The following is a 57,671-nucleotide window of genomic DNA, read 5'->3' on the forward strand; positions in this document are numbered from 1 at the left end:
TAATCATACATGTGTGATTTGTGATCAAGAGAAGAATAGAGGCATTCATCTTTATAAGAAATTCATATGCTTAGATTGTGAGAGAAAAGTAATTTCTACATCAACTTCTGATCCTGACTATGCGTTTTACGTAAAAAAACTAAAGAGCATTCATACACCGCCATTATATTCATAGACCTGAAAAGGTCTTTTTTTATACTCTTAATAATAAAAAGAAGATGAAACTTGTTTAAGGATTGAACGTAGTAGATAATAATATTAAAACAGAGTATAGACACAGGAGTCGATTATCTCATGCAGAGATTTTTTCACTTTTTGATGTGGAGTTTAACTAGCAGTGCGACTTTTGTTTTCATAGGAATATTGAGCTTTTTCGGTTTAAACCAGTCGCTTTTTTTATCTTTTGTTTATGGGCTTGCTTCTGGAGCAGCCGTATATATAGCTGGCATCTGGAATGCAAGACGGTTATTTCTTAAAAAGCATGAATTGACAGGAAGAGAGTATGCTTACATTAAGAAAAACTTAGAGGAAGCAAGGCAGAAAATGATCCGTCTTAGGAAAGCCTTGTTTCAGGCTAAAAGCATTCAAATGTTTAAGCAAAATGCAGAAATGCTAAGGATTGTGAGAAGGATTTATCTCCTCACCAAAAAAGAGCCAAAGCGGTTTTATCAGGCAGAACGTTTTTTTTATCAAACTCTCGATTCGATTGTTGAATTGACAGAGAAGTATGCTTTTCTATCATCTCACCCAAAAAAAAGCAAAGAACTGTCGATGTCGTTAAGTGAGACACGCATAACTCTTACTGAATTGACCAAGCGTTTAGAGGAAGATTTAACTCAAGTAATGGGTGATGAAATTGACGATTTGCAGTTTGAATTAGATGCAGCAAAACATTCATTAAAGAAATAAGGGAAGAGGGTAAGAGCGATGAACCGAGACCAAAGCGACCTTCATATAGATGAATTATTGGCAGATCCTTTTGGTGGTAACATAGAGATACCAGGTTCGGAGGCTGTAAAAGCAGAGAAAGAGCAAGTACGGCTTGTTGATGTTCTTCCTGAGGAAAACAAGGAAAAAGCAATTCAGCTTGCTGGACAGATTGACCATAAAAATATGCAAAGCATTGTCTTATACGGTTCACAAGCTCAATCTAAACTGCTGAACTTTTCTCATGATATGATTAATCATGTTCAAAAGAAGGATGTCGGGGAGATTGGCGAAATACTTGGAGAGCTGATGAAAAAGCTGGAGCAAGTAAATCCTGATGATCTCCAATCTAAGAAAAAGGGTTTTTTGGCACGCATGTTTGGAAGAGTATCAAGTTCTCTTCAAGAGGTGCTGTCTAAATACCAAAAGACCAGCGTGCAGATAGACAGAATCAGCTTGAAGCTGGAGCACTCTAAAAATGCTTTAATCAGTGACAATAAGCTATTAGAGCAGTTATATGAAAAAAATAAAGAGTATTTCGCAGCGCTGAATGTTTATATTGCTGCAGGAGAACTGAAGCTGGAGGAATTAAAAACAAAAACAATTCCTAAACTGAAGCAACAGGCTGAATCGAGTGATCATAACCAAATGGCCGTTCAAGAAGTAAATGATTTGATTCAATTTGCTGATCGGTTAGATAAAAGGGTGCACGATTTGCTGCTGAGCAGGCAAATTACAATCCAAAGTGCGCCGCAAATCAGGCTGATTCAAAATACAAACCAAGCGTTAGCTGAAAAGATCCAGTCATCCATTGTGACAGCGATTCCGCTATGGAAAAATCAAGTTGCCATTGCACTGACGCTTTTAAGGCAGCGCAATGCAGTGGAAGCACAACAGAAAGTATCTGATACAACCAATGAGCTTTTGCTGAAAAATGCGGAGCTTTTAAAAACCAATACAATTGAAACTGCACGGGCAAATGAAAGAGGTCTTGTTGATATAGATACCCTGAAGAAGGTGCAGGAAAGCTTAATAAGCACGCTTGAAGAAACACTGACTATACAAGAAGAAGGACGAATCAAACGCCGTCAGGCAGAAGAAGAGCTTATGATGATGGAAGGCGACCTGAAACAAAAGCTGCTTACAATAAAGGAAAGATAGTTACCAGTAAGTCTGGCTTTAAGTTCTCTCAGAGGCACGATATAATAAGGTGTAAGAAGACACATTCAAAGGATTGTTTTCATGAACACACCTTTATATAAAGCATTAATTCAACATGCGAGAAGAAATTCTCATTCATTTCATGTTCCGGGACATCACAATGGAGATGTCTTTTTTGATGACGCTAAGTCAATATTCGATCCGCTTCTCACCATTGATGTAACTGAACTGGCAGGACTGGATGATCTCCATCATCCTTCTGGGGTGATTAAGGAAGCTCAGGAGCTTGCCAGTCAATTATATGGATCGGCGGAAAGTTTTTTTCTGGTAAATGGTACGACTGTCGGAAACTTAGCGATGATTTTATCTGTTTGTGAACCTGGTGATACAATTCTGGTTCAAAGAAACTGTCATAAATCTGTATTCCATGCTGTTGATTTGGCCGGTGCTGATCCGGTTTATCTTGCACCTGACGTTGATTCAGCGATGCATGTGCCTACGCATGTTCCGCTTGGAACAATTAAAGAGGCCCTGGCAGCATATCCAGATGCGAAAGGCTTGGTACTGACCAATCCGACATATTACGGACATAGTGCTGATTTGACTGAGATCATTACTGAAGCCCATCATTACGGGATACCTGTTTTGGTCGATGAAGCGCATGGCGCACATTTTATTTTAGGTGAGCCTTTTCCGGTCTCAGCTTTAAAAATGGGGGCAGATATTGTTGTTCAGTCGGCCCACAAAACGTTGCCTGCCATGACGATGGGTTCTTATTTGCATCTCAACAGCAGCTGCAGGATTAACAGGGATCGGGTGGCAGAGTATTTAAACCGATTACAAAGCAGCAGCCCGTCTTATCCGATTATGGCTTCGTTAGATATTGCCCGCGCTTATGTACAGCATATTATAGAAGAACAAAAGCTTTCTGACATTCTGCAGCGGATACAAATACTTAAACAAACGTTTGATTCACTTACAAATGCAGAAGCTGTTAACCCTGCTAATCCACTGATCATCACGGATCCACTAAAGCTCACAATTCGTTCAAAACGCGGGCATTCTGGCTATACGCTGCAAAGCATATTAGAGCGTGCCAACATATTCACTGAGCTTGCTGATGAAAATCAAGTACTGCTCGTTCTCCCATTGGGAGGAAAACGGAGAATAAATGCTGAAACCATTAGAAGCATTGATGAAGAGATTGAGAAAACGCCTCCGGATCAGACGTTTGTTTCTGCAGAATGGGGAGTGCAGCCTGTTACTGTCTTGCCTTATCCAAAAAAGGTCTTACATTCGTTTAAGAAAGAATATGTGGACTTTGAGGAAGCAGCTGGCCGGCTGAATGCAGAAGATATCATCCCTTATCCTCCGGGTATCCCGATGATTATGGCGGGAGAAAGAATAACAAAAGAAAGTGTGCAAAAGCTCAGCCGCTTGATCAGCATGAAAACGCATGTTCAAGGGAATATGAAAATCAAAGAGAAACAACTACTTGTTTATATAGAAGAGGAGAAATCATGAGCGGTTTATTTATTACATTCGAAGGTCCTGAAGGTGCGGGAAAAACGACTGTTCTGCAGGAGATCAAAAACATACTGACAGCAGAAGGCCTTCAGGTTATGGCAACTCGAGAGCCAGGCGGAATAGATATTGCAGAACAAATTCGAGAGGTTATTCTGAATGAGAACAATACATTAATGGACTCAAAAACAGAAGCTCTCTTATATGCGGCTGCAAGACGCCAGCATTTAGTTGAAAAAGTAAAACCTGCTTTAGAACAGGGGTTTATCGTTCTTTGCGACAGATTCATAGACAGTTCTCTTGCTTATCAAGGATATGCAAGAGGACTTGGAATTGATGAGGTTCTGTCCATTAATGAATTTGCCATTGGAGATATGATGCCCCATGTAACGGTTTATTTTTCAATTGATCCGGAAGAAGGACTGAAGCGTATTTACGCAAATGGCTCACGGGAGAAAAACAGGCTCGATTTAGAAAAACTGGACTTTCATACAAAAGTACAAGAAGGTTATCAAGAGCTGATGAAGCGATTTCCGGAAAGATTTCATTCAGTTGATGCCGGGCAATCCAAAGACCTCGTCGTTCAGGATGTTCTAAAGGTGATCGATGAAGCGTTAAAAAAAATTCAATTGTGACCTGTTTCCCAATAGTTGATATAATAATGTAAACGAGATCACGTTGTTTCCAATCTAAAGGAGGCCTTCACAGATGAAATTGATAGTGGCAGTTGTACAAGATCAGGACAGCAACAGACTTTTGAAAACCTTAACGGATCACAACTTCAGAGTCACAAAGCTTGCGACGACAGGAGGATTTCTTAAATCAGGCAATACAACGTTTATGATCGGTGTCGAGGATATACGCGTCAATAAAGCGTTGAGTCTCATTAAAGAAAACGGGCAGAAACGTGATCAAATGATTGCCCCTGTATCTCCAATGGGCGGAAATGCTGATTCTTATGTCCCTTATCCAGTCGAAGTTGAAGTTGGCGGAGCGACAGTATTTGTCCTTCCAGTCGATGAATTTCATCAATTTTAAGGATTTGAAACTGTGAAAATTAATAAAGATATACGTACATTTATAGATAATAAGCAGCTTCCCTCTGTGAAAACATCTGAGATCACAGCATCGTTTAAAACATCAATGGAAAACCAAAGCAGTAAAATGAAGCTAGATCAGCTTACCAGGCTGTTATCTGATATAGAGGCATTCGGAAAAAGGCTAACGAAATCTCGGAATTTTAAAGACTTAGCGAGATTTAAAGGACTTGTGAAACGTTTTGTCAAAGAAGCTGTGGACAGCGGCCTTTCACATGAAACATCGAAAAGCTTTGACCTTTACGGGAACAGCAGAACGCTGGGACTTGTGAAAGAAATAGATGACAAATTGATACAGCTTACGGAAGAGATGATGGATCAGGAAAAACCGGCAATTGATTTGCTGGAGCGTATTGGCGAAATAAAAGGTTTATTAATTAACCTTTACACATAGAGAGTGATACAATGGCAATATCCTGGAAGGAAATGAACGAGCTTCAGCCCAGAGTGATGAAGCTTTTATATAATAGTATTGAGAAGGACAGACTATCACACGCTTATTTGTTTGAGGGGAAAAAAGGAACAGGCAAGCTTGATGCCGCGCTGCTTCTTGCAAAAAGCTTCTTTTGTCTGGAGGATGGCGCGGAGCCTTGTGAGAGCTGCCGAAACTGTAAACGGATAGAGTCAGGGAACCATCCTGATCTCCATCTTGTTCAGCCTGATGGCTTATCAATCAAAAAGGCGCAAATTCAAGCGCTCCAAGAAGAGTTTTCTAAGACAGGACTTGAATCGCATAAAAAGCTGTATATTATTTCGCACGCAGATCAAATGACAGCAAATGCGGCGAACAGCCTGCTGAAATTTTTAGAAGAACCGAACAAAGACACAATGGCCGTCCTCATCACTGAGCAGCCCCAAAGGTTATTGGATACCATCATTTCAAGATGCCAAACCCTTCCTTTTCAGCCTTTGCAGCCGAAAGCAATTGAAGACAGACTGATTGAACAGGACGTCTCGCTTCATATGGCAAGGCTTCTGGCCAACATGACCAATAATGTAGCAGAAGCAGTCGAATTAAGTCGAAATGATGAGTTTGCAGAGTCTAGAGCGAAAGTGATAAAATTGTATGAAGTCCTACACCAGCGGAAAGGACATGCTTTTTTCTTTATTCAAGATCAATGGATGCCCTTTTTCAAAGAAAAAACCCATCAAGAAATGGGTCTTGATATGCTCTTATTGATATATCGTGATGTGTTGTCCATCCAAATAGGAAATGAAGATAAATTGATTTATCAAGACTTATTCCAATCAATAAAACAGCATGCGCTACAATCAACACAACAAAGCGTTACGAATCAGATACTTGCTGTTTTAGAAGCAAAGAAACGGCTTCATTCCAATGTGAATGTACAAGGATTAATGGAGCACTTGGTGTTAATGTTGCAGGAGGGATAAGCTTGTACAATGTAATTGGTGTCCGCTTTAAGAAAGCGGGTAAAATATATTATTTTGATCCGAATGGATTTCATATAGAACATGACAGCTGCGTAATTGTAGAAACTGTCAGAGGCGTTGAGTACGGCCAGGTCGTAATTGCAAATAAACAGGTGGATGAGCATGATGTGGTGCTTCCCCTTCGAAAAGTGATACGTGTGGCTGACGAGCGCGATCTTCTCATTGTAGAAGAAAATAAACAGGAAGCACTATCAGCATTTGATATCTGCCAAAAGAAAGTGATTGAGCATGGCTTGGATATGAAGCTGGTCGATGTTGAATTCACGTTTGATCGCAATAAAGTCATTTTTTACTTCACTGCTGACGGCCGAGTCGACTTCAGAGAGCTTGTAAAGGATTTGGCATCTATCTTTAAGACAAGAATTGAGCTGCGCCAAATAGGAGTAAGGGATGAGGCAAAAATGCTCGGAGGAATCGGTCCTTGCGGAAGAATGCTTTGCTGTTCAACGTTCCTTGGAGATTTTGAACCCGTTTCCATTAAAATGGCCAAGGATCAGAACTTGTCTTTAAATCCTACGAAGATTTCGGGTCTTTGCGGACGATTGATGTGCTGTCTAAAATATGAGAACGATGAGTATGAGACGGCAAAAGAACAGCTTCCGGATATAGGAGAAATGATTACGACAGCAAACGGTCCCGCGAAGGTCGTCGGACTAAATATTCTGGAACGGGTGCTTCAGGTGGAACTGATAAACCGTGAAAAAGTGATAGAATATACTTGGGAAGAGCTCTTGGAAGAGGGCGTCGTATCCGCACAAACCACAGATTAACGAGGTGTGGAACCTTGGATAAAAAAGAGTTATTTGATACAGTCATTAACTTAGAAGAACAAATTGGCTCACTGTACCGGCAGCTGGGGGATTTGAAGCAGCATATCGGTGAGATGATTGAGGAAAATCATCATTTACAGCTTGAAAACAAGCATTTGCGCAAACGGCTGGACGATACGACGCAGCAGATTGAAAAGTTCAAAGCTGATAAAAAAGAATCAAAAACACAGAAGACAGAGCAAACTGATATAGGGGAAGGATATGATAATCTGGCACGTCTGTATCAAGAAGGATTTCATATCTGCAATGTCCACTATGGTAGTGTTCGAAAAGAAGATTGTCTTTTCTGTCTGTCATTCTTAAATAAAAAATAGGGAAAAGGCTTCCGCTTAAGACGGGAGCCTTTTTCAAAGGTACTGAAAGGATAAGAAGATGGTTTCATTACATGATGATGAAAGATTAGATTATTTGCTGGCAGAGGACATGAAAATCATACAAAGCCCAACAGTGTTTGCTTTTTCGTTGGACGCTGTGCTTCTGTCCAAATTTGCGTACGTTCCGATTCAAAAAGGGAAAATTGTTGATTTATGCACCGGCAATGGTATTGTGCCGCTGCTGCTCAGTACAAGATCAAAAGCAGACATTCTGGGAATCGAAATTCAAGAAAGGCTGCATGATATGGCTGTTCGCAGCGTGGAGTATAATAAGTTGGACGATCAGATCCAGATCATACATGATGACCTGAAAAACATGCCGGAGAAACTTGGACATAATCGATATGATGTTGTCACCTGCAATCCGCCTTATTTTAAAACGCCGAAACAAACTGAACAAAACATGAACGAGCATCTCCGAATCGCAAGACATGAAATCCACTGCACACTGGAGGATGTCATTTCAGTCAGCAGCAAGCTGCTCAAGCAAGGGGGAAAAGCAGCTCTTGTTCACCGGCCGGGAAGGCTTCTGGAGATTTTTGAACTGATGAAGGCTTATCAAATCGAGCCGAAACGTGTACAATTTGTCTATCCGAAGCAAGGGAAAGAAGCCAATACCATTTTGGTTGAAGGCATCAAAGGCGGGCGCCCGGATTTGAAAATTCTTCCTCCTTTATTCGTTTATGATGAACAAAATGAATATACAAAAGAAATCAGGACCATTTTATATGGAGACAAATAACCATTTCTTCTACGTCGTGAAATGTAAGGACAATAGCTGGTATGCCGGGTATACCAACGATCTGCATAAACGAGTGAAAACACACAATGATGGAAAGGGCGCAAAGTACACAAAAGTAAGACGTCCGGTTGAATTAATTTTTGCCGAGAGCTTTTCAACAAAGCGAGAAGCTATGCAGGCGGAATATTATTTCAAAAAACTAACTCGGAAGAAAAAAGAGCTTTATATAGAAGAAAAGCGGAACAGCAAGGAGGCTGTATATGTTAAGGCGCCAAATGAGCTTTAATGGAAAGTCGGACATGGGAATTCTTTACTTGGTCCCAACCCCAATCGGAAATCTAGAGGATATGACATTCCGGGCGATTGACACGCTGAAATCAGTGGATGCGATTGCTGCGGAAGATACGAGGCAAACAAAAAAGCTTTGTCATGTTTATGAAATTGAAACACCGCTCGTCAGCTATCACGAACACAATAAAGAAAGCAGCGGGCACAAAATTATTGAATGGCTGAAATCGGGAAAAAACATTGCTCTTGTCAGTGATGCCGGTCTGCCGACGATTTCTGATCCCGGAGCGGAAATTGTAAAGGACTTTACGGATATAGGCGGTTATGTTGTTCCGTTGCCGGGGGCAAATGCTGCATTAACAGCTCTTATTGCTTCAGGTATTGTACCGCAGCCTTTTTTCTTTTACGGTTTTCTCAACAGACAGAAAAAAGAAAAGAAGAAGGAGCTTGAAGCCCTTAAAAAACGGCGCGAAACGATCATTTTTTATGAAGCGCCTCACAGATTGAAGGAAACATTGTCAGCGATGGCAGAGATATTAGGAGATCGGGAAATTGCTGTAACGCGTGAACTCACTAAGAAATATGAAGAGTTTATCCGAGGAACCATATCCGAGGTCATTGGATGGGCAAACGAGGATCAGATACGCGGCGAGTTTTGTCTTGTCGTAGAAGGAAGTAATAATGAAGAGGTAGATGAGGAAGAACAATGGTGGGAAACCCTCACTGCGAAAGAACATGTCGAGCATTACATCTCGAAAGGCGCTACTTCTAAAGAAGCCATTAAAAAAGCAGCAGTCGATCGCAATGTACCAAAGCGTGAAGTGTACGATGCTTACCATATTAAGCAATAAAAAAACGTTCTTGTGTCATAACAAGAACGTTTTTTGTACAAGAAATGATTATTTAAGGTTTTGAAGCTGGTTTTGGATTTCGCTGATGATTTGCTCAGCGCCTTCTTTACTAAGAACCAATTTACCGCCTGCAAGTTTAAGGTTATCATCAGAAACTTCACCAGTTACTTGGCAAGTCATGTTTGGTTTATATTTTTTAAGGATGATTTTTTCATCATCAACATAGATTTCAAGAGCATCTTTTTCTGCGATTCCAAGAGTACGACGCAGTTCGATAGGAATAACTACACGTCCTAATTCATCAACTTTACGTACAATACCAGTAGATTTCATAAACATTCTCCTCCCAAGAGATACTTATTTGTTTAAATTATATTTTTCTTCGTCATTATTCGACAAAATCCTTACCTTCATAGCATAACAAGGTTTCCAATAATCGTCAATCATTTTGTTTACTATTGATTGTAAGAATTAGTTCTTATAGTCAGTAATGTCTTAGAAACTACCGAAATAACAGCATTTTATAAATATTTAATAAAGCTATTATCCTACTAAAAATCCTTTTAAATCAAGACTTTCGAACCAAAGTTTTTTATTTCATTTGATTATATACGACAAAATTCGACACGAACAGACTTTTTTTATTTTCATTAAAGATTTTTAATTTTAATTATTCTTTTTCAGGGTGTATGTATATATTCTTGATCTTAAAGGCTAAGATGGTATCATAGATAAAGGATAAATATAAATAATATTCATATATGATTTGCACTTATCGCCGCTCTCGTCCTTTGGGCGGGAGCTTTTTGACATTCTGATTAGGAGGTTTCAAGATGCCGCAAGAAAACAATACATTTTACATTACAACACCGATTTATTATCCGAGCGGAAAATTACATATCGGCCATGCATATACGACAGTCGCGGGAGATGCAATGGCACGTTACAAAAGATTAAAAGGATTCGATGTTCGCTATTTAACGGGAACGGACGAGCATGGACAAAAGATCCAGCAAAAAGCTGAACAGGAAAACATTACACCTCAGGAGTATGTGGATCGCGCAGCGGCAGATATTCAAAAACTGTGGAAGCAGCTTGAAATCTCAAACGACGACTTTATCCGCACGACAGAAAAACGGCATAAAGTTGTCATTGAAAAGGTGTTTCAAAAGCTTCTTGATAACGGGGACATCTATCTTGATGAGTATGAAGGCTGGTACAGCATCCCTGATGAAACGTTCTACACGGAAACTCAGCTCGTTGATATTGAGCGGAATGAAAAGGGAGAGGTCATCGGCGGAAAAAGCCCTGACAGCGGTCACCCAGTTGAATTGATCAAAGAGGAATCTTATTTCTTCCGCATGGGGAAATACGCGGATCGTCTTCTGAAATACTATGAAGAAAACCCGACATTCATTCAGCCAGAATCACGCAAAAACGAAATGATTAATAACTTTATCAAACCTGGACTTGAGGATTTGGCAGTATCACGCACCACTTTTGATTGGGGCGTGAAGGTGCCGGAAAATCCAAAGCATGTTGTATATGTTTGGATTGACGCACTATTTAACTATTTAACGGCACTCGGTTATGATACAGAAAATGATGAGCTTTATCAAAAATATTGGCCTGCCGATGTTCATTTAGTCGGTAAGGAGATTGTACGGTTCCATACTATTTACTGGCCAATTATGCTGATGGCGCTGGATCTTCCGCTGCCGAAGCAGGTATTCGCGCATGGCTGGCTTTTGATGAAAGACGGAAAAATGTCGAAATCAAAAGGAAATGTTGTAGATCCGGTTACATTAATTGAACGCTATGGTTTAGACGAGCTTCGCTATTACCTGCTTCGCGAAGTGCCGTTCGGATCTGACGGTGTATTTACGCCGGAAGGATTTGTTGAGCGAATCAACTATGATTTAGCGAATGATTTAGGAAATCTATTGAATCGTACTGTTGCGATGATTAATAAGTATTTTGACGGACAAATCGGTTCTTACAAAGGTGCTGTTACGGAATTTGACCAAACGCTTACTTCGGTTGCTGAAGAAACAGTGAAAGCTTATGAGAAAGCAATGGAAAATATGGAGTTCTCGGTAGCACTTTCGACTTTATGGCAGCTCATCAGCCGCACAAACAAATACATTGATGAGACAGCTCCATGGGTGCTTGCGAAAGATCCGGCAAAAGAAGAAGAATTGCGATCAGTTATGTATCATCTCGCTGAATCATTGCGTATTTCAGCGGTACTGCTTCAGCCATTCTTAACAAAAACACCTGAAAAAATGTTCGAGCAGCTGGGCATTACTGATGAATCTTTAAAAGCTTGGGACAGCATTACAACTTTCGGCCAGCTGAAAGATACAAAAGTACAAAAAGGCGAGCCATTGTTCCCTCGTTTAGAGGCAGAAGAAGAAATTGCTTACATCAAAGGGAAAATGCAAGGTTCGGCACCAGCGAAAGAAGAAACAAAAGAAGAAGAGCCGCAAGAGGTCGATAGTTTACCTGAAATTACGATTGATCAATTCATGGATGTAGAGCTTCGCGTAGCTGAGGTCATTGAGGCAGAGCCAGTGAAAAAAGCAGACCGTTTATTGAAGCTGCAGCTTGATCTGGGTTTTGAAAAGCGCCAAGTGGTATCCGGCATTGCGAAGCATTATACGCCTGAAGAGCTTGTTGGAAAAAAACTCGTTTGTGTAACAAATCTAAAACCGGTTAAACTCAGAGGAGAGCTTTCCCAAGGTATGATCCTTGCAGGAGAAGCAGACGGCGTTTTAAAGGTCGTGTCTATCGATCAGTCGTTACCAAAAGGCACAAGAATTAAATAATGATAAAACAAAAGGTGTTTCACGTGTAACAATTCGTCGAACACCTTTTGTGTTTCGACAAGAAAGGAGTTTTTCACTTATGTTGTTTGATACACACGCGCATTTAAATGCAGAACAATATGATACTGATCTTGAAGAGGTTATTGAACGGGCAAAAGCTGAAAAAGTTGAACGAATTGTCGTAGTTGGTTTTGACCGTCCGACGATTACCCGTGCGATGGAAATGATTGAGGAATATGATTTTATTTATGCAGCCATTGGCTGGCACCCTGTTGACGCTATTGACATGACAGAGGAAGACTTAGCGTGGATTAAAGAGCTTTCTGCTCATGAGAAAGTGGTAGCGATAGGGGAAATGGGACTGGATTATTATTGGGATAAATCACCTAAAGATATTCAAAAAGAGGTGTTTAGAAAACAAATCGCCTTAGCGAAAGAGGTCAATTTGCCTATTATCATTCATAACCGTGATGCAACGGAGGATGTCGTGACCATTTTGAAAGAGGAAGGCGCAGAAGCTGTGGGCGGAATCATGCACTGCTTTACAGGAAGTGCGGAAGTGGCAAGAGAATGCATGAAAATGAATTTTTATTTATCATTTGGGGGACCGGTGACATTTAAAAATGCGAAGAAACCGAAGGAAGTAGTGAAGGAAATTCCCAATGACCGGCTGCTGATTGAAACGGACTGCCCGTTTCTCACACCGCACCCTTTCCGCGGGAAAAGAAATGAGCCAAGCTATGTGAAATATGTGGCAGAACAAATCGCCGAATTAAAAGAAATGACCTTTGAAGAGATTGCTTCCATCACGACTGAAAATGCGAAAAGACTTTTCCGTATAAACTGACAAAAAACGCTAGCGGGTTTTGTAAGAGCTTGTCCCTTACAGCGTTTTTCTATAAAAGTTCTACATGCTTTCTTCTCCTCATAGGATAGGTTTGTCGACAAGTCTTTCTTCCGTTTCTCAGTGTATTTCAGGATAATGAAGAGGACACTGAGCTTTTGGGAGAAAGAGAAGGGAGGGTTGACAGCCTTTTAGATACTCTATATAATCTCTCCGAGGAGAAGGAGGCGTTTTTCATCACACAAAAAATGAAAAAGCTGTTTTCCGTAAAGCTTAGCAAAAGCAAAGTCATTCTGGTTGCTGCTTGTTTGCTTTTGGCAGGAAGCGGGACTGCGTACGCGGCTCATGAGCTGACGAAACAATCAGTCTCAGTTTCTATCAATGGCAAAAAGAAACATATACGCACACATGCAAATACAGTCGGTGATCTTTTGGAGACGCTTGATATAAAGACAAGAGACGAAGACAAGATCACACCTGCTAAACAGACAAAGATAACAGCAGACATGGACGTTGTGTATGAGGCTGCAAAACCTGTGAAGCTTACAATAAACGGGGAAGAAAAGACGTTATGGTCAACAGCAAAAACGGTCGGTGCATTACTGGACGAACAAGATGTTGATGTGAAAGAACAAGATCAAATTGATCCCGCAATAGATACAGATATTTCGAAAGACATGAAGATTAACATAGAGCCCGCATTTCAGGTTACTGTGAATGATGCAGGGAAACAAAAGAAGATCTGGACGACTTCGACTACGGTCGCTGACTTTTTAAAACAGCAAAAGATGAACATAAAAGACGAAGATAAAATCAAGCCTGCGTTAGATGCAAAGCTGACGAAAGGAAAGGCTGATATTACAATTACTCGTATCGAAAAGGTCACCGATGTAGTTGAAGAGAAGATTGCGTTTGATGTGAAAAAGCAAGAAGACGCTTCTCTTGAAAAAGGGAAAGAAAAGGTCGTCCAAAAAGGAAAAGAAGGCAAGCTAAAAAAACATTTCGAAGTCGTTAAAGAAAACGGTAAAGAAGTGTCCAGAGAGCTTGTAAAAGAAGAAACAGCTGAACAAAGCAAAGATAAAGTGATTGCTGTCGGCACAAAGCAAAGCAGTCCAAAAGTTGAAACGGTCAGTGCTTCAGGTGATTCAAAAACAGTTGTGTCCCGCAGCAATGAATCAACAGGCAAAGTCATGACTGTATCATCTACGGCTTATACGGCAAGCTGCAGCGGTTGTTCAGGACATACAGCGACAGGCGTCAATTTAAAAAATAATCCGAATGCCAAAGTCATCGCTGTGGATCCAAATGTCATTCCGCTAGGCTCCAAAGTCCACGTGGAAGGCTATGGATATGCCATTGCTGCAGATACCGGTTCAGCGATTAAAGGGAACAAGATAGACGTCTTTTTCCCAGAGAAATCATCGGCGTACCGATGGGGAAATAAAACAGTCAAAATTAAAATCTTAAATTAGTATATACTTATGTATTCAGAGGGTTTTGCGCCCTCTGTTTTTTTCGTTATAATAGACAAAGTGCATTTTCTGCTTATTAGACGCTCGACATAAGAAAAAGTTTCATGAATATACAAAAGTTTTTATTTTGTCTTGGAGGAAATAATGAAAATTAAAGAGATCATTGTGGTCGAGGGGCGTGACGATACGGCCCGCATCAAATTGGCTGTTGATGCAGACACAATTGAAACAAATGGTTCAGCCATCGATGATCATGTGATTGACCAAATCCGTTTGGCCCAGAAGACCAGAGGCGTCATTATTTTAACGGATCCGGACTTTCCGGGAGAGAAGATTCGCAAAACCATCTCAGAGGCTGTACCCGGCTGTAAGCATGCATTTTTGCCAAAGCATCTTGCCAAACCTAAAAACAAGCGGGGAATTGGTGTGGAGCATGCATCGGTTGAAAGCATTAGGGCATGTTTAGAAAATGTGCATGAGGAGATGGAAGCGCAGCCGAGTGACATTTCAGCTGAGGATTTGATTCATGCCGGACTAATAGGCGGACCTGCGGCCAAACGCCGCCGGGAACGACTGGGTGATCTGTTGAAAATCGGCTATACAAATGGCAAACAGCTTCAAAAACGGCTGCAAATGTTTCAAATTAAAAAAAGTGATTTTATGAGTGCGCTCGATACCGTTATGCGGGAGGAACAGAATGAATAAAGATATTGCGACACCGATTAGAACGAAAGAGATACTGAAGAAATATGGTTTTTCTTTTAAAAAGAGCTTAGGACAGAATTTCTTAATTGATACGAACATTTTAAACAGAATTGTCGATCACGCAGAAGTGACGGAGAAAACAGGTGTCATTGAAATCGGCCCGGGAATCGGGGCTTTAACCGAACAGCTTGCCAAGCGGGCGAAAAAGGTCGTGGCATTTGAGATTGATCAGCGATTATTGCCGATTCTGAAGGATACACTGTCACCTTACGACAATGTCACTGTCATTCATCAGGACGTGTTAAAGGCTGATGTCAAATCAGTCATTGAAGAACAATTTCAAGATTGTGATGAAATCATGGTAGTTGCCAACCTTCCTTATTACGTAACAACACCGATTATCATGAAACTGCTTGAAGAACATCTTCCGCTGAAAGGGATTGTGGTCATGCTGCAAAAAGAAGTGGCTGAGCGCATGGCGGCTGATCCTTCATCTAAGGAGTACGGCTCGCTTTCAATCGCGGTGCAGTTTTATACAGTAGCCAAAACGGTGATGATCGTACCGAAAACCGTATTTGTTCCTCAGCCTAATGTCGATTCCGCAGTCATCCGGCTGATTCTCCGAGACGGCCCGGCAGTGGACGTGGAAAACGAATCCTTTTTCTTTCAGCTCATCAAGGCAAGCTTTGCACAGCGCCGTAAAACGCTGCTCAATAACTTAGTTAACAATCTGCCTGAAGGAAAAGCGCAAAAATCAACGATTGAGCAAGTGCTCGAAGAAACAAATATTGACGGCAAGCGCCGAGGTGAATCCCTGTCTATTGAGGAATTCGCAGCGCTGTCTAACGGATTGTATAAAGCCCTTTTCTAAAAGGGCTTTTTGTTTTGCGCACCACATGGACTGCCGCTACATAGGCTAGAGAAGGACCTTTCATTCAATGATAAGAAAAACTTGGACTCAGCGAAAAAAGGCGCTTTCTCAAGGCTCTTTCTTTCATGATGAGGCTTAGTCTATGTGTGGAGTGAGGAACGTGCAATTTCAAATAGGGGATATGGTAGCCAGAAAATCCTATCAGATGGATGTTTTGTTTCGAATTATAAGAATAGAGCAAACAAGCAAAGGAAATTCAATTGCCATTTTGCATGGAGATGAAGTCAGGCTGATTGCTGATTCGGATTTTTCTGATCTGGTAGCAGTGAAAAAAGATGAGCAGATGATGCGGAAAAAGAAAGATGAGAGCAGAATGAATGAGTCGCTCGAATTACTCCGCCAGGATTATAAACTGCTCAGAGAAAAGCAGGAGTACTATGCGACAAGCCAATATCAGCATCAGGAGCATTATTTCCATATGCCGGGCAAAGTGCTTCATCTGGATGGTGACGAAGCATATCTGAAAAAATGCCTGAATGTCTATAAAAAAATTGGAGTGCCGGTCTATGGCATCCATTGCCATGAAAAGAAAATGTCTGCTTCTATTGAAGAATTGCTCGACAAATATCGACCTGATATCCTGGTGATCACAGGGCATGATGCGTATTCGAAGCAAAAGGGCGGTATTGATGATTTGAATGCGTACAGACATTCTAAGCACTTTGTTGAAACAGTTCAAACAGCCCGAAAAAAGATCCCTCACTTAGATCAGCTTGTTATTTTTGCGGGGGCCTGCCAATCCCATTTTGAATCACTCATCAGAGCGGGTGCGAATTTTGCAAGTTCACCGTCAAGAGTCAATATTCATGCGCTTGATCCGGTATATATCGTCGCGAAGATCAGCTTTACGCCGTTTATGGAACGGATTAATGTATGGGAAGTGCTCCGTAATACGCTGACAAGAGAGAAAGGGCTTGGAGGTATTGAAACAAGAGGAGTTCTGAGAATTGGTATGCCTTATAAGTCCAATTAACAGTTGAAAACCTGCATAGGAGAGCTATGCGGGTTTTTTATTTTACATAATGATACATAATTTACCGAAACTTGCGGAACATAATTGAGGAATCATAGAATTTTGTCAAAATAATTTTATTGACAACGTCTTGTTAACGTTGATATAATTTAAATTTTATTTGACAAAAATGGGCTCGTGTTGTACAATAAATGTAGTGAGGTGGATGCAATGGCGAAGACGTTGTCCGATATTAAAAGATCGCTTGATGGGAATTTAGGTAAAAGGCTGACGTTAAAAGCAAACGGTGGCCGCCGAAAAACGATTGAGCGTTCGGGCATTTTAGCTGAGACGTACCCTTCTGTTTTTGTGATACAACTAGATCAAGACGAGAACTCGTTTGAAAGAGTTTCATACAGTTATGCTGATATTTTGACTGAGACTGTTGAGCTGACATTTAATGATGACGCCGCAAGCTCAGTGGCATTTTAACGGGCAGTGAACCTTTTGTTTACTGCTTTTTGTTTTGCCCTTTTTTGTTTCCATTAATTTTAACGAAAGTTCCATCTAATTTAACAAAAGATAAAACAGTCACATATTATCGTGACGTGCACGAATGGCTATCACTTCTAAAAAAGGGGTTGTTTCGTTTGGGCAGACGTCGTGGAGTTATGTCAGATGAGTTTAAATATGAGCTGGCTAAAGACCTTGGTTTTTATGACACAGTAAAAAGTGGCGGCTGGGGCGAAATTCGGGCTCGCGATGCTGGTAACATGGTGAAGCGTGCTATTGAAATCGCCGAACAGCAAATGGCTCAGAATCAGAATAACAGATAAGGATGTGACCCGGGGGACGTGCTGTTCCCTGGTTTTTTATTTTGGATATAAATACATAATGGGCTGAATATGGATATGTTCATCCTGTACTTCAAATGTGATACAATGTTCATACTTATGTTTAGATGGAGAAGTAGGTGAAAGCTATGCGTATTTTAGAAAAAGCGCCAGCTAAGATCAATCTGTCACTTGACGTCACCCGAAAACGCCCGGATGGCTATCATGAAGTCGAAATGATCATGACGACAATTGATTTAGCTGATCGAATTGAATTGACGGAGCTTGCAGAGGATGAAGTGAGGGTTTCCTCCCACAACCGATTTGTGCCTGATGACCAAAGAAACTTAGCTTATCAGGCTGCCAAGCTGATCAAGGACAGATACAACGTGAAAAAGGGAGTTTCCATCATGATTACGAAGGTAATTCCGGTGGCTGCCGGTCTTGCCGGCGGAAGCAGTGATGCGGCGGCGACGCTCAGAGGGCTGAACAGACTGTGGAATTTAAATCTGTCCGCGGAAACGCTTGCTGAGCTTGGAGCGGAAATTGGCTCTGACGTTTCATTTTGTGTCTATGGCGGAACTGCATTAGCAACAGGGCGCGGCGAGAAAATTAAACATATCAGCACGCCTCCGCACTGCTGGGTCATTTTAGCGAAGCCGACAATCGGTGTTTCAACTGCTGAAGTGTACAGAGCGCTGAAACTGGATGGTATAGAGCATCCTGATGTACAAGGCATGATCGAGGCGATAGAAGAAAAGAGTTTTCAGAAGATGTGCAGCCGTTTAGGCAATGTGCTTGAATCTGTTACGCTCGATATGCATCCTGAAGTTGCGATGATCAAAAACCAGATGAAACGCTTTGGTGCAGATGCCGTGTTAATGAGCGGGAGCGGCCCGACAGTGTTTGGACTGGTTCAGTATGAGTCAAAGGTGCAGAGAATTTATAACGGGTTAAGAGGCTTCTGCGATCAAGTTTATGCGGTGAGAATGATCGGCGAACAGAACGCTCTTGATTAAATCCGTATGTTAAGTTATATTGATCTTAAAATATTCGGATTTTGGGGGTAAGTTCATGAAGTTTCGTCGCAGCGGCAGATTGGTGGACTTAACAAATTATTTGTTAACCCATCCGCACGAGTTAATACCGCTAACCTTTTTCTCTGAGCGGTATGAATCTGCAAAATCATCGATCAGTGAAGATTTAACAATTATTAAACAAACCTTTGAACAGCAGGGGATCGGTACTTTGCTTACTGTTCCCGGAGCTGCCGGAGGCGTTAAATATATTCCGAAAATGAAGCAGGCCGAAGCTGAAGAGTTTGTGCAGACACTTGGACAGTCGCTGGCAAATCCTGAGCGTATCCTTCCGGGCGGTTATGTATATTTAACGGATATCTTAGGAAAGCCATCTGTACTCTCCAAGGTAGGGAAGTTGTTTGCTTCCGTGTTTGCAGAGCGCGAAATTGATGTTGTCATGACCGTTGCCACGAAAGGCATCCCTCTTGCGTACGCAGCTGCAAGCTATTTGAATGTGCCTGTTGTGATCGTTCGTAAAGACAATAAGGTAACAGAGGGCTCCACAGTCAGCATTAATTACGTTTCAGGCTCCTCAAACCGCATTCAAACAATGTCACTTGCGAAAAGAAGCATGAAAACGGGTTCAAACGTACTCATTATTGATGACTTTATGAAAGCAGGCGGCACAATTAATGGTATGATTAACCTGTTGGATGAGTTTAATGCAAATGTGGCGGGAATCGGCGTCTTAGTTGAAGCCGAAGGAGTAGATGAACGTCTTGTTGATGAATATATGTCACTTCTTACTCTTTCAACCATCAACATGAAAGAGAAGTCCATTGAAATTCAGAATGGCAATTTTCTGCGTTTTTTTAAAGACAATCTTTTAAAGAATGGAGAGACAGAATCATGACAAAAGCAGTCCACACAAAACATGCCCCAGCGGCAATCGGGCCTTACTCACAAGGGATTATCGTCAACAATATGTTTTACAGCTCAGGTCAAATCCCTTTGACTCCTTCAGGCGAAATGGTGAACGGCGATATTAAGGAGCAGACTCATCAAGTATTCAGCAATTTAAAGGCGGTTCTGGAAGAAGCGGGTGCTTCTTTTGAAACAGTTGTAAAAGCAACTGTATTTATCGCGGATATGGAACAGTTTGCGGAAGTAAACGAAGTGTATGGACAATACTTTGACACTCACAAACCGGCGAGATCTTGTGTTGAAGTCGCGAGACTCCCGAAGGATGCGTTAGTCGAGATTGAAGTTATTGCACTGGTGAAATAATAAGAAAAGTGATTCTGGGAGAGCCCGGGATCACTTTTTTATTTACCTTATGCCCGAAATGAAAGCTTTATGACCTAATTGTGTAACTATATCCTATTTTTTCAAAAAATATTTTAAAAACGAGCAGGATTTCAGAAAAAATCGTGGAATTGATACACTAATGCTTTTATATAGGGAAAAGGTGGTGAACTACTGTGGAAGTTACTGACGTAAGATTACGCCGCGTGAATACCGATGGTCGCATGAGAGCGATTGCATCCATCACGCTGGATCACGAATTTGTTGTACATGATATTCGTGTGATTGATGGAAACAATGGTCTTTTCGTTGCGATGCCGAGTAAACGCACCCCTGATGGAGAGTTCCGCGATATTGCTCATCCTATTAATTCAAGCACGCGAGGAAAGATTCAAGATGCCGTGTTAAATGAGTATCATCGTCTGGGTGACACTGAAGCATTAGAATTCGAAGAAGCTGGAGCTTCTTAAAAAATAACCAAAAAGCAAGGACTGCTGAAAGGGCTGACATAAGCCTTTTGCCGGCGGTCCTTTTTTAATTCTGATTTTTCAAACTTAGTTGCACTCAATAGAAAATTCTTGCACTTCATGAAGTCTCCTTGAAATCAGAAGATATTTAGGATATATTTTTCTATGGATAAAAGGGATATTGGAGGCCAATAAATGGATAAGCGGTTTGCAGTTGTTTTAGCGGCTGGACAAGGAACGAGAATGAAATCGAAGCTTTATAAAGTCCTTCATCCAGTTTGCGGTAAGCCTATGGTAGAGCACGTCGTGGACGAAGCCTTAAAATTATCTTTATCGAAGCTTGTCACGATTGTCGGACATGGTGCGGAAGAAGTGAAAAAGCAGCTTGGTGATAAAAGCGAGTACGCGCTTCAAGCAGAACAGCTTGGCACTGCTCATGCTGTAAAACAGGCACAGCCATTTCTTGCTGACGAAAAAGGCGTCACGATTGTCATTTGCGGGGATACGCCGCTTTTGACAGCAGAGACGATGGAACAGATGCTGAAAGAACATACACAAAGAGAAGCGAAAGCTACGATTTTAACTGCGGTTGCAGAAGATCCAACCGGATACGGCCGCATTATTCGCAGCGAAAACGGAGCGGTTCAAAAAATCGTTGAGCATAAGGACGCCTCTGAAGAGGAACGTCTTGTAACTGAGATCAATACCGGTACGTATTGTTTTGACAATGAAGCGCTATTTCGGGCTATTGATCAGGTGTCTAATGATAATGCCCAAGGCGAGTATTATTTGCCGGATGTCATAGAGATTCTTAAAAATGAAGGCGAAACTGTTGCCGCTTACCAGACTGGTAATTTCCAAGAAACGCTCGGAGTTAATGATAGAGTTGCTCTTTCTCAGGCAGAACAATTTATGAAAGAGCGTATTAATAAACGGCATATGCAAAATGGCGTGACGTTGATTGACCCGATGAATACGTATATTTCTCCTGACGCTGTTATCGGAAGCGATACTGTGATTTACCCTGGAACTGTGATTAAAGGTGAGGTGCAAATCGGAGAAGATACGATTATTGGCCCTCATACGGAGATTATGAATAGTGCCATTGGCAGCCGTACGGTGATTAAACAATCGATAGTCAATCACAGTAAAGTGGGGAATGATGTAAACATAGGACCTTTTGCTCACATCAGACCTGATTCTGTCATCGGGAATGAAGTGAAGATCGGGAATTTTGTAGAAATTAAAAAGACTCAATTCGGAGACCGAAGCAAGGCATCTCATCTAAGCTATGTCGGCGATGCTGAGGTAGGCACTGATGTAAACCTGGGCTGCGGTTCAATTACTGTCAATTATGATGGAAAGAATAAGTATTTGACAAAAATTGAAGATGGCGCGTTTATCGGCTGCAATTCTAACTTGGTTGCCCCTGTCACAGTCGGAGAAGGTGCTTATGTGGCGGCAGGTTCAACTGTTACGGAAGATGTACCTGGAAAAGCACTTGCTATTGCCAGAGCGAGACAAGTAAATAAAGACGATTATGTGAAAAATATTCATAAAAAATAATCCTAAATTCGGAGGTTTATCCATGTCTAATCAATACGGAGATAAGAATTTAAAGATTTTTTCTTTGAATTCGAATCCAGAGCTTGCAAAAGAAATCGCAGATATAGTTGGAGTTCAATTAGGGAAATGTTCTGTCACAAGATTTAGTGACGGGGAAGTCCAAATTAATATCGAAGAAAGTATTCGCGGATGTGATTGTTACATCATCCAGTCTACAAGTGACCCCGTTAACGAGCATATTATGGAACTGCTGATTATGGTAGATGCGTTAAAACGCGCTTCTGCAAAAACGATTAACATTGTTATTCCTTATTACGGTTATGCGCGTCAAGACAGAAAAGCAAGATCCCGTGAGCCAATCACAGCTAAACTTTTCGCTAACCTGCTTGAAACAGCCGGTGCGACTCGTGTGATTGCACTTGACCTGCATGCGCCGCAAATTCAAGGATTCTTTGATATACCGATTGACCACTTAATGGGTGTTCCGATTTTAGGAGAATATTTTGAAGGCAAAAATCTTGAAGATATCGTCATTGTTTCACCAGACCATGGCGGTGTGACACGTGCCCGCAAACTGGCTGACCGACTAAAAGCGCCGATTGCGATTATCGATAAACGCCGTCCGCGTCCAAACGTGGCGGAAGTCATGAATATTGTAGGTAACATTGAAGGGAAGACTGCTATCCTCATCGATGACATTATTGATACTGCAGGTACGATTACACTTGCTGCTAATGCGCTCGTTGAAAACGGAGCGAAAGAAGTATATGCATGCTGTACACACCCTGTACTATCAGGCCCTGCGGTTGAACGGATTAATAATTCAACAATTAAAGAGCTTGTTGTGACAAACAGCATCAAGCTTCCTGAAGAAAAGAAAATTGAACGGTTTAAGCAGCTTTCAGTCGGACCGCTTCTGGCCGAAGCGATTATTCGCGTTCATGAGCAGCAATCTGTCAGCTACCTTTTCAGCTAAACCGATTTTGAAAGGTTTAAACCTTTATCGTTTTGGGTATTGTTTGTAATAGGACAACTAAAACGACAATAGGATGGTGCTGAATATGGCAACTTTAACGGCAAAAGAAAGAACGGACTTTACTCGTTCGTCTCTTCGGAATATCCGTACTTCAGGACATGTTCCAGGTATCATATATGGGAAGGATACGGGCAACAAACCTGTGTCATTAGACAGTGTGGAGCTCATCAAAACGCTGAGGGACGAAGGCAAAAATGCAGTCATTACGCTTGAGGTCAGCGGAGAAAAACACTCAGTCATGGTAACAGACCTGCAGACGGACCCGCTGAAAAATGAAGTCACTCATGCTGATTTTCAAGTAGTTAATATGAGTGAGGACATTGAAGTGGAAGTTCCGATTCATCTGACCGGAGAAGCCATTGGAGTGAAAAACGGGGGCGTACTGCAGCAGCCGTTATATGCACTTACTGTAAAGGCCAAGCCAAAAGCCATTCCGCAAACGATTGAGGCTGATATTTCAAGCCTCGATGTAAATGAAGTACTGACGATTGCGGATTTGCCTGCTGGCGGTGACTACTCCTTTAATCATGAATCAGATGAGGTTGTGGCTTCAATCCTTCCTCCGCAGCAGCAGGAAGCAGCTGAGGTCGATGAAGAGGAATCTGCCGATGCTCAGCCAGAAGGTGAAAACGAACAATAATAGCTTAAGGCGTAACCCTCCCGCGGTTACGTCTTTTGTGCTAGAATGAGAAGAATTATAGCCCGTTTATGAAGACGGGAGTTATGTGACTAAGGGAGGATTCGCCATGCTTGTGATTGCCGGTCTCGGAAACCCGGGGAAGAACTATGAAAATACACGGCATAATGTCGGATTTATGGTGATAGATCAGCTTGCAAAGGAATGGAATATAGAGCTGAATCAAAATAAATTTAACGGATTATACGGAACCGGATTTGTTTCCGGCAAAAAGGTTCTACTTGTTAAACCGCTTACATATATGAATTTATCAGGAGAATGTTTGCGGCCTTTAATGGACTACTATGATGTCGATAACGAAGATTTGACAGTCATTTACGACGACCTTGACCTTCCGACTGGCAAGATCCGTTTAAGAACGAAAGGAAGCGCCGGAGGGCACAATGGCATCAAATCACTGATCCAGCATCTTGGAACATCCGAGTTTGACCGTATCCGCATCGGAATCGGCCGGCCTGTAAACGGCATGAAGGTCGTTGATTATGTGTTAGGCTCCTTTACCAAGGAGGAGGCACCTGAGATCGAAGAAGCGGTTGATAAATCAGTGAAGGCTTGTGAGGCTTCTTTGAGTAAACCGTTTTTAGAAGTCATGAACGAATTTAACGCAAAGGTATAAAATGTAACAACAAAGTCCATACTACACCAAAATGACTTTTTCATCAGGAGGTCCCTTGTATGGCTTTACATTATTATTGTCGTCATTGCGGAGTGAAAGTAGGCAGTCTCGAATCTTCAATGGTATCGACAGACTCACTTGGATTTCAGCACTTAACAAATGAGGAAAGAAACGATATGATTTCTTATAAAGAAAATGGAGATGTCCATGTTTTGACGATATGTGAAGACTGCCAAGAGGCGCTTGACCGAAATCCGCATTACCACGAATATCACACATTTATTCAATAAAAAGCTTTGGTGTAGACACTAGACCAAAGCGTTTTTCTGTTCTCACAGGAAACAGAGAGGAGGGGCCATATGGACAACATTCAAACCTTTATAAAAGAAAGCGATGACTTTAAATCCATCATCAACGGTTTACACGAGGGCCTGAAGGAACAGCTGCTCGCCGGTCTGTCGGGTTCCGCGCGTTCTGTTTTTACTTCTGCTCTGGCTAATGAAACGAATAAGCCTATCTTTTTAATCACCCATAACTTATATCAAGCCCAGAAAGTAACAGATGATCTGACTTCACTTCTAGAGGATCGGTCTGTCCTTTTGTACCCCGTCAATGAACTCATTTCATCAGAAATCGCAGTTGCAAGCCCTGAATTGCGGGCACAGCGATTAGATGTCATTAATAGACTAACGAATGGAGAAGCGCCAATTGTCGTTGCTCCGGTAGCTGCAATCAGAAGAATGCTGCCGCCTGTAGAGGTGTGGAAAAGCAGCCAGATGCTCATTCAGGTAGGCCATGATATCGAACCTGACCAGCTTGCCTCACGGCTGGTAGAGGTAGGGTATGAGCGGTCTGATATGGTTTCTGCGCCTGGGGAATTCAGTATTCGCGGGGGAATCATTGACATTTATCCGCTGACTTCAGAGAATCCGGTGAGAATTGAACTTTTTGACACCGAGGTGGATTCAATCCGCAGCTTTAATTCAGATGATCAGCGGTCAATTGAGACCCTTACCTCGATCAATATCGGTCCCGCGAAGGAATTAATTATCAGACCGGAAGAAAAAGCGCGGGCGATGGAGAAAATCGATAGTGGTCTTGCCGCAAGCTTGAAAAAATTAAAGGCTGACAAACAAAAAGAAATACTTCATGCGAATATTTCTCACGATAAAGAACGCTTGTCTGAAGGCCAGACAGATCAGGAGCTCGTGAAGTATCTCTCATATTTCTATGAAAAGCCTGCTAGTTTACTAGATTATACACCTGATAATACACTTCTGATTTTGGATGAAGTCAGTCGGATTCATGAGATGGAAGAACAGCTTCAAAAAGAAGAAGCGGAGTTTATCACAAATCTTCTTGAGGAAGGGAAGATTTTGCATGACATTCGTTTGTCATTCAGCTTCCAAAAAATAGTGGCTGAGCAAAAACGGCCTCTGCTGTACTACTCTTTATTTTTGCGGCATGTACACCATACGAGCCCGCAAAACATCGTCAATGTGTCAGGCCGGCAAATGCAGAGTTTCCATGGCCAAATGAACGTGCTTGCGGGCGAAATGGAGCGTTTTAAAAAATCAAATTTCACTGTTGTGTTCTTAGGAGCAAACAAGGAACGTACACAGAAATTGTCATCTGTTTTGGCTGATTATGATATCGAGGCCGCCGTGACAGACAGCAAAAAAGCGCTTGTTCAGGGACAGGTCTATATCATGGAAGGCGAGCTCCAATCGGGATTTGAGCTGCCGTTAATGAAGCTTGCCGTTATTACGGAAGAAGAACTGTTCAAAAACCGTGTAAAGAAGAAGCCGCGAAAACAGAAGCTTACCAATGCAGAGCGCATCAAAAGCTATTCTGAGCTTCAAATTGGCGATTATGTCGTTCATATTAATCACGGGATCGGAAAATACCTGGGGATTGAGACTCTTGAAATCAACGGCATTCATAAAGACTATTTAAATATACATTATCAGGGAAGTGACAAGCTTTACGTCCCTGTAGAACAAATTGATCAGGTGCAAAAATATGTCGGCTCCGAAGGAAAAGAGCCAAAGCTGTATAAATTAGGCGGTAGTGAATGGAAGCGGGTCAAGAAAAAAGTAGAGACATCCGTTCAGGATATTGCTGATGACTTAATTAAGCTGTATGCCGAAAGAGAAGCGAGCAAGGGCTATGCGTTTTCTCCTGACCATGAGATGCAGCGTGAATTCGAATCGGCTTTCCCTTATCAAGAGACTGAGGATCAGCTCCGTTCTATTCACGAAATCAAAAAAGACATGGAAAGAGAACGTCCGATGGACCGCTTGCTGTGCGGAGATGTGGGCTACGGTAAAACAGAGGTTGCCATACGTGCCGCGTTTAAGGCGATCGGTGACGGAAAGCAGGTAGCTCTGCTCGTTCCGACAACAATTTTGGCACAGCAGCACTATGAAACCATAAAAGAGCGCTTCCAGGACTATCCGATTAATATCGGCCTTCTCAGCAGGTTCAGAACGAGAAAAGAAGCAAACGAAACAATCAAAGGGCTGAAAAACGGAACGGTTGATATCGTCATCGGGACGCACCGGCTGCTATCAAAGGATGTCGTGTATAAAGACTTAGGGCTCCTCATCATTGATGAAGAACAGCGTTTCGGTGTAACCCATAAAGAAAAAATCAAGCAAATAAAAGCCAATGTTGATGTATTAACGTTAACAGCAACGCCGATTCCGCGTACGCTGCATATGTCGATGCTTGGCGTAAGGGACCTTTCAGTCATCGAGACTCCGCCGGAAAATCGCTTCCCCGTACAGACGTATGTTGTGGAATACAACGGCGCTCTTGTCAGAGAGGCGATTGAACGTGAGCTTGCACGCGGAGGCCAGGTCTATTTCTTGTACAACCGGGTAGAGGACATTGAGCGGAAAGCGGATGAAATTTCAATGCTAGTCCCTGACGCGAAGGTAGCATATGCGCATGGGAAAATGACAGAAAATGAATTAGAAACCGTTATGCTAAGTTTTCTTGAAGGAGAATCAGACGTTCTCGTCAGCACAACCATTATCGAAACTGGCGTGGACATCCCGAACGTCAATACGCTGATCGTATTTGACGCCGACAAGATGGGACTTTCTCAGCTTTACCAGCTGCGGGGGCGTGTCGGCCGTTCTAACCGTGTAGCGTATGCGTACTTCACGTATCGCCGGGATAAAGTGCTGACAGAAGTGGCTGAAAAAAGGCTGCAGGCTATTAAAGAATTCACAGAGCTAGGTTCCGGTTTTAAAATCGCAATGCGTGACTTAACGATTCGCGGAGCCGGAAATCTTCTTGGTGCCCAGCAGCATGGCTTCATCGATTCTGTCGGGTTTGACCTCTATTCACAAATGCTGAAGGAGGCCATTGAGGAGCGTAAAGGAGACACAGCAAAGACAGAGCAGTTTGAAACAGAAATTGATGTCGAGCTTGATGCGTATATTCCGGAAACTTATATTCAAGACGGCAAACAGAAAATTGATATGTATAAACGCTTCAGGTCTGTGGCGACAATCGAAGAGAAGAATGAGCTTCAAGATGAAATGATCGACCGCTTTGGAAACTATCCAAAAGAAGTCGAATACTTGTTTACTGTTGCAGAAATGAAGGTCTATGCGAGACAGGAACGTGTCGAACTGATTAAGCAGGATAAAGATGCTGTCAGATTGACGATTTCTGAAGAAGCAAGTGCTGAAATTGACGGACAGAAGCTGTTTGAGCTTGGCAATCAATATGGCAGACAAATCGGACTGGGAATGGAAGGGAAAAAACTCAAAATCTCCATACAGACGAAAGGCCGTAGTGCTGATGAATGGCTCGACACCGTGCTGGGCATGCTGAAGGGCTTAAAAGATGTGAAAAAGCAAACCATTTCATCAACGTAAATTTTGTTACTCTCTGGTGTATATTACATTTGATGTGACGGATACTAATTTCAAGCGAGGCGGAAGGTACATAAAGTAACTGCTTTAGGTCTTTCCCACATGTATATACCATCAAATGAAAGAGAGGCACCAGAGATGAAAGCAACCGGTATCGTACGTCGTATTGATGACTTAGGTCGGGTCGTGATTCCTAAAGAAATTCGAAGAACTCTGAGAATCAGGGAAGGCGATCCGCTTGAGATTTTTGTAGATCGTGACGGAGAAGTGATTTTGAAAAAGTACTCTCCGATCAGTGAGCTTGGAGACTTTGCAAAGGAGTATGCAGACGCGCTTTACGACAGCCTCGGCCATTCAGTGCTGATTTGTGATCGTGATGTATATATTGCCGTGTCCGGCAGCTCCAAAAAAGATTACTTAAACAAGTCAATCAGCGAAATGCTGGAAAGAACAATGGATCAGCGCAGCTCCGTGCTTGAGAGTGATGCGAAATCAGTACAGCTTGTGAATGGAATTGATGAGGACATGAATTCTTATACTGTCGGCCCAATTGTGGCGAACGGTGATCCGATAGGTGCTGTGGTGATCTTTTCAAAAGATCAGACAATGGGCGAAGTAGAGCATAAGGCCGTTGAAACAGCAGCTGGATTTTTGGCTCGTCAAATGGAACAGTAGGTCTTATTCCTTTCTTCGAAAATAGGTATGTAAAGAACAGCTCTCCTTGGGACGCTGTTCTTTTTCATGCGTGCCGAAAAAGGAATCCAAGGGTTGGGATGTGGTATAATAACCTCGTTTTTATTTGTGCCGCGGTAATACGTGAACCGTATTGCCCCTGACGTTGGGAAGGAGCTTTTGGATGGACAATTCAATAGGCGTTAAACGGCATTGGATTTGGCAGGGGGCTTTTGTTTTAATTCTGGCAGGCGTAATCACAAAAATTTTAAGTGCCGTTTACAGAGTCCCGTTTCAAAACATTGTCGGCGATGTTGGATTTTATATATATCAGCAGGTATATCCCTTTCTTGGTATTGCGGTCATGCTGTCCACATCAGGATTTCCAGTCATTATTTCAAAGCTGATGAATGATTATAGTGAAAAAAATCATCACACCATATTAAAAATATCAGCGTTATTTTTGTCTTTAATCGGTATTTTATTATTTCTTTGTTTATATTTGGGTGCTGTTCCTATTGCACTCTTTATGGGAGATTCGCATCTAGCCGTGTTAATTCAAGTGACCGCGTACGCGTTTTTGCTGTTCCCATTTGTCGCGTTGCTTAGAGGCGGTTTTCAGGGGCGGCATGAAATGCTCCCTTCAGCCTTATCACAGATGACAGAGCAGTTTCTGCGTGTTGCGGTGCTCTTGGGTTTATCACTTTGGCTCGTGAAAAAGGGAGCCTCGCTTTATACTGCGGGAGCGGCAGCCGCTTCAGGCTCTCTTGCCGGAAGTTTGGTTGCATTGATGATACTGGGGTTTTTTTGGTTTAAAACGAAAAGAGACAACCAAACGGATAGGCAAAACGAAAATGTCATCACAACAAAAGAATTGACGAAAAAACTGCTTTTATATTCGGTTACAATTTGTGTAAGCAGTTTGCTGCTTTTGTTTATCCAGCTTGTTGATGCTTTGAATTTATATGCATTGCTTTCGGGCGGTGAGGCAAGCGAAGAAGCAAAACGCCTAAAGGGGATCTATGATCGGGGACAACCGTTGCTGCAGCTCGGTTCAATTTTCGCGGTAAGCATTGCGACGTCACTCGTCCCGTATATTTCTATGGCCGTAAAAAACAATGAGCTGAAGATCATGAAAGAAAAAATCACGTCATCTCTGAAACTATGCCTTGTGCTCGGTACGGGCGCAGCGGCTGGGTTGATTTGCATTCTAAAGCCGGTGAATATCATGCTGTTTCAAAATGGAGAAGGGACAGGTGCGTTACAAGTATTTAGCTGCTCCATTTTGTTTGCATCCTTGGCGGTAACGGCAGCGGCAGTCTTACAGGGAGCGGGGTACACAGTTTTTCCTGCGATAGCGGTGGGAGCGGGTGTTGCAGTGAAATGGGTGTTAAACACACTTTTGGTTCCGCGCTATGGGATTGAAGGCGCATCGCTTGCGACGGCGGCTTCCTTTGCGGCTGTCGCCGGCCTTAACTTGTATCAGCTTCGGCAAAAGGAATGGCTCGATAAGCTTAGAGGCGTTTTGATTCCGATTATTGGATCTGCTCTTTTGATGTCAGCTGTTTTGCTTGCGTATACGCGTCTATGGACTTTCTTGTTTCCTGCAACAGGAAGAGGAGCGGCTGTGATTGAGAGTCTTTCTGCTGTTGTCATTGGTGGCGCGGTGTTTATTTATTGTATAATGAGATTGGGAATATTTACAGATGAAGAGCTGAACAGTGTGCCATTCGGCAGCAAGTTAAGCAAATTCATGAGAAGGAGAGAACAAAATGGCGGGTAAAATTACTGTCGTCGGACTTGGTGCCGGAGACATGGACCAATTGACAATTGGTATACACAAGCTGCTGACGAAGGCAGATACGCTGTATGTCAGAACCAAGGATCATCCTTTAATTGAGGAGCTTGAAAAAGAAACGAAGAACATCCGTTTCTTTGATGATATATATGAGAAACATGATCAGTTCGAGGCGGTATATGAAGAAATTGCTGATATCCTCTTTGAAGCGGCGCGGCGTGAGGACGTGGTTTATGCTGTGCCGGGACACCCTTTTGTCGCAGAAAAAACAGTTCAGCTGCTGACGGAGCGGCAGGAAAAGGAAAACGTTCAAGTGAAAGTCGCGGGGGGACAAAGTTTCCTTGATGCCACATTCAATGCCTTGCAAATTGACCCCATTGAAGGTTTTCAATTTGTGGATGCCGGCACATTGTCCGCGGATGAGCTTGAGCTCAGACATCATCTGATCATATGTCAGGTTTACGACCAAATGACGGCTTCTGAAGTCAAGCTGACATTGATGGAGAAGCTGCCTGATGATTATGAGGTCGTCATTGTGACTGCAGCAGGCAGCCGTGGCGAGGAGATCAGGACAGTTCCATTATTTGAGCTGGACCGCAATGTCGCCTTGAACAACTTAACAAGTGTGTATATTCCGCCGATTAAAGAAGAGAAGCTGCTTTATCACGAATTCTCCACGTTCCGAAGCATCATCAGAGAGCTTCGCGGACCTAATGGATGTCCGTGGGATAAAAAGCAGACGCATCAGTCATTAAAGCAGTACATGATTGAAGAATGTTATGAGCTTCTCGAAGCTATTGACGAAGAAGACACAGACCATATGATCGAAGAGCTTGGCGACGTTTTGCTTCAGGTCTTGCTTCACGCGCAAATTGGTGAAGATGAAGGTTATTTCACAATTGATGATGTCATAAAAGGAATCAGTGAAAAAATGGTCCGAAGACATCCCCATGTGTTTAAAGATGTTAAGGTTCAGGATGAAAACGATGTTTTGGCCAATTGGGAAGATATAAAAAAGGCCGAAAAAAATACATCTGAATCATCGTTACTAGACAGCGTACCGAAAACCCTTCCAGCTCTTTCGAAAGCTGCTAAATTGCAGAAAAAAGCAGCGAAGGTCGGTTTTGACTGGGAAGACGTCAGCGATATTTGGGAAAAGGTAAGTGAGGAAATGAAGGAGTTTTCTTCTGAGGTTTCTGAAGCTCCTCACGAACACAATCTTAAAGCTGAGTTTGGCGACATTTTGTTCGCGCTGGTGAATGTAGCCCGCTTCTACAAAATAGAGCCAGAGGAAGCGCTGACCATGACTAATGACAAATTCCGGAGACGGTTCTCTTACATTGAGGAAACAGCGAAGGAAAAGGGAGTCGAGCTGGCTGATATGTCCCTTGAGGACATGGACAAACTGTGGAATGAAGCAAAAGAAACTGAGAGGAGATCATAGATATGAGATTAGATAAATTTTTGAAAGTATCACGGCTGATCAAACGGCGTACACTAGCGAAGGAAGTAGCTGACCAAGGACGAATCTCTATTAACGGAAACCAAGCTAAAGCAAGCTCTGACGTAAAACCGGGAGATGAACTAACGGTCCGCTTCGGCCAAAAGCTTGTAACGGTTCAAGTTAATGAATTGAAAGACACGACGAAAAAAGAAGAAGCTGCAAACATGTACACGATTCTAAAAGAAGAAAAACTCGGCGAATAGGCTTGTTCTAAAAAAATCCCCCACCTCATACAATGCAGTAATAATGCTAAAAGTATCGAGGATATGGGGGCTGAATAGATGAATTCATATTATGATCAAAAAGGTTCTTCGTCTGTTCCGGAACAGCATGATGTGACAATGAAAGGCCGGAAGCATTTAGATATTTCTGGGGTTAAGCATGTGGAGAGTTTTGATAACGAAGAATTCCTGCTGGAAACGGTGATGGGAATGCTCTCCGTCAGAGGCCAAAACCTGCAGATGAAAAATCTTGATGTGGAAAAAGGGATTGTTTCGATTAAAGGCAGGGTATTTGATTTAGTGTACTTAGACGAACAACAAGGGGATAAAGCTAAAGGGTTTTTTAGCAAGTTGTTTAAATGACGCTGACGACACAATTCTATACAATGCTGGCGATGTCCGGTATGGGTCTCTGGCTTGGTGCTTCGCTTGATACATACCGGCTCTTTGTCATTCGTGCCAAAACAGCCAGATGGCTATTATTTATTCATGATATTCTTTTCTGGATTGTGCAAGGGCTGCTTTTCTTTTATGTCTTGCTTCATGTAAATGAGGGAGAATTCAGGATTTACATCTTTTTAGCGGTTCTGCTGGGCGTTGCGACGTATCAGAGCCTTTGCAAACGAATCTATATAAAAATACTGAAATTCATCATTTACCTTGTTGTTTCTGTTTATCAATTCTTCAAAAAACTCATTCAGCACGTGTTATTTCGTCCTATTGTGTGGACATGCGGAGCGATCATCTGGATGGCGGCATTTTTATTCAATAAAACATACAGCCTGATTGGTTTTCTCCTGCTGTGTCTATATAAAATAGTCATGGTTCTGTGTTTTCCGATCCGTTTTATCGCGAAACAATGTTTGAAACTTCTTCCTGTGAAAATGCGTCTAACTTTTAGACGTTATTTTGAAAAAGGTGCAGGATTTCTCAAAAAGAAGAAGAAACTATTGATAACCATAAGAACGACCATTACACGGTTTTTGAAGAAATGAAAGGAGGACCGTCTGGTTTGAATTTTTCCAGGGAACGAACGATAACTGAAATACAAAATGACTATAAAGAACAAGTAGAACGGCAAAATCAGCTGAAGAAACGAAGACGCAAAGGGCTGTACAGACGGTTAACTGTATTCGGCGCCCTAGTATTCCTGACGGCAATTGTGCTGGCAAGCTCTGTATGGTCCCAAACATCTTCCCTTAGTGCAAAAGAAGAAAAGAAAGAACAGCTTGAAAAAGAACTGAAAAGTTTAAAGACAAAACAAACGGATTTAAAAGAAGAAATATCCAAATTGAAGGATGAGGATTACGTCACAGAGCTTGCCAGAAGGGACTTATTCATGTCTGGAGACGGAGAAATTATCTTCAATGTGGAGAAGAAGAGCAAGTAGCCTTGTTGACACTTAAATTTTTATTTAGGTATAATTAAGCAAACGATCTTTTTATAAGCCTAAGGAGGAGCACTTTTTTTATGTCGATTGAAGTTGGCAGCAAGTTGCAAGGGAAAATTACAGGTATTACAAATTTTGGAGCATTTGTTGAATTGCCTGGAGGCTCAACCGGTCTCGTTCACATTAGTGAGGTAGCTGATAATTATGTCAAAGACATTAACGACCACTTAAAAGTCGGCGACCAAGTTGAAGTGAAAGTCATCAACGTTGAAAAAGACGGGAAAATTGGTTTATCTATTAAAAAAGCTAAAGACCGTCCGCAAGCCAGACCTAGAAATGATTTCCGTCCGAAAGAATCTTTTGAACAGAAAATGAATAAGTTTTTAAAAGACAGCGAAGATCGCTTGTCATCTTTAAAACGCAATACGGAATCAAAACGTGGAGGGCGCGGAGCAAGAAGAGGATAACTTGCTGCTTTCTATAAAATAAATGAAGCATCCGTTCATCCCGACGGATGCTTTTTTATTATCCTCACCCTCTTTAAGAGTCAGAAAATTACAACATTAAAGTTTCTGTTGACGAAAGAGACAAACCTTTGTATTATATAACTTGTGCTTAGAAGCACAAAACAATATGGCGGTGTAGCTCAGCTGGCTAGAGCGTACGGTTCATACCCGTGAGGTCGGGGGTTCGATCCCCTCCGCCGCTACCATATTTGTTTGGCCCGTTGGTCAAGCGGTTAAGACACCGCCCTTTCACGGCGGTAACACGGGTTCGAATCCCGTACGGGTCATCCTAAAAAATCGGTTTCTCTTGCAGAAGCCGATTTTTTTCATTTTTAGACAACATTTCGGACATAAACGAATATCAAGGCAGAAACCGTCGAAGATTTCTTTGGTATTGTTACCTTCTTTTGACAAAATCCTATCTGTGCTTTCGCTATAATGACAGGCAACGAATATAACAGGTGGGAGATGAGAGGAATGGAAAAAGCAGAAAGAAGAGTGAACGGGCCAATGGCGGGACAAGCTTTGGAAAAACTCCAATCGTTTTTTAACAGGGGCACGAAGCTGGTGACTCATCATTTGCATTCACTGTTTTTCTATAAAGGATTCATTTATGTTGTCATCGGATTTTTGCTTGGACGTGCTTTCATATTATCCGAAGTGCTTCCTTTCGCACTTCCTTTCTTTGGAGCGATGCTTCTCATCAGAAGAGACAAAGCGTTTTATGCGGTTTTGGCTGTGCTTGCAGGTGCGCTGACCATATCTCCAAAGCACTCATTGCTCATACTGGCGGCATTGCTGGCATTCTTTGTATTTTCTAAAGTGGCTGCCTTCATTACCGACGATCGTGTAAAAGCACTCCCGATTGTCGTGTTCTTCTCCATGACTGCAGCAAGAGCCGGGTTTGTTTATGCCCAAAATGGCGTATTTACAACCTATGATTATGTAATGGCTATCGTTGAGGCTGGACTTTCGTTTATCTTAACACTGATTTTTCTCCAGAGCCTTCCGATTTTCACTGTGAAAAAAGTGAAACAATCATTAAAAATAGAGGAAATTATCTGCTTTATGATTCTTATTGCTTCTGTTTTAACGGGGCTGGCCGGCTTGTCCTACCAAGGAATGCAGGCAGAACATATATTGGCTCGTTATGTTGTATTGAGTTTTTCCTTTATTGGCGGAGCAAGCATTGGCTGTACGGTTGGTGTTGTGACCGGCCTGATTCTTGGCTTGGCGAATATCGGAAACCTCTATCAGATGAGTCTGCTTGCTTTTTCCGGTTTATTAGGCGGTTTGCTGAAGGAAGGAAAAAAAGCGGGTGCAGCAATCGGTCTGATCGTTGGATCACTTCTTATATCTTTATATGGTGAAGGCTCTGCCGGTCTGATGACAACGCTCTATGAGTCATTAATCGCAGTCGGCCTGTTTTTGCTCACACCTCAATCTATTACAAGGAAAGTGGCGAGATATATTCCGGGAACTGTCGAGCATCTTCAAGAGCAACAGCAATACGCTAGAAAAATCCGTGATGTCACTGCTCAGAAGGTAGACCAGTTCTCCAATGTATTTCACGCGCTGTCTGAAAGCTTTGCAACCTTTTACCAAGCATCAGACGAACAGACAGATGACAGCGAAGTTGATCTGTTCTTAAGCAAAATCACGGAGCATTCCTGTCAGACGTGCTACAAGAAAAACAGGTGCTGGGTACAGAACTTTGATAAAACATATGACTTAATGAAACAAGTTATGCTTGAAACAGAGGAAAAAGAATATGCATCAAACAGAAGGCTGAAAAAAGAGTTTCAACAGCATTGTTCTAAATCAAAGCAGGTTGAAGAGCTGATTGAGGATGAGCTCGCACATCATCATGCCCATTTGACACTCAAGAAAAAAGTCCAAGACAGCAGGCGTCTTGTTGCTGAACAGCTTTTAGGCGTTTCTGAAGTCATGGCCGACTTTTCTCGGGAAATAAAAAGAGAGCGAGAACAGCACTTTCTGCAGGAAGAGCAAATCATAGAAGCGCTTCAGCATTTCGGAATTGAGATTCAGCATGTCGAGATCTATAGCCTTGAACAAGGAAATATCGATATTGAAATGACCATTCCGTTCAGCGGACATGGAGAAAGTGAAAAAATCATTGCCCCTATGCTGTCTGACATTCTGGAAGAACAAATTCTTGTGAAAGCCGAACAGCACTCTCCGCATCCGAATGGATACAGCCATGTCGCCTTTGGTTCAACAAAATCATACAGGGTGTCCACGGGAGCTGCTCACGCTGCGAAGGGCGGCGGCCTTGTCTCCGGCGACAGCTACAGCATGATGGAGCTTGGAGCCAGAAAATATGCTGCAGCAATCAGTGACGGAATGGGCAATGGCGCAAGAGCGCATTTTGAAAGCAATGAAACGATCAAGCTTCTTGAAAAAATCCTTGAATCGGGAATTGATGAAAAAATAGCAATTAAAACGATCAACAGCATACTGTCTCTAAGGACAACTGATGAAATATATTCCACGCTTGACCTGTCTATTATCGATCTTCAAGATGCCAGCTGTAAATTTTTGAAGGTTGGATCGACGCCCAGCTTTATCAAACGGGGTGACCAGGTCATGAAAGTTCAAGCGAGCAATCTGCCAATCGGTATTATTAATGAATTCGATGTGGAGGTTGTGAGTGAACAGCTGAAAGCGGGTGACCTCTTAATTATGATGAGTGATGGCATTTTTGAGGGGCCTAAGCATGTGGAAAATCACGACTTATGGATGAAGCGTAAAATGAAAGGGTTGAAAACAAATGACCCGCAGGAGATTGCCGATTTGCTTATGGAAGAAGTCATCCGCACAAGATCCGGTCAAATTGAGGACGATATGACTGTTGTTGTCGTCCGGATTGATCACAATACACCGAAGTGGGCATCCATTCCTGTTCCGGCAATCTTTCAAAACAAACAAGAAATTTCATAACGCTTCCGTATAAATCAAATTTCTTCTGGCGAAGATGGGAATATATGAATCTGAGAATCCTCGTATTCTCCAGGAGGAATGAATGTGAACAACGGACATTTAAATCAAATTTTGCTGATAACGGATGGCTGCTCAAACCATGGGGAAGACCCGCTTGCAATGGCTGCTTTTGCTAAAGAGCAGGGGATTACGGTAAATGTCATTGGTATAATGGAAGAAAATCAAATTGACCCTGAGGCAATGAAGGAAGTCGAAGGGATTGCACTTGCCGGAGGAGGCGTGCACCAAGTCGTTTATGCATCTCAGCTTTCACAAACTGTTCAAATGGTAACAAAAAAAGCGATGACGCAAACCTTACAAGGTGTAGTCAATCAAGAACTGAAACAGATTCTCGGAAAGAATGTGGAAATGGAAGAGCTTTCTCCGGAAAAACGCGGCGAAGTCATGGAAGTGGTCGACGAGCTTGGAGAAACGGTGCATCTTCAGGTTTTGGTTCTTGTTGATACAAGTGCAAGTATGGCGCCAAAGCTTCCTACAGTAAAAGAGGCGCTGATTGATTTGTCTGTAAGCCTCAATTCCCGAATCGGGAATAACGAATTTGCGATGTGTATATTTCCCGGGAAAAAACAAGAGGTCGAACTTGTGCTGAACTGGACACCGAAGCTGCAATCTCTTTCCACACTCTTTGCAAAGCTTTCGACAGGCGGCATCACGCCGACAGGTCCGGCAATTCGTGAAGCGACACTGCAGTTTGAAAAAATACGCTCAAGAAGGGGCATGCTGGCAGATGATGAACGACGCTTTGACGAGTTTGGCATGTAGCCTCAAGCCGGGTACGACAATCAAAGGCAAGTGGAATGGAAACACTTATACATTGCGTAAACAGCTTGGTAAAGGGGCCAATGGAATTGTGTATTTGGCAGAAGCATCAGATGGACATGTTGCCTTAAAGGTGAGTGATGACAGCCTGTCTATTACCTCTGAAGTGAATGTCTTGAAATCTTTCTCAAAGGCCCAGTCCGTTACGATGGGGCCTTCTTTTTTTGATACGGATGATGCCTATATTTCCAGTGCCAATACGAAAGTTTCATTTTATGCAATGGAATACATAAAAGGGCCGCTGCTTTTGAAGTATGTCAGTGATAAAGGAGCAGAGTGGATACCTGTATTAATGATTCAGCTGTTATCCAGCTTATCGGTGCTTCACCAGCAAGGATGGATATTCGGCGATCTTAAACCTGATAATCTGATCGTAACTGGTCCGCCCGCAAGGATCCGCTGCATTGATGTGGGCGGCACGACAAAGGAAGGCCGGGCGATAAAAGAGTATACGGAGTTTTATGACAGAGGCTATTGGGGGTATGGAACAAGAAAGGCAGAGCCATCCTACGATCTGTTCGCAGTTGCCATGATTATGATCAACAGTGTGCATAAAAAAGAATTTAAGAAAACGAACCAGCCCAAAGAACAGCTTAGGTCTCTCATCGAAGGAAACCCTCTGCTTCAAAAGTATAAAAAAGTGCTTTTTTCAGCCTTGAACGGAGATTATCAATCCGCAGATGAAATGAAGAAGGATATGCTAGACGCGGGGCAAAAAGCAGCACAAAGAAAACAGCCTATAAAAGCATCACCGCAGCCTGCTACACGACAAAGACAGCAAAAACCGCGCCAAGGAAAAATAACGAAGACGCGATATACCCCAAAACAGAAACCGGCTAAGTCGGGGGGGTTATTTGAAACAACGCTTATCGTGATCAGTGTTTTAGCGCTTTATTTCGCCTATATTATCTTTTTCTTAATCTGAATGGCGCAAACTGCAGAGCCTATGCTTCTTCTTTGCTTGGAGGGGTTGAAAGTGTTAGGATATGAATATCTTTAAAATACCTGCTCATTGTGAGGAGGACATTGTGAAAAGTGTCAAAGATTTTTTTAACAAACACAATCTTACGTTAAAAGGGGCGACAATCATTGTAGGCGTTTCCGGCGGTCCGGACTCAATTGCTCTTCTTCACGCGTTGCATACGTTATGCGGCCGTTCAGCGAATGTTATTGGAGCTCACGTTGACCATCGGTTCAGAGGTGCGGAATCCGAGGAGGACATGCGTTTTGTCCAAGCTTATTGTAAAGCTGAACAGCTCGTGTGCGAAACGGCCCAAATCAATGTAACAGCATATGCACAGGAAAAAGGACTCAATAAGCAGGCTGCAGCACGCGATTGCCGCTACCGGTTTTTTGAGGAAATCATGTCGAAGCACCAAGCGGACTATCTGGCTCTTGCGCATCATGGTGATGACCAGGTTGAAACAATGCTTATGAAACTGGCTAAGGGTACGCTTGGAACGGGACTTGCGGGAATGCAGCCGGTTAGACGTTTTGGGACGGGGCGGATCATCAGGCCGTTCTTAACCATTACAAAGGAAGAGATCCTTCACTATTGCCGTGAAACCGGCTTGAGCTACCGGACGGATGAAAGCAACGCCAAAGATGACTACACAAGAAACAGATTCAGAAAAATAGTGCTCCCGTTTTTGAAGCAGGAATCTCCTGATGTGCATAAAAGGTTTCAGAAAGTGAGTGAAGCACTGACGGAAGATGAGCAATTCTTACAGTCATTAACGAAAGATGAAATGAATAAAGTAATCACAAGCCAGTCTAATACATCAGTTGAAATCAATTCCTCTCAATTGCTTGCCCTCCCGATGCCTTTACAAAGAAGAGGAGTTCAACTAATATTAAACTATCTTTATGAAAACGTTCCATCATCCTTTTCAGCCCATCACATTCAGCAGTTTCTCGATTGGGCGGAAAATGGCAGTCCTTCAGGAGTATTGGACTTTCCGAAAGGGCTGAAGGTGGTCAAATCATATCAGACATGTTTGTTTACATTTGAACAATGGCAGTGCAAAAATGTTCCCTTTGAATACCAAATTAGCGGAGCTGCTGATGAAACGGCAGTGCTCCCCAATGGATATCTGATAGAGGCAAAGCATTATGCGGACTCGCCTGAAGAACATGGGAATGCTGTTTTTATCACAAGTGAAAAAAAGGTGCGGTTTCCCTTAACAATCCGGACGAGAAAAGCTGGAGACCGGATCAAACTAAAAGGGATGAACGGCTCAAAAAAGGTAAAGGATATATTTATTGATAAGAAACTGCCTCTCCAAGAAAGAGACAACTGGCCGATTGTGACGGACGCAAGCGGTGAAATTATCTGGATACCTGGCTTGAAAAAATCAATTTTTGAAGATCTTGTGATTCCAAACAGCGACCGCATTGTATTACAATATAGACAGCATGAAAAGTGTAGGGGGCAAGCAAAATCATGATGAAACATGATATCGAGAAAGTACTGATCTCAGAGGAAGAGATACAAAAGAAAGTAAAAGAGTTAGGTGCAGAATTAACGAGCGAGTATCAAGATACATTTCCGTTGGCAATCGGTGTGTTAAAAGGAGCACTTCCTTTTATGGCGGATCTTATCAAGCATATTGATACATATTTGGAAATGGATTTCATGGATGTATCAAGCTACGGAAATTCTACGGTTTCTTCTGGAGAAGTCAAAATCATTAAAGATTTGGATACATCTGTAGAGGGCCGGGACATCTTAATTATTGAAGATATCATCGACAGTGGGTTAACCTTAAGTTATCTCGTAGAGCTCTTCCGATACCGTAAAGCAAAATCAATTAAGATTGTTACCCTTTTGGATAAACCGAGCGGAAGAAAAGCGGACATCAAAGCAGACTTTGTCGGTTTTGAAGTTCCTGACGCGTTTGTAGTGGGTTACGGACTTGATTATGCTGAGCGCTATCGCAATCTGCCTTATATCGGAGTGTTAAAACCGGCAGTTTATGAAAGCTGATCGGCAGCCTGCTTCCGAGATGGTTATTGTTTGTATTGGAATGATTTTCTATGGTACTATTGAACATAGTTGTGCTTACTGTGGGAGGAGGTAAGGAATGAATCGGGTCTTCCGTAATACCATTTTTTATTTACTTATTTTATTAGTAGTAATCGGGGTTGTGAGCTACTTCCAGACCTCAAATCCGAAAACAGAAAATATGTCGTACAGTACGTTCATCAAAAACCTGGATGACGGGAAAGTTGATAGCGTATCGGTTCAGCCTGTCAGAGGTGTTTATGAGGTAAAAGGGCAGCTGAAAAACTACGACAAAGATCAATACTTTTTGACTCATGTTCCTGAAGGAAAGGGAGCAGACCAGATATTTAACGCTTTGAAAAAGACAGACGTAAAGGTTGAGCCCGCTCAAGAAACAAGCGGATGGGTGACGTTCCTGACGACCATCATCCCATTTGTCATTATCTTTATTCTGTTTTTCTTCCTGCTCAATCAGGCTCAAGGCGGCGGCAGCCGTGTCATGAACTTTGGCAAGAGTAAAGCGAAGCTGTATACAGAGGAAAAGAAACGCGTCAAATTTAAAGACGTTGCAGGGGCTGACGAAGAAAAGCAAGAACTTGTTGAAGTTGTTGAGTTTCTGAAAGATCCCCGCAAGTTTGCCGAGCTCGGCGCCAGAATACCGAAAGGCGTGCTTTTAGTCGGACCTCCGGGTACCGGTAAAACATTGCTTGCCAAGGCTTGTGCAGGAGAAGCCGGCGTACCTTTCTTCAGTATCAGCGGATCTGATTTCGTTGAAATGTTTGTAGGGGTCGGTGCTTCCCGTGTGCGTGACTTGTTTGAAAATGCGAAAAAGAATGCGCCTTGTTTGATCTTCATTGATGAAATTGACGCAGTCGGACGCCAGCGTGGCGCTGGTCTCGGCGGTGGACACGATGAACGTGAACAGACGCTAAACCAATTGCTTGTTGAAATGGACGGATTCAGCGCTAATGAAGGAATTATCATCATTGCTGCGACGAACCGTGCGGACATCTTGGACCCAGCCTTACTTCGTCCGGGACGTTTTGACCGTCAAATCACAGTGGACCGCCCAGATGTCATTGGCCGTGAAGCTGTATTGAAAGTCCATGCGAGAAACAAACCGCTGGATGAAACGGTTAACCTAAAATCAATTGCCATGAGAACACCAGGCTTCTCGGGCGCTGACTTAGAAAACCTCTTGAATGAAGCTGCGCTTGTAGCGGCTCGTCAAAACAAGAAAAAAATCGATGCGCGTGATATTGACGAAGCGACGGACCGTGTAATTGCCGGACCTGCTAAGAAGAGCCGCGTTATCTCCAAGAAAGAACGCAATATCGTGGCTTATCACGAAGGCGGACACACCGTTATCGGTCTCGTTTTAGATGAGGCAGATATGGTTCATAAAGTAACGATTGTTCCTCGGGGCCAGGCTGGCGGTTATGCTGTTATGCTGCCAAGAGAAGACCGTTATTTCCAAACAAAGCCGGAGCTGCTTGATAAAATTGTCGGCCTCTTGGGCGGACGTGTTGCTGAAGAGATTATCTTCGGTGAAGTCAGCACAGGGGCGCACAATGACTTCCAGCGTGCGACGAATATTGCAAGACGAATGGTTACGGAATTCGGTATGTCAGAAAAACTGGGACCGTTGCAATTTGGACAGTCTCAGGGCGGTCAGGTATTCTTAGGCCGTGATTTCAACAACGAACAGAACTACAGTGATCAAATCGCTTACGAAATTGATCAGGAAATTCAGCGCATCATCAAAGAATGTTATGAACGTGCGAAACAAATCCTGACTGAAAATCGTGACAAGCTTGAATTGATTGCCCAAACGCTTCTGAAAGTTGAAACGCTTGACGCTGAACAGATCAAACACCTTATCGATCATGGAACATTACCTGAGCGTAATTTCTCAGATGATGAAAAGAACGATGATGTGAAAGTAAACATTCTGACAAAAACAGAAGAAAAGAAAGACGATACGAAAGAGTAATTCGCTTTCTTTCTAAAAAAAACTGCCGGCTGACGCTGGCAGTTTTTTTATGTAAATGATGGGCTCAGCAGCGGCTTTTACAATCATCCAATTCTGGTATCGATTTGTTTACAAATGAGCCGCTGATCGTGTATGGTATTGTAGAATGTTTGTAAAAAGTAAAGTAGAGAAACTATTCAAAAGTGGTGATAGAGGTTGTTACTGGTTATCGATGTGGGGAACACCAATACTGTACTTGGTGTATATCATGATGGAAAATTAGAATATCACTGGCGTATAGAAACAAGCAGGCATAAAACAGAAGATGAGTTTGGGATGATTTTGCGCTCCTTATTTGATCACTCCGGGCTTATGTTTGAACAGATAGATGGCATTATTATTTCGTCAGTAGTGCCGCCAATCATGTTTGCGTTAGAAAGAATGTGCACAAAATACTTTCATATCGAGCCGCAAATTGTTGGTCCGGGTATGAAAACCGGTTTAAATATAAAATATGACAATCCGAAAGAAGTGGGGGCAGACAGAATCGTAAATGCTGTCGCTGCGATACACTTATACGGCAATCCATTAATTGTTGTCGATTTCGGAACCGCCACAACGTACTGCTATATTGATGAAAACAAACAATACATGGGCGGGGCGATTGCCCCTGGGATTACAATTTCGACAGAGGCGCTTTACTCGCGTGCAGCAAAGCTTCCGCGTATCGAAATCACCCGGCCCGACAATATTATCGGAAAAAACACTGTTAGCGCGATGCAATCTGGGATTTTATTTGGCTATGTCGGCCAAGTGGAAGGAATCGTTAAGCGAATGAAATGGCAGGCAAAACAGGAACCAAAGGTCATTGCCACAGGAGGCCTGGCGCCGCTCATTGCGAACGAATCAGATTGTATAGACATCGTTGATCCATTCTTAACCCTAAAAGGGCTGGAATTGATTTATGAAAGAAACCGCGTAGGAAGTGTATAGGAGGTTTAGTAATGGATTATTTAGTAAAAGCACTTGCGTATGACGGAAAAGTTCGGGCTTATGCAGCGAGAACGACTGATATGGTAAATGAGGGGCAGAGACGCCATGGTACGTGGCCGACAGCATCCGCTGCACTGGGCCGCACAATGACAGCTTCACTTATGCTCGGCGCTATGCTGAAGGGCGATGATAAGCTGACCGTGAAAATCGAGGGCGGAGGTCCGATCGGAGCTATTGTAGCTGATGCCAATGCCAAAGGAGAAGTCAGAGCCTATGTCTCTAACCCGCAAGTTCATTTTGATTTAAATGAACAAGGCAAGCTTGATGTCAGACGTGCGGTTGGAACAAACGGAACGTTAAGTGTCGTAAAAGATTTAGGTTTGCGCGAGTTCTTCACAGGACAAGTAGAAATCGTTTCAGGAGAATTAGGAGATGATTTCACTTACTATCTTGTATCATCTGAGCAGGTTCCTTCATCAGTGGGCGTAGGTGTGCTCGTAAATCCTGACAATACCATTCTTGCGGCAGGGGGCTTTATTATTCAGCTGATGCCGGGAACAGATGATGAAACAATCACAAAAATTGAACAGCGTCTATCTCAAGTAGAGCCGATTTCTAAGCTCATCCAAAAAGGGCTGACACCAGAAGAAATTTTAGAAGAAGTCCTAGGCGAGAAACCTGAGATTTTGGAAACGATGCCTGTCAGATTCCATTGCCCTTGTTCAAAAGAACGGTTCGAAACAGCCATTTTAGGACTAGGCAAAAAAGAAATTCAAGATATGATAGAAGAAGACGGACAAGCCGAAGCAGTATGCCATTTTTGTAATGAAAAGTACTTATTTACAAAAGAAGAGCTGGAAGGGCTTCGTGACCAAACTACCCGCTAAGCTCTTTAGCGGGTTTTTAATTTGAGAAAAGGGGCTGAAAGCAGGTTTGAAATCAAGAACAATCTGGACCATTATTTTAGGGGCGCTGTTGGTTTGCTGTATTGCTGTTGCATATACGCTGACGAAATCCCAAGCCGGCGCATCGTCATCCGGTGAGTCTATTGCGACTATTGGAGGCAAGAGTGTGACAAGAGAAGAATGGCTGAAAGAAATGGAAGATCAGTATGGTAAGTCAACGCTTGAAGATATGATCAATGTCCGAGTTGTTGAGCAGCTGGCTAAAAAGAACAAACTTAAAATATCCAAAAGCGAAGTTGATCGTGAGTTTTTGCTGATTAAAGCGGTCAATAATTCCTTTTACGAAGATGAACATACGACGGAGAAAGAGTGGAAAGACCAAATTCGTTATAATATCCTCCTTGAGGATTTGTTAACAAGGGATATCGATATCTCAAACAAAGAATTGGAATCATTCTATAATAAAAATAAGGAACTATATCAGTTTGATGATTCGTATCGAATTCGGCACATTGTTGTAAAAGATGAAGAAGAAGCGAGAGAAGTCCTGAAAGAACTGAAAGGCGGATCAAGCTTTGAAGCTGTCGCTGCCGAAAGATCTACAGACAGATATACATCACCATACGGCGGAGATTTAGGTTTTGTCACAGAGGCATCAGACAACATTCCATCAGCATACATTGAAGAGGCGAAAACACTCAAAGAGGATGAATGGTCTCAGGAACCAATAAAGGTCAGCAACGGATATGCCATTATCCAGCTGAAAGAAAAACTAAAGGCAAGAACGTTCTCATTTGATGAAGTAAAGGACCAGATCAGACGGCAAATCGCAATGGATCAGCTAGGTGATAAAGCGACAGTTAAGACACTTTGGAAAGAAGCCGATGTATCTTGGTTTTATGGGGAAAAAAGTACTAAGTGATTGACAAAAAATTTTGAAATTGATAGATTATATACATAATACCAATACAAATAGTCGGAAATTGAGGTGTCGAGAATGGTACGTGTAGCAAACTCCATTACTGAATTAATTGGGAATACGCCAATCGTTAAATTAAATCGCCTTGCAGATGAAAACAGTGCGGATGTATATCTAAAACTTGAATACATGAACCCTGGAAGCAGTGTAAAAGACCGTATCGGTTTAGCCATGATTGAAGCGGCTGAAAAAGAAGGAAAATTAAAAGCCGGTGATACAATCATTGAACCGACAAGCGGAAATACAGGAATCGGGCTTGCAATGGTTGCTGCTGCTAAAGGATTAAAAGCCATTTTGGTTATGCCTGATACAATGAGCATGGAGCGCCGCAACCTTCTTCGCGCATACGGTGCTGAGCTTGTGCTGACTCCTGGTGCGGAAGGCATGAAAGGCGCCATTAAGAAAGCTGAAGAGCTTGCTGAAAAGCACGGATACTTTGTGCCGCAGCAGTTTAACAACCCTTCTAACCCAGAAATTCACCGCCAAACAACGGGTAAAGAAATCGTTGAGCAATTCGGTGATGATCAGCTTGACGCATTTGTAGCCGGAATCGGAACGGGCGGAACGATTACGGGAGCGGGTGAAGTGCTGAAGGAAGCGTACCCTTCCATCAAGATTTATGCTGTTGAACCGTCAGATTCCCCAGTGCTTTCAGGAGGAAAACCAGGCCCCCACAAAATTCAGGGAATCGGAGCTGGATTCGTGCCGGACATCTTAAACACTGAAGTATATGATGAAATCTTCCCTGTGAAGAATGAAGAAGCATTCGAATATGCCCGCAGAGCTGCACGTGAAGAAGGAATTCTCGGAGGCATCTCATCAGGTGCGGCAATTTATGCTGCTCTTCAAGTAGCAAAAAAACTCGGAAAAGGCAAAAAGGTATTGGCCATCATTCCAAGTAACGGCGAACGTTATCTAAGCACGCCGCTGTATCAATTCGATTAAAAAAAGCCAAAACTCCCGGTCAGCCGGGAGTTTTTTTATATTTCGTGCATCAAATATGCCATGTCTGCGACGAATGTTATTCTTGGAAGAGAAATTCACTTTTTTCACTCACAACATTGCTTTACAATTAAACCAAGTAAAAAAGAAAATAGAGGAATGATACAAATGGCACAACGCAGACCGGCAGGCAAAAAAGTACCTTTTCAAAAAGACTCATTCTTACAACAATTTGAGAAACTTGCGCAATCCCGAAAACATCATGTACTTCTCGAAAGTGCAAGAGGCGGCAGATATAGTATAGCCGGTCTTGATCCAATTGCGACTGTAAAAGGAAAAGACGGAATAACTACAATTAAGCATGGTGATGAGATGCTGTTTAAAGAAGGTGATCCATTAAGGGCCTTCCACAGCTGGTTTAAAACGCTGGAAACAGAAACGAATCATGAGTTCCCTGACTTTCAAGGCGGGGCAATCGGGTTTCTCAGCTATGATTACGCACGGTACATTGAAAATTTTAAAATGCTCTCGTTAGATGATCTAGAAACACCAGATATTTATTTTCTTGTTTTTGATGATATAGCAGTTTATGACCATCAAGAAGAGTCTCTATGGCTGATTACTCATGTTAATGGTTCTGATCAGGAAACAGCAGATGTGAAGCTATCTGAGTTAGAGCAGATGTGGCTGACTGAGCTTCCCGCTGTCTCTTCGCGAGAGATGAAACCTGAAACAGATGGTTCCTTCGCGGCGCCATTTACCGAGGATGGGTTCTCACAAGCTGTAGAGAAAATCAAACAATACATTGCCAGCGGAGATGTGTTTCAAGTCAATCTATCAATAAGGCAGTCACAGTCACTGTCTGCCCACCCATATCAAATTTACAAAACCTTGAGAGAAGTAAATCCTTCTCCTTATATGGCGTATTTAGAAACACCTGATTTCCAAATCATTTGCGGATCGCCTGAACTGCTTGTCAGCAAAAAGGGCAAGCTATTAGAGACGAGACCGATTGCGGGCACACGTTCCAGAGGGAAAACAAATGAAGAAGACGAGGCGCTTGCAAACGAATTGATACACAATGAAAAAGAACGCGCGGAACATGTCATGCTGGTTGATCTTGAGCGAAATGACCTGGGAAGAGTATCACGTTACGGGTCTGTGCGCGTAAATGAATTCATGGCAATTGAAAAATACTCGCATGTGATGCACATTGTGTCTAATGTCCAAGGTGAACTGCAGGATGGGTATGATGCTGTAGATATTATTCATGCTGTGTTTCCCGGAGGAACCATTACTGGTGCACCGAAAGTAAGAACGATGGAAATTATAGAAGAACTTGAGCCGACACGCCGAGGGCTTTATACTGGATCTATAGGATGGTTTGGATATAATCACGATCTGCAGTTTAATATCGTCATTCGAACCATTTATGCAACCGGAGGGCAGGCATTTATGCAGTCCGGCGCAGGAGTTGTGATTGATTCTGTTCCGAAGCACGAATACAAGGAATCATTCAAAAAAGCTTTTGCGATGCAAAGAGCATTAGAGCTGAGCAAAGAAGAGACAAAAATTAGATGAGGTGAGCGGAGAAATGATTTTAATGATTGATAACTACGATTCATTCACGTACAACTTGGTACAGTATTTGGGCGAGCTTGGGGAAGAGCTGGTTGTGAAACGCAATGACAGCATCACAATCGAAGAAATTGAAGAACTGTCTCCGGACTTTCTGATGATATCTCCCGGACCGTGCAGCCCTGATGAGGCGGGAATCAGCCTCGAAGCAATTAAACATTTCGCAGGGAAAATTCCTATTTTCGGTGTATGTCTCGGACATCAGTCCATCGCACAAGTGTTCGGCGGTGATGTTGTTAGGGCAGAACGGCTTATGCACGGGAAAACCTCGGATATCGAGCATGACGGCAAGACCATTTTTGAAGGGTTGAAAAACCCCCTTGTTGCGACGCGATACCACTCGCTGATCGTAAAACCTGAGACGCTGCCAAGCTGTTTTACAGTAACAGCACAAACGAAAGAAGGAGAAATCATGGCTATTCGCCACAATGACCTCCCGATAGAGGGCGTGCAATTTCACCCAGAGTCTATTATGACCTCCTTTGGGAAAGAAATGCTCAGAAATTTTATTGAGACATACCGCAAGGAAGTTATTGCGTGATGATATATGTAAACGGCCGGTATATGGAGGAGAAAGATGCAGTTCTTTCTCCTTTTGACCATGGGTTTTTATATGGGATCGGTGTTTTCGAAACCTTCAGGCTCTACGAAGGCTGCCCGTTTCTGCTTGATTGGCATATAGAACGGCTTGAACGCGCACTTAAGGATCTGCAAATCGAATATACTGTTTCAAAGCATGAGATCCTTGAGATGCTGGACAAGCTGCTTAAGCTAAATGATATCAAGGATGGCAATGCCCGCGTCAGACTGAACATATCAGCGGGAATCAGCGATAAAGGTTTTGTCGCCCAGACGTACGATAAGCCGACCGTTTTATGCTTTGTGAATCAGCTGAAATCAGAAAGTCTTCCTTTGCAAAAAGAAGGGAAGATTTTATCGATACGGAGAAACACTCCTGAGGGGTCGTTCCGGTTAAAATCTCATCATTATCTAAATAATATGTATGCGAAACGGGAAATTGGAAATGATCCGCGTGTCGAGGGAATTTTCCTAACGGAGGATGGAGCTGTTGCAGAGGGTATCATATCTAATGTCTTCTGGAGAAAAGGTCGCTTTATCTATACGCCATCGCTTGATACCGGTATTCTGGACGGCGTCACGAGACGTTTTATCATAGAAAATGCAAAGAATATCGGCCTGGAGCTCAAAACGGGCCGATATGAACTAGAAGCTCTCTTGACAGCTGACGAAGCGTGGATGACGAACTCGGTTCTTGAAATCATCCCGTTTACTAAAATAGAAGAAGTAAACTATGGAAGCCAAAGCGGAGAAGCAACCTCCGCTCTTCAATTGTTATACAAAAAAGAAATAAAGAACATGATTCATGAAAAGGGAGGAAGAGCATGGCGCAGCACACAATAGATCAAACACAAGTAATCCACACTAAGCCCAGTGCTTTATCATATAAAGAGAAGACGCTGGTGATGGGAATTTTAAACGTAACGCCTGACTCTTTCTCGGACGGTGGAAAATATGACAGCTTGGACAAGGCGCTGCTGCACGCGAAAGAGATGATCGATGATGGTGCCCATATCATTGATATCGGAGGGGAATCGACAAGGCCTGGCGCTGAGTGCGTATCTGAGGATGAGGAGATGTCCAGAGTCATTCCGGTGATTGAGCGGATTACGAAAGAGCTTGGTGTTCCTATTTCTGTAGACACGTACAAGGCTTCTGTCGCAGATGAAGCAGTGAAAGCCGGCGCATCCATTATCAATGATATTTGGGGAGCCAAACATGATCCGGAGATGGCTTCCGTTGCAGCTGAACATAATGTTCCAATTGTTCTCATGCATAACCGCCCTGAAAGAAACTACAATGACTTATTGCCGGATATGCTGTCGGACTTAATGGAGAGTGTAAAAATTGCTGTTGAGGCCGGAGTAGACGAGAAGAACATTATTCTTGATCCCGGTATCGGTTTCGCGAAAACCTATCACGATAACCTGGCAGTGATGAACAAACTAGAGATTTTCAGCGGGTTGGGATATCCGGTTCTTCTGGCAACCTCCCGAAAAAGATTCATCGGACGTGTTCTGGATCTTCCGCCTGAGGAGCGGGCTGAGGGCACAGGCGCGACTGTGTGTCTCGGCATTCAAAAAGGCTGTGACATTGTCAGGGTCCATGATGTAAAGCAAATTGCCAGAATGGCGAAAATGATGGACGCGATGCTGAATAAGGGAGGGGTGCACCATGGATAAAGTTTATGTAGAAGGTATGGAGTTTTACGGATATCACGGTGTGTTCAAAGAAGAAAACAAGCTTGGCCAGCGGTTTAAAGTCGATTTAACTGCTGAGCTGGATTTGAGCAAAGCTGGGCAAACAGACGACCTTGAGCAAACGATCAACTATGCTGAGCTCTATCACGTATGTAAAGATATCGTGGAAGGGGAGCCTGTAAAATTGGTAGAAACGCTGGCGGAACGTATTGCTGACGCTGTTCTCAAAAAATTTCAGCCTGTTCAGCAATGTACGGTGAAAGTGATTAAGCCAGACCCGCCAATTCCCGGACACTATAAATCAGTAGCAATTGAAATTACGAGAAAAAAGTCATGAACAACATAGCTTATATTGCACTTGGATCTAATATTGGAGATAGAGAAACGTATTTAAGGCAAGCAGTGGCCTTACTGCATCAGCATGCTGCGGTGACAGTCACTAAAGTGTCGTCTATTTACGAAACTGACCCGGTCGGATACGAAGACCAAGCTGAATTTTTGAATATGGCTGTTGAAATCAAGACATCACTGAACCCTTTTGAACTCCTTGAACTGACGCAGCAGATAGAAAATGAATTAGGCAGAACAAGGGAAGTAAGATGGGGGCCGCGGACGGCAGACCTTGACATTTTGTTATTTAATCGTGAAAATATTGAAACAGAGCAACTAATTGTTCCGCATCCGAGAATGTATGAGCGTTTGTTTGTCCTTGCGCCTCTTGCGGAAATTTGCCAGCAGGTTGAAAAAGAGGCTACAAACGCCGAAACAGACCAAGAAGGTGTAAGAGTATGGAAGCAGAAATCTGGGGTAGACGAATTCGTGCATTCAGAAAGCTGAAAGGTTATACTCAAGAAGGATTTGCAAAAGCATTAGGTATATCAGTTTCTATTCTCGGCGAAATTGAACGCGGAAACCGATTGCCGTCAGCTGCCATCATTCAAGATGCAGCAGATGTTTTAAATATAAGTGCGGACGAATTGGCGCCGCCAGAAAAATAGAACAAATGAAAGGAGGAGAAAAATTGTTCAAAATCGGAGATATTCAATTGAAAAACCGGGTTGTGCTCGCACCTATGGCTGGTGTCTGCAACTCTGCGTTCAGATTGACTGTAAAGGAATTCGGAGCCGGATTGGTATGCGCTGAAATGGTCAGTGACAAAGCGATCCTTTACAACAATGCAAGAACAATGGGTATGCTTTATATCGATGAACGTGAGAAACCACTCAGCCTTCAAATTTTCGGAGGAAAAAAGGAAACCCTTGTGGAAGCGGCGAAGTTTGTAGACCAGAACACAACTGCTGATATCATTGACATTAACATGGGATGTCCCGTGCCGAAGATTACAAAATGCGATGCGGGTGCGAAATGGCTTCTCGATCCTGATAAGATTTACGAAATGGTTTCTGCAGTAGTGGATGCTGTTAATAAACCAGTCACAGTGAAAATGAGAATGGGCTGGGATGAAGACCACATTTTCGCAGTGAAAAATGCACAGGCTGTAGAACGTGCGGGCGGTAAAGCAGTTGCGCTTCACGGCCGTACGAGAGTGCAGATGTACGAAGGAACGGCAAACTGGGATATCATCAAAGAAGTAAAACAATCAGTATCGATTCCGGTTATCGGAAACGGCGATGTTAAGACACCGCAGGATGCTAAGCGTATGCTCGATGAGACAGGAGTAGACGGGGTTATGATCGGACGCGCTGCATTGGGTAACCCGTGGATGATTTACCGTACGGTTCAGTATCTTGAAACAGGTGAATTAAAAGAAGAGCCGCAAGTACGCGAAAAAATGGCCGTATGCAAACTGCATCTTGACCGCCTGATTGACTTAAAAGGTGAAAACGTAGCGGTAAGAGAAATGAGAAAGCACGCTGCATGGTATCTGAAAGGCGTAAAAGGCAATGCGAACGTTCGTAATGAAATCAATCATTGCGAGACGAGAGAAGAGTTTGTACAGCTTTTAGATGCATTTACGGTTGAAGTTGAGGCAAAAGAGCTTCAAAATGCAAAAGTAGGATAATACTCACCTCTATTTGCTGCTCACTGCTAGTTTTACGCTGGCAGTTTTTCTGCTTTTTTCATGAAACAATATCTGTAATGGAGTGATAACAATGAGTCAAGAAGAGCATAACCATGAAGAATTGAATGATCAGCTGCAAGTCAGACGCGATAAAATGAATCAGCTGAGAGATAACGGCATCGATCCATTCGGCGCACGTTTTGAAAGAACTCATCAGTCTCAAGAAGTTATTTCGGCATATCAAGATCTAACCAAAGAAGAGTTAGAAGAAAAAGCGATTGAAGTTACAATCGCAGGCCGCATGATGACAAAACGCGGCAAAGGAAAAGCCGGCTTTGCCCATCTTCAGGATTTAGAAGGCCAAATCCAAATCTACGTAAGAAAAGACAGTGTCGGTGACGACCAATATGAAATCTTCAAGTCTTCTGACCTCGGTGATCTTATCGGTGTAACCGGAAAAGTCTTCAAAACAAATGTAGGCGAATTGTCTGTTAAAGCAACTTCCTTTGAATTGCTGACAAAAGCGCTTCGTCCGCTTCCTGACAAATACCATGGTTTAAAAGACGTTGAGCAACGCTACCGTCAGCGTTACCTGGATCTTATCGTAAACCCAGACAGCAAACATACGTTCATTACACGAAGCAAGATCATTCAAGCTATGAGAAGATACCTTGATGATCATGGATACTTAGAAGTAGAAACACCTACAATGCACAGCATTCCTGGGGGGGCTTCTGCACGTCCGTTTATCACTCACCACAACGCGTTAGACATTCCACTCTATATGCGTATTGCTATCGAACTGCACCTAAAACGCCTAATTGTCGGCGGTTTAGAAAAAGTATATGAAATCGGCCGTGTTTTCCGTAACGAAGGAGTCTCTACACGCCATAACCCTGAATTTACAATGATTGAGTTATATGAAGCATATGCGGACTATAAAGATATCATGAGCTTAACTGAAAACCTTGTCGCTCATATCGCCCAAGAAGTGCTTGGCACAACTACGATTCAATACGGGGAAGAGCAAATCGACCTTAAACCGGAGTGGAAAAGAATCCATATGGTTGACGCAGTCAAAGAAGCGACCGGCGTTGATTTCTGGGAAGAGGTTACTGTTGAGCAGGCGCGTGAATATGCAAAAGAACATGGTGTAGAAATTAAAGATTCTATGACAGTAGGGCATATCATCAACGAATTCTTCGAACAAAAAATTGAAGAAACGCTTATTCAGCCAACGTTTATTTACGGGCATCCTGTAGAAATTTCTCCTCTTGCTAAGAAAAACCCTGAGGACACACGTTTTACAGACCGTTTTGAGCTGTTTATCGTTGGCCGTGAACATGCCAACGCGTTTACAGAGCTGAATGATCCTATTGATCAAAGAGAACGCTTTGAAGCGCAATTAAAAGAGCGTGAAGCCGGTAATGATGAAGCTCATCTAATGGATGAAGACTTTGTTGAAGCTCTGGAATACGGTATGCCGCCAACAGGAGGTTTAGGCATCGGTATCGACCGTCTGGTTATGCTGCTGACGAATGCCCCTTCTATTCGCGATGTGCTGTTATTTCCGCAAATGAGACAACGCTAATAAAGAAGAGCGGTATCCTCCATAGAGAAAGGATGCCGCTCTTTTTAAATTCCTTAGTATTTCTTCAAAAAAACTATTGCACTATTATTTACTAGGTGGTATATTATTATTCGTTGCCGCTAAACAAGGCGATAACGAAAAAAACTTAAAAAAAGTTATTGACTTCACTGAGTCAACGAGTTATAATAATAAAGTCGCTTGAACGAAGTGAACAAAATGATCTTTGAAAACTAAACAAGACAAAACGTACCTGTTAATTCAGTTTTTAAAAATCGCACAGCGATGTGCGTAGTCAGTCAAACTACTTTATCGGAGAGTTTGATCCTGGCTCAGGACGAACGCTGGCGGCGTGCCTAATACATGCAAGTCGAGCGGACAGATGGGAGCTTGCTCCCTGATGTTAGCGGCGGACGGGTGAGTAACACGTGGGTAACCTGCCTGTAAGACTGGGATAACTCCGGGAAACCGGGGCTAATACCGGATGGTTGTTTGAACCGCATGGTTCAAACATAAAAGGTGGCTTCGGCTACCACTTACAGATGGACCCGCGGCGCATTAGCTAGTTGGTGAGGTAATGGCTCACCAAGGCAACGATGCGTAGCCGACCTGAGAGGGTGATCGGCCACACTGGGACTGAGACACGGCCCAGACTCCTACGGGAGGCAGCAGTAGGGAATCTTCCGCAATGGACGAAAGTCTGACGGAGCAACGCCGCGTGAGTGATGAAGGTTTTCGGATCGTAAAGCTCTGTTGTTAGGGAAGAACAAGTACCGTTCGAATAGGGCGGTACCTTGACGGTACCTAACCAGAAAGCCACGGCTAACTACGTGCCAGCAGCCGCGGTAATACGTAGGTGGCAAGCGTTGTCCGGAATTATTGGGCGTAAAGGGCTCGCAGGCGGTTTCTTAAGTCTGATGTGAAAGCCCCCGGCTCAACCGGGGAGGGTCATTGGAAACTGGGGAACTTGAGTGCAGAAGAGGAGAGTGGAATTCCACGTGTAGCGGTGAAATGCGTAGAGATGTGGAGGAACACCAGTGGCGAAGGCGACTCTCTGGTCTGTAACTGACGCTGAGGAGCGAAAGCGTGGGGAGCGAACAGGATTAGATACCCTGGTAGTCCACGCCGTAAACGATGAGTGCTAAGTGTTAGGGGGTTTCCGCCCCTTAGTGCTGCAGCTAACGCATTAAGCACTCCGCCTGGGGAGTACGGTCGCAAGACTGAAACTCAAAGGAATTGACGGGGGCCCGCACAAGCGGTGGAGCATGTGGTTTAATTCGAAGCAACGCGAAGAACCTTACCAGGTCTTGACATCCTCTGACAATCCTAGAGATAGGACGTCCCCTTCGGGGGCAGAGTGACAGGTGGTGCATGGTTGTCGTCAGCTCGTGTCGTGAGATGTTGGGTTAAGTCCCGCAACGAGCGCAACCCTTGATCTTAGTTGCCAGCATTCAGTTGGGCACTCTAAGGTGACTGCCGGTGACAAACCGGAGGAAGGTGGGGATGACGTCAAATCATCATGCCCCTTATGACCTGGGCTACACACGTGCTACAATGGACAGAACAAAGGGCAGCGAAACCGCGAGGTTAAGCCAATCCCACAAATCTGTTCTCAGTTCGGATCGCAGTCTGCAACTCGACTGCGTGAAGCTGGAATCGCTAGTAATCGCGGATCAGCATGCCGCGGTGAATACGTTCCCGGGCCTTGTACACACCGCCCGTCACACCACGAGAGTTTGTAACACCCGAAGTCGGTGAGGTAACCTTTTAGGAGCCAGCCGCCGAAGGTGGGACAGATGATTGGGGTGAAGTCGTAACAAGGTAGCCGTATCGGAAGGTGCGGCTGGATCACCTCCTTTCTAAGGATATTATACGGAATATAAGACCTTGGGTCTTATAAACAGAACGTTCCCTGTCTTGTTTAGTTTTGAAGGATCATTCCTTCGAAACGTGTTCTTTGAAAACTAGATAACAGTAGACATCACATTCAATTAGTAACACAAGATATCACATAGTGATTCTTTTTAACGGTTAAGTTAGAAAGGGCGCACGGTGGATGCCTTGGCACTAGGAGCCGATGAAGGACGGGACGAACACCGATATGCTTCGGGGAGCTGTAAGCAAGCTTTGATCCGGAGATTTCCGAATGGGGAAACCCACCACTCGTAATGGAGTGGTATCCATATCTGAATTCATAGGATATGAGAAGGCAGACCCGGGGAACTGAAACATCTAAGTACCCGGAGGAAGAGAAAGCAAATGCGATTCCCTGAGTAGCGGCGAGCGAAACGGGATTAGCCCAAACCAAGAGGCTTGCCTCTTGGGGTTGTAGGACACTCTGTACGGAGTTACAAAAGAACGAGGTAGATGAAGAGGTCTGGAAAGGCCCGCCATAGGAGGTAACAGCCCTGTAGTCAAAACTTCGTTCTCTCCTGAGTGGATCCTGAGTACGGCGGAACACGTGAAATTCCGTCGGAATCCGGGAGGACCATCTCCCAAGGCTAAATACTCCCTAGTGACCGATAGTGAACCAGTACCGTGAGGGAAAGGTGAAAAGCACCCCGGAAGGGGAGTGAAAGAGATCCTGAAACCGTGTGCCTACAAGTAGTCAGAGCCCGTTAACGGGTGATGGCGTGCCTTTTGTAGAATGAACCGGCGAGTTACGATCCCGTGCAAGGTTAAGCAGAAGATGCGGAGCCGCAGCGAAAGCGAGTCTGAATAGGGCGCATGAGTACGTGGTCGTAGACCCGAAACCAGGTGATCTACCCATGTCCAGGGTGAAGTTCAGGTAACACTGAATGGAGGCCCGAACCCACGCACGTTGAAAAGTGCGGGGATGAGGTGTGGGTAGGGGTGAAATGCCAATCGAACCTGGAGATAGCTGGTTCTCTCCGAAATAGCTTTAGGGCTAGCCTCAAGGTAAGAGTCTTGGAGGTAGAGCACTGATTGGACTAGGGGCCCCTACCGGGTTACCGAATTCAGTCAAACTCCGAATGCCAATGACTTA

Annotated in this window: 59 protein-coding genes, 2 tRNA genes and 2 rRNA genes (2 of these 63 cut by a window edge); 62 read left to right on the forward strand and 1 reads right to left on the reverse strand. The window is 43.1% G+C overall.

From position 1 onward, the window contains the following. The 13 genes from csfB to rsmI all read left to right on the forward strand — a co-directional run. Nucleotides 1-175, forward strand: the 3' portion of a protein-coding gene (gene csfB / locus MHH79_RS00180) for an anti-sigma-G factor (protein WP_063336204.1). The gene continues 20 nt to the left of window position 1, outside the view; the window shows 175 of its 195 coding nt (coding positions 21-195); its start codon lies off the left edge, out of view; the stop codon is at nucleotides 173-175. Nucleotides 176-294: 119 nt separating this feature from the next. Then, complete coding sequence (locus tag MHH79_RS00185) at nucleotides 295-909, forward strand: 5-bromo-4-chloroindolyl phosphate hydrolysis family protein (RefSeq protein WP_309529931.1); 615 nt, start codon at nucleotides 295-297, stop codon at nucleotides 907-909. An 18-nt stretch (nucleotides 910-927) separates the two neighbouring features. After that, nucleotides 928-2,088, forward strand: coding sequence for a toxic anion resistance protein (locus tag MHH79_RS00190; protein WP_309529930.1), 1,161 nt, complete (start codon nucleotides 928-930; stop codon nucleotides 2,086-2,088). 81 nt (nucleotides 2,089-2,169) lie between these two features. Continuing rightward, nucleotides 2,170-3,612: an aminotransferase class I/II-fold pyridoxal phosphate-dependent enzyme gene (locus MHH79_RS00195; RefSeq protein ID WP_100506894.1), complete on the forward strand. Its 1,443-nt coding sequence runs from the start codon at nucleotides 2,170-2,172 to the stop codon at nucleotides 3,610-3,612. After that, nucleotides 3,609-4,247 (forward strand): dTMP kinase, encoded by a 639-nt coding sequence (gene tmk, locus MHH79_RS00200; RefSeq protein WP_063336207.1) that lies wholly within the window; start codon nucleotides 3,609-3,611, stop codon nucleotides 4,245-4,247. Before MHH79_RS00195 ends, tmk begins: the two co-directional genes overlap by 4 nt. A gap of 73 nt (nucleotides 4,248-4,320) precedes the next feature. Beyond that, complete coding sequence (darA, locus tag MHH79_RS00205; RefSeq protein ID WP_003242755.1) at nucleotides 4,321-4,650, forward strand: cyclic di-AMP receptor DarA; 330 nt, start codon at nucleotides 4,321-4,323, stop codon at nucleotides 4,648-4,650. 12 nt (nucleotides 4,651-4,662) lie between these two features. Further along, nucleotides 4,663-5,103 carry a YaaR family protein gene (locus tag MHH79_RS00210; RefSeq protein ID WP_015382556.1) on the forward strand — a complete coding sequence of 147 codons (441 nt, stop codon included), beginning with the start codon at nucleotides 4,663-4,665 and terminating at the stop codon, nucleotides 5,101-5,103. A gap of 11 nt (nucleotides 5,104-5,114) precedes the next feature. After that, nucleotides 5,115-6,104 (forward strand): DNA polymerase III subunit delta', encoded by a 990-nt coding sequence (gene holB / locus MHH79_RS00215; protein WP_015482689.1) that lies wholly within the window; start codon nucleotides 5,115-5,117, stop codon nucleotides 6,102-6,104. Nucleotides 6,105-6,106: 2 nt separating this feature from the next. After that, nucleotides 6,107-6,934 (forward strand): competence/sporulation regulator complex protein RicT, encoded by an 828-nt coding sequence (ricT, locus tag MHH79_RS00220; RefSeq protein ID WP_003226767.1) that lies wholly within the window; start codon nucleotides 6,107-6,109, stop codon nucleotides 6,932-6,934. Nucleotides 6,935-6,948: 14 nt separating this feature from the next. Beyond that, entirely contained in the window at nucleotides 6,949-7,308 is a 360-nt protein-coding gene (gene yabA / locus MHH79_RS00225; RefSeq protein WP_003218308.1) for a replication initiation-control protein YabA, read from the forward strand. Nucleotides 7,309-7,366: 58 nt separating this feature from the next. After that, the gene (locus MHH79_RS00230) at nucleotides 7,367-8,110 is read left to right on the forward strand and encodes a tRNA1(Val) (adenine(37)-N6)-methyltransferase (protein ID WP_063336208.1); all 744 of its coding nucleotides are present in this window, start codon (nucleotides 7,367-7,369) and stop codon (nucleotides 8,108-8,110) included. Next, the gene (locus MHH79_RS00235; RefSeq protein ID WP_003242983.1) at nucleotides 8,097-8,396 is read left to right on the forward strand and encodes a GIY-YIG nuclease family protein; all 300 of its coding nucleotides are present in this window, start codon (nucleotides 8,097-8,099) and stop codon (nucleotides 8,394-8,396) included. Before MHH79_RS00230 ends, MHH79_RS00235 begins: the two co-directional genes overlap by 14 nt. Then, nucleotides 8,371-9,249 (forward strand): 16S rRNA (cytidine(1402)-2'-O)-methyltransferase, encoded by an 879-nt coding sequence (gene rsmI, locus MHH79_RS00240; protein ID WP_019712967.1) that lies wholly within the window; start codon nucleotides 8,371-8,373, stop codon nucleotides 9,247-9,249. Before MHH79_RS00235 ends, rsmI begins: the two co-directional genes overlap by 26 nt. 48 nt (nucleotides 9,250-9,297) lie before the next feature. Here the strand turns inward: rsmI and abrB are convergent, their stop codons facing one another. Then, nucleotides 9,298-9,588, reverse strand: coding sequence for a transition state genes transcriptional regulator AbrB (abrB, locus tag MHH79_RS00245; RefSeq protein ID WP_003226760.1), 291 nt, complete (start codon nucleotides 9,586-9,588; stop codon nucleotides 9,298-9,300). 494 nt (nucleotides 9,589-10,082) lie between these two features. On the opposite strand from abrB, the gene metG reads away from it, so the two are divergent. The 49 genes from metG to MHH79_RS00490 all read left to right on the forward strand — a co-directional run. Next, complete coding sequence (gene metG, locus MHH79_RS00250; protein ID WP_309529929.1) at nucleotides 10,083-12,077, forward strand: methionine--tRNA ligase; 1,995 nt, start codon at nucleotides 10,083-10,085, stop codon at nucleotides 12,075-12,077. 79 nt (nucleotides 12,078-12,156) lie between these two features. Further along, nucleotides 12,157-12,924, forward strand: coding sequence for a TatD family hydrolase (locus MHH79_RS00255; RefSeq protein ID WP_309529928.1), 768 nt, complete (start codon nucleotides 12,157-12,159; stop codon nucleotides 12,922-12,924). A 155-nt stretch (nucleotides 12,925-13,079) separates the two neighbouring features. Further along, nucleotides 13,080-14,393 (forward strand): ubiquitin-like domain-containing protein, encoded by a 1,314-nt coding sequence (locus tag MHH79_RS00260; protein ID WP_015715099.1) that lies wholly within the window; start codon nucleotides 13,080-13,082, stop codon nucleotides 14,391-14,393. 144 nt (nucleotides 14,394-14,537) lie between these two features. Then, nucleotides 14,538-15,098 carry a ribonuclease M5 gene (rnmV, locus tag MHH79_RS00265; RefSeq protein WP_015253010.1) on the forward strand — a complete coding sequence of 187 codons (561 nt, stop codon included), beginning with the start codon at nucleotides 14,538-14,540 and terminating at the stop codon, nucleotides 15,096-15,098. Then, entirely contained in the window at nucleotides 15,091-15,969 is an 879-nt protein-coding gene (gene rsmA, locus MHH79_RS00270) for a 16S rRNA (adenine(1518)-N(6)/adenine(1519)-N(6))-dimethyltransferase RsmA (RefSeq protein ID WP_123374499.1), read from the forward strand. Before rnmV ends, rsmA begins: the two co-directional genes overlap by 8 nt. A gap of 160 nt (nucleotides 15,970-16,129) precedes the next feature. Beyond that, nucleotides 16,130-17,002 carry a sporulation-specific protease PrtG gene (prtG, locus tag MHH79_RS00275; RefSeq protein ID WP_015382563.1) on the forward strand — a complete coding sequence of 291 codons (873 nt, stop codon included), beginning with the start codon at nucleotides 16,130-16,132 and terminating at the stop codon, nucleotides 17,000-17,002. A 210-nt stretch (nucleotides 17,003-17,212) separates the two neighbouring features. Beyond that, nucleotides 17,213-17,473 carry a Veg family protein gene (locus MHH79_RS00280; protein WP_003218330.1) on the forward strand — a complete coding sequence of 87 codons (261 nt, stop codon included), beginning with the start codon at nucleotides 17,213-17,215 and terminating at the stop codon, nucleotides 17,471-17,473. A 158-nt stretch (nucleotides 17,474-17,631) separates the two neighbouring features. Beyond that, entirely contained in the window at nucleotides 17,632-17,817 is a 186-nt protein-coding gene (locus tag MHH79_RS00285) for a small, acid-soluble spore protein, alpha/beta type (protein WP_309529927.1), read from the forward strand. Between the two features lie 146 nt (nucleotides 17,818-17,963). Further along, nucleotides 17,964-18,833: a 4-(cytidine 5'-diphospho)-2-C-methyl-D-erythritol kinase gene (gene ispE, locus MHH79_RS00290; RefSeq protein WP_003226742.1), complete on the forward strand. Its 870-nt coding sequence runs from the start codon at nucleotides 17,964-17,966 to the stop codon at nucleotides 18,831-18,833. A 55-nt stretch (nucleotides 18,834-18,888) separates the two neighbouring features. Then, complete coding sequence (purR, locus tag MHH79_RS00295) at nucleotides 18,889-19,746, forward strand: pur operon repressor (protein WP_003218342.1); 858 nt, start codon at nucleotides 18,889-18,891, stop codon at nucleotides 19,744-19,746. Then, nucleotides 19,743-20,120, forward strand: a complete 378-nt coding sequence (ridA, locus tag MHH79_RS00300; RefSeq protein WP_003226738.1) for a 2-iminobutanoate/2-iminopropanoate deaminase — start codon at nucleotides 19,743-19,745, stop codon at nucleotides 20,118-20,120. Before purR ends, ridA begins: the two co-directional genes overlap by 4 nt. Nucleotides 20,121-20,314: 194 nt before the next feature. Beyond that, entirely contained in the window at nucleotides 20,315-20,608 is a 294-nt protein-coding gene (spoVG, locus tag MHH79_RS00305; protein WP_003218346.1) for a septation regulator SpoVG, read from the forward strand. Nucleotides 20,609-20,800: 192 nt separating this feature from the next. Then, nucleotides 20,801-22,171: a bifunctional UDP-N-acetylglucosamine diphosphorylase/glucosamine-1-phosphate N-acetyltransferase GlmU gene (gene glmU / locus MHH79_RS00310; RefSeq protein ID WP_192858149.1), complete on the forward strand. Its 1,371-nt coding sequence runs from the start codon at nucleotides 20,801-20,803 to the stop codon at nucleotides 22,169-22,171. 22 nt (nucleotides 22,172-22,193) lie between these two features. After that, entirely contained in the window at nucleotides 22,194-23,147 is a 954-nt protein-coding gene (locus tag MHH79_RS00315; protein WP_003218353.1) for a ribose-phosphate diphosphokinase, read from the forward strand. An 85-nt stretch (nucleotides 23,148-23,232) separates the two neighbouring features. Next, nucleotides 23,233-23,847, forward strand: coding sequence for a 50S ribosomal protein L25/general stress protein Ctc (locus MHH79_RS00320; protein WP_181218067.1), 615 nt, complete (start codon nucleotides 23,233-23,235; stop codon nucleotides 23,845-23,847). Between the two features lie 106 nt (nucleotides 23,848-23,953). Beyond that, nucleotides 23,954-24,520 (forward strand): aminoacyl-tRNA hydrolase, encoded by a 567-nt coding sequence (gene pth, locus MHH79_RS00325; RefSeq protein ID WP_003226727.1) that lies wholly within the window; start codon nucleotides 23,954-23,956, stop codon nucleotides 24,518-24,520. Nucleotides 24,521-24,579: 59 nt separating this feature from the next. After that, entirely contained in the window at nucleotides 24,580-24,810 is a 231-nt protein-coding gene (gene fin / locus MHH79_RS00330; protein WP_003243417.1) for an anti-sigma-F factor Fin, read from the forward strand. Nucleotides 24,811-24,879: 69 nt separating this feature from the next. Next, nucleotides 24,880-28,413 (forward strand): transcription-repair coupling factor, encoded by a 3,534-nt coding sequence (mfd, locus tag MHH79_RS00335; RefSeq protein ID WP_014478601.1) that lies wholly within the window; start codon nucleotides 24,880-24,882, stop codon nucleotides 28,411-28,413. Nucleotides 28,414-28,548: 135 nt separating this feature from the next. Further along, on the forward strand, nucleotides 28,549-29,085 hold the full coding sequence (spoVT, locus tag MHH79_RS00340; protein ID WP_003218365.1) for a stage V sporulation protein T: 537 nt from the start codon (nucleotides 28,549-28,551) through the stop codon (nucleotides 29,083-29,085). 181 nt (nucleotides 29,086-29,266) lie between these two features. Next, complete coding sequence (locus tag MHH79_RS00345) at nucleotides 29,267-30,865, forward strand: polysaccharide biosynthesis protein (RefSeq protein ID WP_340034906.1); 1,599 nt, start codon at nucleotides 29,267-29,269, stop codon at nucleotides 30,863-30,865. After that, the gene (gene mazG, locus MHH79_RS00350; RefSeq protein WP_063336212.1) at nucleotides 30,855-32,324 is read left to right on the forward strand and encodes a nucleoside triphosphate pyrophosphohydrolase; all 1,470 of its coding nucleotides are present in this window, start codon (nucleotides 30,855-30,857) and stop codon (nucleotides 32,322-32,324) included. Before MHH79_RS00345 ends, mazG begins: the two co-directional genes overlap by 11 nt. A gap of 2 nt (nucleotides 32,325-32,326) precedes the next feature. After that, complete coding sequence (locus tag MHH79_RS00355) at nucleotides 32,327-32,587, forward strand: S4 domain-containing protein (RefSeq protein ID WP_003226716.1); 261 nt, start codon at nucleotides 32,327-32,329, stop codon at nucleotides 32,585-32,587. Between the two features lie 78 nt (nucleotides 32,588-32,665). Next, on the forward strand, nucleotides 32,666-32,968 hold the full coding sequence (gene yabP / locus MHH79_RS00360; protein WP_003226714.1) for a sporulation protein YabP: 303 nt from the start codon (nucleotides 32,666-32,668) through the stop codon (nucleotides 32,966-32,968). Further along, a complete protein-coding gene (yabQ, locus tag MHH79_RS00365) occupies nucleotides 32,965-33,600 on the forward strand; it encodes a spore cortex biosynthesis protein YabQ (RefSeq protein ID WP_063336213.1) in 636 nt (211 codons plus the stop codon). The genes yabP and yabQ overlap by 4 nt, the downstream gene beginning before the upstream one ends. Before the next feature lie 17 nt (nucleotides 33,601-33,617). Then, nucleotides 33,618-33,995 (forward strand): cell division protein DivIC, encoded by a 378-nt coding sequence (divIC, locus tag MHH79_RS00370; RefSeq protein WP_003243211.1) that lies wholly within the window; start codon nucleotides 33,618-33,620, stop codon nucleotides 33,993-33,995. Nucleotides 33,996-34,075: 80 nt separating this feature from the next. Beyond that, nucleotides 34,076-34,462, forward strand: coding sequence for a S1 domain-containing RNA-binding protein (locus tag MHH79_RS00375; protein WP_003218379.1), 387 nt, complete (start codon nucleotides 34,076-34,078; stop codon nucleotides 34,460-34,462). Between the two features lie 168 nt (nucleotides 34,463-34,630). Next, a tRNA-Met gene (locus tag MHH79_RS00380) sits at nucleotides 34,631-34,707 on the forward strand. A 9-nt stretch (nucleotides 34,708-34,716) separates the two neighbouring features. Next, a tRNA-Glu gene (locus MHH79_RS00385) sits at nucleotides 34,717-34,788 on the forward strand. 190 nt (nucleotides 34,789-34,978) lie between these two features. Beyond that, on the forward strand, nucleotides 34,979-37,462 hold the full coding sequence (spoIIE, locus tag MHH79_RS00390; protein WP_015482694.1) for a stage II sporulation protein E: 2,484 nt from the start codon (nucleotides 34,979-34,981) through the stop codon (nucleotides 37,460-37,462). 84 nt (nucleotides 37,463-37,546) lie between these two features. Beyond that, nucleotides 37,547-38,284: a VWA domain-containing protein gene (locus tag MHH79_RS00395; protein WP_003243782.1), complete on the forward strand. Its 738-nt coding sequence runs from the start codon at nucleotides 37,547-37,549 to the stop codon at nucleotides 38,282-38,284. Next, the gene (prkT, locus tag MHH79_RS00400; protein ID WP_100506886.1) at nucleotides 38,250-39,266 is read left to right on the forward strand and encodes a serine/threonine protein kinase PrkT; all 1,017 of its coding nucleotides are present in this window, start codon (nucleotides 38,250-38,252) and stop codon (nucleotides 39,264-39,266) included. The genes MHH79_RS00395 and prkT overlap by 35 nt, the downstream gene beginning before the upstream one ends. 103 nt (nucleotides 39,267-39,369) lie before the next feature. Further along, entirely contained in the window at nucleotides 39,370-40,788 is a 1,419-nt protein-coding gene (gene tilS, locus MHH79_RS00405; protein ID WP_340034907.1) for a tRNA lysidine(34) synthetase TilS, read from the forward strand. After that, on the forward strand, nucleotides 40,785-41,327 hold the full coding sequence (hpt, locus tag MHH79_RS00410; RefSeq protein ID WP_003226700.1) for a hypoxanthine phosphoribosyltransferase: 543 nt from the start codon (nucleotides 40,785-40,787) through the stop codon (nucleotides 41,325-41,327). Before tilS ends, hpt begins: the two co-directional genes overlap by 4 nt. Before the next feature lie 97 nt (nucleotides 41,328-41,424). Then, a complete protein-coding gene (gene ftsH, locus MHH79_RS00415) occupies nucleotides 41,425-43,338 on the forward strand; it encodes an ATP-dependent zinc metalloprotease FtsH (protein WP_003243881.1) in 1,914 nt (637 codons plus the stop codon). A 195-nt stretch (nucleotides 43,339-43,533) separates the two neighbouring features. Beyond that, the gene (locus MHH79_RS00420) at nucleotides 43,534-44,310 is read left to right on the forward strand and encodes a type III pantothenate kinase (RefSeq protein WP_010886388.1); all 777 of its coding nucleotides are present in this window, start codon (nucleotides 43,534-43,536) and stop codon (nucleotides 44,308-44,310) included. Between the two features lie 11 nt (nucleotides 44,311-44,321). Then, on the forward strand, nucleotides 44,322-45,197 hold the full coding sequence (gene hslO / locus MHH79_RS00425; protein WP_003226695.1) for a redox-regulated molecular chaperone HslO: 876 nt from the start codon (nucleotides 44,322-44,324) through the stop codon (nucleotides 45,195-45,197). 46 nt (nucleotides 45,198-45,243) lie between these two features. Further along, complete coding sequence (locus MHH79_RS00430; protein ID WP_003243824.1) at nucleotides 45,244-46,137, forward strand: peptidyl-prolyl cis-trans isomerase; 894 nt, start codon at nucleotides 45,244-45,246, stop codon at nucleotides 46,135-46,137. A 75-nt stretch (nucleotides 46,138-46,212) separates the two neighbouring features. Continuing rightward, nucleotides 46,213-47,139: a cysteine synthase A gene (cysK, locus tag MHH79_RS00435; protein ID WP_003218399.1), complete on the forward strand. Its 927-nt coding sequence runs from the start codon at nucleotides 46,213-46,215 to the stop codon at nucleotides 47,137-47,139. 165 nt (nucleotides 47,140-47,304) lie between these two features. Beyond that, a complete protein-coding gene (locus MHH79_RS00440; protein WP_015482698.1) occupies nucleotides 47,305-48,717 on the forward strand; it encodes an anthranilate synthase component I family protein in 1,413 nt (470 codons plus the stop codon). Between the two features lie 13 nt (nucleotides 48,718-48,730). After that, entirely contained in the window at nucleotides 48,731-49,315 is a 585-nt protein-coding gene (gene pabA, locus MHH79_RS00445) for an aminodeoxychorismate/anthranilate synthase component II (RefSeq protein WP_014475585.1), read from the forward strand. Continuing rightward, nucleotides 49,315-50,196 (forward strand): aminodeoxychorismate lyase, encoded by an 882-nt coding sequence (gene pabC / locus MHH79_RS00450; RefSeq protein ID WP_309530329.1) that lies wholly within the window; start codon nucleotides 49,315-49,317, stop codon nucleotides 50,194-50,196. Before pabA ends, pabC begins: the two co-directional genes overlap by 1 nt. After that, on the forward strand, nucleotides 50,178-51,035 hold the full coding sequence (gene folP, locus MHH79_RS00455) for a dihydropteroate synthase (protein WP_251188456.1): 858 nt from the start codon (nucleotides 50,178-50,180) through the stop codon (nucleotides 51,033-51,035). Before pabC ends, folP begins: the two co-directional genes overlap by 19 nt. Next, nucleotides 51,028-51,390, forward strand: coding sequence for a dihydroneopterin aldolase (gene folB / locus MHH79_RS00460; protein WP_251218391.1), 363 nt, complete (start codon nucleotides 51,028-51,030; stop codon nucleotides 51,388-51,390). Before folP ends, folB begins: the two co-directional genes overlap by 8 nt. Then, on the forward strand, nucleotides 51,387-51,890 hold the full coding sequence (folK, locus tag MHH79_RS00465; RefSeq protein ID WP_015482701.1) for a 2-amino-4-hydroxy-6-hydroxymethyldihydropteridine diphosphokinase: 504 nt from the start codon (nucleotides 51,387-51,389) through the stop codon (nucleotides 51,888-51,890). The genes folB and folK overlap by 4 nt, the downstream gene beginning before the upstream one ends. Further along, nucleotides 51,842-52,051 (forward strand): helix-turn-helix transcriptional regulator, encoded by a 210-nt coding sequence (locus MHH79_RS00470; RefSeq protein WP_003226678.1) that lies wholly within the window; start codon nucleotides 51,842-51,844, stop codon nucleotides 52,049-52,051. The genes folK and MHH79_RS00470 overlap by 49 nt, the downstream gene beginning before the upstream one ends. 23 nt (nucleotides 52,052-52,074) lie before the next feature. Next, nucleotides 52,075-53,076 (forward strand): tRNA dihydrouridine synthase DusB, encoded by a 1,002-nt coding sequence (gene dusB / locus MHH79_RS00475; RefSeq protein ID WP_014475588.1) that lies wholly within the window; start codon nucleotides 52,075-52,077, stop codon nucleotides 53,074-53,076. A gap of 91 nt (nucleotides 53,077-53,167) precedes the next feature. Next, nucleotides 53,168-54,667: a lysine--tRNA ligase gene (gene lysS / locus MHH79_RS00480; RefSeq protein ID WP_063336221.1), complete on the forward strand. Its 1,500-nt coding sequence runs from the start codon at nucleotides 53,168-53,170 to the stop codon at nucleotides 54,665-54,667. A 306-nt stretch (nucleotides 54,668-54,973) separates the two neighbouring features. Continuing rightward, a 16S ribosomal RNA gene (locus MHH79_RS00485) occupies nucleotides 54,974-56,523 on the forward strand. Nucleotides 56,524-56,693: 170 nt separating this feature from the next. Beyond that, a 23S ribosomal RNA gene (locus tag MHH79_RS00490) occupies nucleotides 56,694-57,671 on the forward strand (it continues 1,950 nt past the right edge of the window). Together the 16S and 23S rRNA genes form the textbook arrangement of a ribosomal RNA operon.

The sequence above is a fragment of the Bacillus sp. FSL K6-0993 genome, from assembly GCF_037977205.1.
GTDB classification, from domain to species: Bacteria; Bacillota; Bacilli; order Bacillales; family Bacillaceae; genus Bacillus; species Bacillus subtilis.

Bases quoted from the DNA above. Each gene is read 5' to 3' on its own strand.
- MHH79_RS00185 (WP_309529931.1), top strand. From the start codon at position 295: ATGCAGAGATTTTTTCACTTTTTGATGTGGAGTTTAACTAGCAGTGCG.
- MHH79_RS00190 (WP_309529930.1), top strand. From the start codon at position 928: ATGAACCGAGACCAAAGCGACCTTCATATAGATGAATTATTGGCAGAT.
- MHH79_RS00195 (WP_100506894.1), top strand. From the start codon at position 2,170: ATGAACACACCTTTATATAAAGCATTAATTCAACATGCGAGAAGAAAT.
- tmk (WP_063336207.1), top strand. From the start codon at position 3,609: ATGAGCGGTTTATTTATTACATTCGAAGGTCCTGAAGGTGCGGGAAAA.
- darA (WP_003242755.1), top strand. From the start codon at position 4,321: ATGAAATTGATAGTGGCAGTTGTACAAGATCAGGACAGCAACAGACTT.
- holB (WP_015482689.1), top strand. From the start codon at position 5,115: ATGGCAATATCCTGGAAGGAAATGAACGAGCTTCAGCCCAGAGTGATG.
- MHH79_RS00230 (WP_063336208.1), top strand. From the start codon at position 7,367: ATGGTTTCATTACATGATGATGAAAGATTAGATTATTTGCTGGCAGAG.
- MHH79_RS00235 (WP_003242983.1), top strand. From the start codon at position 8,097: ATGGAGACAAATAACCATTTCTTCTACGTCGTGAAATGTAAGGACAAT.
- rsmI (WP_019712967.1), top strand. From the start codon at position 8,371: ATGTTAAGGCGCCAAATGAGCTTTAATGGAAAGTCGGACATGGGAATT.
- abrB (WP_003226760.1), bottom strand. From the start codon at position 9,588: ATGTTTATGAAATCTACTGGTATTGTACGTAAAGTTGATGAATTAGGA.
- metG (WP_309529929.1), top strand. From the start codon at position 10,083: ATGCCGCAAGAAAACAATACATTTTACATTACAACACCGATTTATTAT.
- MHH79_RS00255 (WP_309529928.1), top strand. From the start codon at position 12,157: ATGTTGTTTGATACACACGCGCATTTAAATGCAGAACAATATGATACT.
- rnmV (WP_015253010.1), top strand. From the start codon at position 14,538: ATGAAAATTAAAGAGATCATTGTGGTCGAGGGGCGTGACGATACGGCC.
- rsmA (WP_123374499.1), top strand. From the start codon at position 15,091: ATGAATAAAGATATTGCGACACCGATTAGAACGAAAGAGATACTGAAG.
- MHH79_RS00280 (WP_003218330.1), top strand. From the start codon at position 17,213: ATGGCGAAGACGTTGTCCGATATTAAAAGATCGCTTGATGGGAATTTA.
- ispE (WP_003226742.1), top strand. From the start codon at position 17,964: ATGCGTATTTTAGAAAAAGCGCCAGCTAAGATCAATCTGTCACTTGAC.
- purR (WP_003218342.1), top strand. From the start codon at position 18,889: ATGAAGTTTCGTCGCAGCGGCAGATTGGTGGACTTAACAAATTATTTG.
- ridA (WP_003226738.1), top strand. From the start codon at position 19,743: ATGACAAAAGCAGTCCACACAAAACATGCCCCAGCGGCAATCGGGCCT.
- glmU (WP_192858149.1), top strand. From the start codon at position 20,801: ATGGATAAGCGGTTTGCAGTTGTTTTAGCGGCTGGACAAGGAACGAGA.
- MHH79_RS00315 (WP_003218353.1), top strand. From the start codon at position 22,194: ATGTCTAATCAATACGGAGATAAGAATTTAAAGATTTTTTCTTTGAAT.
- MHH79_RS00320 (WP_181218067.1), top strand. From the start codon at position 23,233: ATGGCAACTTTAACGGCAAAAGAAAGAACGGACTTTACTCGTTCGTCT.
- pth (WP_003226727.1), top strand. From the start codon at position 23,954: ATGCTTGTGATTGCCGGTCTCGGAAACCCGGGGAAGAACTATGAAAAT.
- fin (WP_003243417.1), top strand. From the start codon at position 24,580: ATGGCTTTACATTATTATTGTCGTCATTGCGGAGTGAAAGTAGGCAGT.
- mfd (WP_014478601.1), top strand. From the start codon at position 24,880: ATGGACAACATTCAAACCTTTATAAAAGAAAGCGATGACTTTAAATCC.
- spoVT (WP_003218365.1), top strand. From the start codon at position 28,549: ATGAAAGCAACCGGTATCGTACGTCGTATTGATGACTTAGGTCGGGTC.
- MHH79_RS00345 (WP_340034906.1), top strand. From the start codon at position 29,267: ATGGACAATTCAATAGGCGTTAAACGGCATTGGATTTGGCAGGGGGCT.
- mazG (WP_063336212.1), top strand. From the start codon at position 30,855: ATGGCGGGTAAAATTACTGTCGTCGGACTTGGTGCCGGAGACATGGAC.
- MHH79_RS00355 (WP_003226716.1), top strand. From the start codon at position 32,327: ATGAGATTAGATAAATTTTTGAAAGTATCACGGCTGATCAAACGGCGT.
- yabP (WP_003226714.1), top strand. From the start codon at position 32,666: ATGAATTCATATTATGATCAAAAAGGTTCTTCGTCTGTTCCGGAACAG.
- yabQ (WP_063336213.1), top strand. From the start codon at position 32,965: ATGACGCTGACGACACAATTCTATACAATGCTGGCGATGTCCGGTATG.
- MHH79_RS00375 (WP_003218379.1), top strand. From the start codon at position 34,076: ATGTCGATTGAAGTTGGCAGCAAGTTGCAAGGGAAAATTACAGGTATT.
- spoIIE (WP_015482694.1), top strand. From the start codon at position 34,979: ATGGAAAAAGCAGAAAGAAGAGTGAACGGGCCAATGGCGGGACAAGCT.
- prkT (WP_100506886.1), top strand. From the start codon at position 38,250: ATGATGAACGACGCTTTGACGAGTTTGGCATGTAGCCTCAAGCCGGGT.
- hpt (WP_003226700.1), top strand. From the start codon at position 40,785: ATGATGAAACATGATATCGAGAAAGTACTGATCTCAGAGGAAGAGATA.
- ftsH (WP_003243881.1), top strand. From the start codon at position 41,425: ATGAATCGGGTCTTCCGTAATACCATTTTTTATTTACTTATTTTATTA.
- hslO (WP_003226695.1), top strand. From the start codon at position 44,322: ATGGATTATTTAGTAAAAGCACTTGCGTATGACGGAAAAGTTCGGGCT.
- cysK (WP_003218399.1), top strand. From the start codon at position 46,213: ATGGTACGTGTAGCAAACTCCATTACTGAATTAATTGGGAATACGCCA.
- MHH79_RS00440 (WP_015482698.1), top strand. From the start codon at position 47,305: ATGGCACAACGCAGACCGGCAGGCAAAAAAGTACCTTTTCAAAAAGAC.
- pabA (WP_014475585.1), top strand. From the start codon at position 48,731: ATGATTTTAATGATTGATAACTACGATTCATTCACGTACAACTTGGTA.
- pabC (WP_309530329.1), top strand. From the start codon at position 49,315: ATGATATATGTAAACGGCCGGTATATGGAGGAGAAAGATGCAGTTCTT.
- folP (WP_251188456.1), top strand. From the start codon at position 50,178: ATGGCGCAGCACACAATAGATCAAACACAAGTAATCCACACTAAGCCC.
- folB (WP_251218391.1), top strand. From the start codon at position 51,028: ATGGATAAAGTTTATGTAGAAGGTATGGAGTTTTACGGATATCACGGT.
- folK (WP_015482701.1), top strand. From the start codon at position 51,387: ATGAACAACATAGCTTATATTGCACTTGGATCTAATATTGGAGATAGA.
- MHH79_RS00470 (WP_003226678.1), top strand. From the start codon at position 51,842: ATGGAAGCAGAAATCTGGGGTAGACGAATTCGTGCATTCAGAAAGCTG.
- lysS (WP_063336221.1), top strand. From the start codon at position 53,168: ATGAGTCAAGAAGAGCATAACCATGAAGAATTGAATGATCAGCTGCAA.